Source organism: Pseudomonas sp. ef1 (assembly GCF_007293365.2).
Lineage (GTDB): Bacteria > Pseudomonadota > Gammaproteobacteria > Pseudomonadales > Pseudomonadaceae > Aquipseudomonas > Aquipseudomonas siliginis.
Window position 1 is genome coordinate 343,811 of the sequence record NZ_CM129815.1, and the last position, 55,851, is coordinate 399,661.

57 protein-coding genes, 6 pseudogenes and 1 riboswitch (2 of these 64 only partly in view) are annotated in these 55,851 nt (G+C 52.8%); of the genes and pseudogenes, 35 read left to right on the plus strand and 28 right to left on the minus strand.

Annotation, left to right across the window (positions count from 1 at the left end; genetic code table 11):
• From FEE99_RS01625 to FEE99_RS01660, 8 genes are all read left to right on the plus strand, one after another.
• A protein-coding gene (locus FEE99_RS01625; protein ID WP_007247284.1) for an arsenic transporter crosses the window boundary here: on the plus strand, window positions 1-101 show its final stretch. 1,183 nt of this gene lie to the left of the window's left edge; only the last 101 of its 1,284 coding nucleotides appear in the window; its start codon lies beyond the left edge, outside the window; the stop codon is at window positions 99-101.
• Window positions 102-117: 16 nt separating this feature from the next.
• Window positions 118-588, plus strand: coding sequence for an arsenate reductase ArsC (locus FEE99_RS01630; protein ID WP_003395039.1), 471 nt, complete (start codon window positions 118-120; stop codon window positions 586-588).
• Between the two features lie 47 nt (window positions 589-635).
• Window positions 636-1,349 (plus strand): arsenical resistance protein ArsH, encoded by a 714-nt coding sequence (gene arsH / locus FEE99_RS01635; RefSeq protein ID WP_038443860.1) that lies wholly within the window; start codon window positions 636-638, stop codon window positions 1,347-1,349.
• Between the two features lie 20 nt (window positions 1,350-1,369).
• Window positions 1,370-1,792, plus strand: coding sequence for an arsenate reductase (glutaredoxin) (gene arsC / locus FEE99_RS01640; RefSeq protein ID WP_038443859.1), 423 nt, complete (start codon window positions 1,370-1,372; stop codon window positions 1,790-1,792).
• Between the two features lie 284 nt (window positions 1,793-2,076).
• On the plus strand, window positions 2,077-2,352 hold the full coding sequence (locus tag FEE99_RS01645) for a metal/formaldehyde-sensitive transcriptional repressor (RefSeq protein ID WP_080725266.1): 276 nt from the start codon (window positions 2,077-2,079) through the stop codon (window positions 2,350-2,352).
• Window positions 2,353-2,371: 19 nt separating this feature from the next.
• Window positions 2,372-3,286, plus strand: coding sequence for a CDF family Co(II)/Ni(II) efflux transporter DmeF (gene dmeF, locus FEE99_RS01650; RefSeq protein ID WP_038443855.1), 915 nt, complete (start codon window positions 2,372-2,374; stop codon window positions 3,284-3,286).
• Between the two features lie 39 nt (window positions 3,287-3,325).
• Entirely contained in the window at window positions 3,326-3,697 is a 372-nt protein-coding gene (locus FEE99_RS01655) for a hypothetical protein (protein WP_038443854.1), read from the plus strand.
• A 2-nt stretch (window positions 3,698-3,699) separates the two neighbouring features.
• Window positions 3,700-3,882 carry a DUF1289 domain-containing protein gene (locus FEE99_RS01660; RefSeq protein WP_080727717.1) on the plus strand — a complete coding sequence of 61 codons (183 nt, stop codon included), beginning with the start codon at window positions 3,700-3,702 and terminating at the stop codon, window positions 3,880-3,882.
• A 98-nt stretch (window positions 3,883-3,980) separates the two neighbouring features.
• Here FEE99_RS01660 and FEE99_RS01665 read toward each other — a convergent pair whose 3' ends face one another.
• Both FEE99_RS01665 and FEE99_RS01670 read right to left on the minus strand, forming a co-directional pair.
• Complete coding sequence (locus tag FEE99_RS01665) at window positions 3,981-4,532, minus strand: arsinothricin resistance N-acetyltransferase ArsN1 family B (RefSeq protein WP_038443853.1); 552 nt, start codon at window positions 4,530-4,532, stop codon at window positions 3,981-3,983.
• 117 nt (window positions 4,533-4,649) lie between these two features.
• On the minus strand, window positions 4,650-4,985 hold the full coding sequence (locus FEE99_RS01670) for a hypothetical protein (RefSeq protein ID WP_038443850.1): 336 nt from the start codon (window positions 4,983-4,985) through the stop codon (window positions 4,650-4,652).
• 466 nt (window positions 4,986-5,451) lie between these two features.
• Between FEE99_RS01670 and FEE99_RS01675 the strand changes: the two genes are divergently transcribed.
• A complete protein-coding gene (locus FEE99_RS01675) occupies window positions 5,452-5,913 on the plus strand; it encodes a 3'-5' exoribonuclease (RefSeq protein WP_038443848.1) in 462 nt (153 codons plus the stop codon).
• Window positions 5,914-6,003: 90 nt separating this feature from the next.
• On the opposite strand, the gene FEE99_RS01680 is transcribed toward FEE99_RS01675, so the two are convergent.
• Window positions 6,004-6,483 carry a helix-turn-helix domain-containing protein gene (locus FEE99_RS01680; protein ID WP_050499464.1) on the minus strand — a complete coding sequence of 160 codons (480 nt, stop codon included), beginning with the start codon at window positions 6,481-6,483 and terminating at the stop codon, window positions 6,004-6,006.
• A 227-nt stretch (window positions 6,484-6,710) separates the two neighbouring features.
• On the opposite strand from FEE99_RS01680, the gene FEE99_RS01685 reads away from it, so the two are divergent.
• The 4 genes from FEE99_RS01685 (at window position 6,711) to FEE99_RS01700 (ending at window position 8,398) form a co-directional block, all read left to right on the plus strand.
• On the plus strand, window positions 6,711-7,103 hold the full coding sequence (locus tag FEE99_RS01685; protein WP_051903165.1) for a DUF6957 family protein: 393 nt from the start codon (window positions 6,711-6,713) through the stop codon (window positions 7,101-7,103).
• A gap of 42 nt (window positions 7,104-7,145) precedes the next feature.
• Window positions 7,146-7,592, plus strand: a complete 447-nt coding sequence (locus FEE99_RS01690; RefSeq protein WP_038443846.1) for a hypothetical protein — start codon at window positions 7,146-7,148, stop codon at window positions 7,590-7,592.
• A 90-nt stretch (window positions 7,593-7,682) separates the two neighbouring features.
• A complete protein-coding gene (locus FEE99_RS01695; RefSeq protein WP_038443843.1) occupies window positions 7,683-8,066 on the plus strand; it encodes a hypothetical protein in 384 nt (127 codons plus the stop codon).
• Window positions 8,067-8,119: 53 nt separating this feature from the next.
• On the plus strand, window positions 8,120-8,398 hold the full coding sequence (locus FEE99_RS01700; RefSeq protein WP_038443841.1) for a hypothetical protein: 279 nt from the start codon (window positions 8,120-8,122) through the stop codon (window positions 8,396-8,398).
• 235 nt (window positions 8,399-8,633) lie between these two features.
• Here the strand turns inward: FEE99_RS01700 and FEE99_RS01705 are convergent, their stop codons facing one another.
• Both FEE99_RS01705 and FEE99_RS01710 read right to left on the minus strand, forming a co-directional pair.
• Complete coding sequence (locus FEE99_RS01705; protein ID WP_034139977.1) at window positions 8,634-9,176, minus strand: cysteine hydrolase family protein; 543 nt, start codon at window positions 9,174-9,176, stop codon at window positions 8,634-8,636.
• A gap of 100 nt (window positions 9,177-9,276) precedes the next feature.
• Window positions 9,277-10,167, minus strand: a complete 891-nt coding sequence (locus FEE99_RS01710; RefSeq protein ID WP_064361042.1) for an MBL fold metallo-hydrolase — start codon at window positions 10,165-10,167, stop codon at window positions 9,277-9,279.
• Window positions 10,168-10,397: 230 nt separating this feature from the next.
• Between FEE99_RS01710 and FEE99_RS01715 the strand changes: the two genes are divergently transcribed.
• Window positions 10,398-11,429, plus strand: a complete 1,032-nt coding sequence (locus FEE99_RS01715) for a GlxA family transcriptional regulator (protein ID WP_034139979.1) — start codon at window positions 10,398-10,400, stop codon at window positions 11,427-11,429.
• 59 nt (window positions 11,430-11,488) lie between these two features.
• Here FEE99_RS01715 and FEE99_RS01720 read toward each other — a convergent pair.
• Window positions 11,489-11,856 (minus strand): annotated as a pseudogene (locus tag FEE99_RS01720) (hypothetical protein); the annotation flags it as partial.
• On the opposite strand from FEE99_RS01720, the pseudogene FEE99_RS01725 reads away from it, so the two are divergent.
• Window positions 11,851-12,162: pseudogene (locus FEE99_RS01725) on the plus strand (KUP/HAK/KT family potassium transporter); the annotation flags it as partial. The pseudogenes FEE99_RS01720 and FEE99_RS01725 sit on opposite strands and share 6 nt — an antisense overlap.
• Before the next feature lie 43 nt (window positions 12,163-12,205).
• On the opposite strand, the gene FEE99_RS01730 reads toward FEE99_RS01725, so the two are convergent.
• The 3 genes from FEE99_RS01730 to FEE99_RS01740 all read right to left on the minus strand — a co-directional run bounded on the left by FEE99_RS01730 (window position 12,206) and on the right by FEE99_RS01740 (window position 13,818).
• Window positions 12,206-12,334: a hypothetical protein gene (locus tag FEE99_RS01730; protein ID WP_256675350.1), complete on the minus strand. Its 129-nt coding sequence runs from the start codon at window positions 12,332-12,334 to the stop codon at window positions 12,206-12,208.
• A 92-nt stretch (window positions 12,335-12,426) separates the two neighbouring features.
• Entirely contained in the window at window positions 12,427-13,068 is a 642-nt protein-coding gene (locus FEE99_RS01735) for a hypothetical protein (protein ID WP_034139980.1), read from the minus strand.
• Window positions 13,069-13,080: 12 nt separating this feature from the next.
• The gene (locus FEE99_RS01740) at window positions 13,081-13,818 is read right to left on the minus strand and encodes a HupE/UreJ family protein (RefSeq protein ID WP_033902320.1); all 738 of its coding nucleotides are present in this window, start codon (window positions 13,816-13,818) and stop codon (window positions 13,081-13,083) included.
• Between the two features lie 513 nt (window positions 13,819-14,331).
• On the opposite strand from FEE99_RS01740, the gene FEE99_RS01745 reads away from it, so the two are divergent.
• The 7 genes and pseudogenes from FEE99_RS01745 (at window position 14,332) to FEE99_RS01775 (ending at window position 22,455) form a co-directional block, all read left to right on the plus strand.
• On the plus strand, window positions 14,332-14,631 hold the full coding sequence (locus tag FEE99_RS01745; protein WP_033902319.1) for a metal-sensing transcriptional repressor: 300 nt from the start codon (window positions 14,332-14,334) through the stop codon (window positions 14,629-14,631).
• A 35-nt stretch (window positions 14,632-14,666) separates the two neighbouring features.
• On the plus strand, window positions 14,667-15,782 hold the full coding sequence (locus FEE99_RS01750) for an efflux RND transporter periplasmic adaptor subunit (protein WP_051422214.1): 1,116 nt from the start codon (window positions 14,667-14,669) through the stop codon (window positions 15,780-15,782).
• Window positions 15,779-18,865 (plus strand): efflux RND transporter permease subunit, encoded by a 3,087-nt coding sequence (locus tag FEE99_RS01755; protein WP_186352427.1) that lies wholly within the window; start codon window positions 15,779-15,781, stop codon window positions 18,863-18,865. The genes FEE99_RS01750 and FEE99_RS01755 overlap by 4 nt, the downstream gene beginning before the upstream one ends.
• The gene (locus tag FEE99_RS01760; RefSeq protein ID WP_033902318.1) at window positions 18,858-19,160 is read left to right on the plus strand and encodes a DUF3240 family protein; all 303 of its coding nucleotides are present in this window, start codon (window positions 18,858-18,860) and stop codon (window positions 19,158-19,160) included. The genes FEE99_RS01755 and FEE99_RS01760 overlap by 8 nt, the downstream gene beginning before the upstream one ends.
• The gene (locus FEE99_RS01765; RefSeq protein WP_033902317.1) at window positions 19,160-20,407 is read left to right on the plus strand and encodes a TolC family protein; all 1,248 of its coding nucleotides are present in this window, start codon (window positions 19,160-19,162) and stop codon (window positions 20,405-20,407) included. The genes FEE99_RS01760 and FEE99_RS01765 overlap by 1 nt, the downstream gene beginning before the upstream one ends.
• A 164-nt stretch (window positions 20,408-20,571) precedes the next feature.
• Window positions 20,572-21,893: pseudogene (locus tag FEE99_RS01770) on the plus strand (OprD family porin).
• 232 nt (window positions 21,894-22,125) lie between these two features.
• The gene (locus FEE99_RS01775) at window positions 22,126-22,455 is read left to right on the plus strand and encodes a DUF2790 domain-containing protein (protein ID WP_033902240.1); all 330 of its coding nucleotides are present in this window, start codon (window positions 22,126-22,128) and stop codon (window positions 22,453-22,455) included.
• Window positions 22,456-23,236: 781 nt separating this feature from the next.
• Here the strand turns inward: FEE99_RS01775 and FEE99_RS01780 are convergent.
• Window positions 23,237-24,544 (minus strand): MFS transporter, encoded by a 1,308-nt coding sequence (locus FEE99_RS01780; protein WP_034139959.1) that lies wholly within the window; start codon window positions 24,542-24,544, stop codon window positions 23,237-23,239.
• 264 nt (window positions 24,545-24,808) lie between these two features.
• Between FEE99_RS01780 and FEE99_RS01785 the strand changes: the two genes are divergently transcribed.
• A complete protein-coding gene (locus tag FEE99_RS01785; protein ID WP_223817870.1) occupies window positions 24,809-24,961 on the plus strand; it encodes a YHYH domain-containing protein in 153 nt (50 codons plus the stop codon).
• 104 nt (window positions 24,962-25,065) lie between these two features.
• On the opposite strand, the gene chrA is transcribed toward FEE99_RS01785, so the two are convergent.
• From chrA to FEE99_RS01810, 5 genes are all read right to left on the minus strand, one after another.
• Entirely contained in the window at window positions 25,066-26,424 is a 1,359-nt protein-coding gene (gene chrA / locus FEE99_RS01790) for a chromate efflux transporter (protein WP_033898332.1), read from the minus strand.
• The gene (locus tag FEE99_RS01795; RefSeq protein ID WP_033898333.1) at window positions 26,417-27,361 is read right to left on the minus strand and encodes a chromate resistance protein ChrB domain-containing protein; all 945 of its coding nucleotides are present in this window, start codon (window positions 27,359-27,361) and stop codon (window positions 26,417-26,419) included. The genes chrA and FEE99_RS01795 overlap by 8 nt, the downstream gene beginning before the upstream one ends.
• Window positions 27,362-27,493: 132 nt before the next feature.
• A complete protein-coding gene (locus tag FEE99_RS01800) occupies window positions 27,494-27,970 on the minus strand; it encodes a hypothetical protein (RefSeq protein WP_032894812.1) in 477 nt (158 codons plus the stop codon).
• Window positions 27,967-28,176, minus strand: a complete 210-nt coding sequence (locus FEE99_RS01805; protein WP_033898334.1) for a hypothetical protein — start codon at window positions 28,174-28,176, stop codon at window positions 27,967-27,969. The genes FEE99_RS01800 and FEE99_RS01805 overlap by 4 nt, the downstream gene beginning before the upstream one ends.
• A gap of 191 nt (window positions 28,177-28,367) precedes the next feature.
• Window positions 28,368-29,048 carry a competence protein CoiA gene (locus FEE99_RS01810; protein ID WP_033898335.1) on the minus strand — a complete coding sequence of 227 codons (681 nt, stop codon included), beginning with the start codon at window positions 29,046-29,048 and terminating at the stop codon, window positions 28,368-28,370.
• A gap of 547 nt (window positions 29,049-29,595) precedes the next feature.
• Between FEE99_RS01810 and FEE99_RS01815 the strand changes: the two genes are divergently transcribed.
• From FEE99_RS01815 to FEE99_RS01835, 5 genes are all read left to right on the plus strand, one after another.
• Window positions 29,596-30,003, plus strand: coding sequence for a hypothetical protein (locus FEE99_RS01815; RefSeq protein ID WP_038448081.1), 408 nt, complete (start codon window positions 29,596-29,598; stop codon window positions 30,001-30,003).
• Between the two features lie 18 nt (window positions 30,004-30,021).
• The gene (locus FEE99_RS01820; RefSeq protein ID WP_007246723.1) at window positions 30,022-30,237 is read left to right on the plus strand and encodes a hypothetical protein; all 216 of its coding nucleotides are present in this window, start codon (window positions 30,022-30,024) and stop codon (window positions 30,235-30,237) included.
• Window positions 30,238-30,755: 518 nt separating this feature from the next.
• On the plus strand, window positions 30,756-30,923 hold the full coding sequence (locus FEE99_RS01825) for a hypothetical protein (RefSeq protein WP_167351292.1): 168 nt from the start codon (window positions 30,756-30,758) through the stop codon (window positions 30,921-30,923).
• Window positions 30,924-31,017: 94 nt separating this feature from the next.
• Window positions 31,018-33,204, plus strand: coding sequence for a hypothetical protein (locus tag FEE99_RS01830; protein WP_064361256.1), 2,187 nt, complete (start codon window positions 31,018-31,020; stop codon window positions 33,202-33,204).
• Window positions 33,205-33,500: 296 nt separating this feature from the next.
• Window positions 33,501-33,938, plus strand: a complete 438-nt coding sequence (locus FEE99_RS01835) for an acetyltransferase (protein WP_014717580.1) — start codon at window positions 33,501-33,503, stop codon at window positions 33,936-33,938.
• Between the two features lie 51 nt (window positions 33,939-33,989).
• Here the strand turns inward: FEE99_RS01835 and tnpC (FEE99_RS01840) are convergent, their stop codons facing one another.
• On the minus strand, window positions 33,990-35,528 hold the full coding sequence (gene tnpC / locus FEE99_RS01840; protein ID WP_014717581.1) for an IS66 family transposase: 1,539 nt from the start codon (window positions 35,526-35,528) through the stop codon (window positions 33,990-33,992).
• 63 nt (window positions 35,529-35,591) lie between these two features.
• Window positions 35,592-35,927 (minus strand): IS66 family insertion sequence element accessory protein TnpB, encoded by a 336-nt coding sequence (tnpB, locus tag FEE99_RS01845; protein ID WP_014717582.1) that lies wholly within the window; start codon window positions 35,925-35,927, stop codon window positions 35,592-35,594.
• Between the two features lie 565 nt (window positions 35,928-36,492).
• Here tnpB (FEE99_RS01845) and FEE99_RS01850 point away from each other — a divergent pair.
• From FEE99_RS01850 to FEE99_RS01860, 3 genes and pseudogenes are all read left to right on the plus strand, one after another.
• Complete coding sequence (locus tag FEE99_RS01850; RefSeq protein ID WP_143979135.1) at window positions 36,493-38,562, plus strand: putative bifunctional diguanylate cyclase/phosphodiesterase; 2,070 nt, start codon at window positions 36,493-36,495, stop codon at window positions 38,560-38,562.
• A 152-nt stretch (window positions 38,563-38,714) separates the two neighbouring features.
• A pseudogene (locus FEE99_RS01855) lies at window positions 38,715-39,443 on the plus strand (PAS domain-containing protein); the annotation flags it as partial.
• Between the two features lie 153 nt (window positions 39,444-39,596).
• A pseudogene (locus FEE99_RS01860) lies at window positions 39,597-40,034 on the plus strand (methyl-accepting chemotaxis protein); the annotation flags it as partial.
• A 132-nt stretch (window positions 40,035-40,166) separates the two neighbouring features.
• Here the strand turns inward: FEE99_RS01860 and tnpC (FEE99_RS01865) are convergent.
• The 9 genes from tnpC (FEE99_RS01865) to FEE99_RS01905 form a co-directional block, all read right to left on the minus strand.
• Complete coding sequence (gene tnpC, locus FEE99_RS01865; RefSeq protein WP_034128274.1) at window positions 40,167-41,714, minus strand: IS66 family transposase; 1,548 nt, start codon at window positions 41,712-41,714, stop codon at window positions 40,167-40,169.
• Between the two features lie 61 nt (window positions 41,715-41,775).
• Window positions 41,776-42,111 (minus strand): IS66 family insertion sequence element accessory protein TnpB, encoded by a 336-nt coding sequence (gene tnpB, locus FEE99_RS01870; RefSeq protein ID WP_009682493.1) that lies wholly within the window; start codon window positions 42,109-42,111, stop codon window positions 41,776-41,778.
• Window positions 42,108-42,440, minus strand: a complete 333-nt coding sequence (tnpA, locus tag FEE99_RS01875) for an IS66-like element accessory protein TnpA (RefSeq protein ID WP_009682494.1) — start codon at window positions 42,438-42,440, stop codon at window positions 42,108-42,110. The genes tnpB (FEE99_RS01870) and tnpA overlap by 4 nt, the downstream gene beginning before the upstream one ends.
• Window positions 42,441-42,459: 19 nt before the next feature.
• Window positions 42,460-42,648 (minus strand): transposase, encoded by a 189-nt coding sequence (locus FEE99_RS01880; RefSeq protein WP_082817310.1) that lies wholly within the window; start codon window positions 42,646-42,648, stop codon window positions 42,460-42,462.
• A 475-nt stretch (window positions 42,649-43,123) separates the two neighbouring features.
• On the minus strand, window positions 43,124-43,675 hold the full coding sequence (locus FEE99_RS01885; RefSeq protein ID WP_064361039.1) for a hypothetical protein: 552 nt from the start codon (window positions 43,673-43,675) through the stop codon (window positions 43,124-43,126).
• Between the two features lie 85 nt (window positions 43,676-43,760).
• Window positions 43,761-45,221: a tyrosine-type recombinase/integrase gene (locus FEE99_RS01890; RefSeq protein WP_064361038.1), complete on the minus strand. Its 1,461-nt coding sequence runs from the start codon at window positions 45,219-45,221 to the stop codon at window positions 43,761-43,763.
• Entirely contained in the window at window positions 45,214-45,819 is a 606-nt protein-coding gene (locus tag FEE99_RS01895) for a hypothetical protein (protein ID WP_064361037.1), read from the minus strand. The genes FEE99_RS01890 and FEE99_RS01895 overlap by 8 nt, the downstream gene beginning before the upstream one ends.
• Window positions 45,820-45,821: 2 nt before the next feature.
• Window positions 45,822-47,909, minus strand: coding sequence for a hypothetical protein (locus FEE99_RS01900; protein WP_064361036.1), 2,088 nt, complete (start codon window positions 47,907-47,909; stop codon window positions 45,822-45,824).
• A complete protein-coding gene (locus FEE99_RS01905) occupies window positions 47,893-50,181 on the minus strand; it encodes a hypothetical protein (protein ID WP_064361035.1) in 2,289 nt (762 codons plus the stop codon). Before FEE99_RS01905 ends, FEE99_RS01900 begins: the two co-directional genes overlap by 17 nt.
• Before the next feature lie 84 nt (window positions 50,182-50,265).
• On the opposite strand from FEE99_RS01905, the pseudogene FEE99_RS01910 reads away from it, so the two are divergent.
• Window positions 50,266-50,673 (plus strand): annotated as a pseudogene (locus FEE99_RS01910) (cation:proton antiporter domain-containing protein); the annotation flags it as partial.
• Here the strand turns inward: FEE99_RS01910 and FEE99_RS01915 are convergent.
• Both FEE99_RS01915 and FEE99_RS01920 read right to left on the minus strand, forming a co-directional pair.
• Window positions 50,674-51,561, minus strand: a complete 888-nt coding sequence (locus FEE99_RS01915; RefSeq protein ID WP_041476959.1) for a formate/nitrite transporter family protein — start codon at window positions 51,559-51,561, stop codon at window positions 50,674-50,676.
• A gap of 173 nt (window positions 51,562-51,734) precedes the next feature.
• Window positions 51,735-52,139, minus strand: a complete 405-nt coding sequence (locus FEE99_RS01920) for an acyl-CoA thioesterase (RefSeq protein ID WP_016772772.1) — start codon at window positions 52,137-52,139, stop codon at window positions 51,735-51,737.
• A gap of 192 nt (window positions 52,140-52,331) precedes the next feature.
• Window positions 52,332-52,430, plus strand: a riboswitch (S-adenosyl-L-homocysteine riboswitch).
• A gap of 23 nt (window positions 52,431-52,453) precedes the next feature.
• Between FEE99_RS01920 and ahcY the strand changes: the two genes are divergently transcribed.
• The 3 genes from ahcY to FEE99_RS01935 all read left to right on the plus strand — a co-directional run.
• Window positions 52,454-53,863: an adenosylhomocysteinase gene (gene ahcY / locus FEE99_RS01925; RefSeq protein ID WP_041476788.1), complete on the plus strand. Its 1,410-nt coding sequence runs from the start codon at window positions 52,454-52,456 to the stop codon at window positions 53,861-53,863.
• 186 nt (window positions 53,864-54,049) lie between these two features.
• Entirely contained in the window at window positions 54,050-54,895 is an 846-nt protein-coding gene (gene metF, locus FEE99_RS01930; RefSeq protein WP_041476789.1) for a methylenetetrahydrofolate reductase [NAD(P)H], read from the plus strand.
• A 73-nt stretch (window positions 54,896-54,968) separates the two neighbouring features.
• A protein-coding gene (locus FEE99_RS01935; protein ID WP_041476790.1) for a hypothetical protein crosses the window boundary here: on the plus strand, window positions 54,969-55,851 show its 5' portion. It continues 200 nt past the right edge of the window; the window shows 883 of its 1,083 coding nt (coding positions 1-883); its start codon is at window positions 54,969-54,971; its stop codon lies beyond the right edge, outside the window.

Below are 55,851 nucleotides of genomic sequence, written 5' to 3' on the forward strand. Positions count from 1 at the left end.
TAACGATCAGCTGGGGTTACTACTTCAAGACCGGGATCGTGCTGACCGTGCCCATCCTCGTCGCCACATTGTCCGCCCTGGCACTGCGCCTCAGTTTTTGAATCAAGGAATCGTCTGATGAAAGTCTTGTTCATGTGCACCCACAACAGCTGCCGCAGCATTCTGTCCGAAGCGCTTTTCAACCACTTGGCGCCCGAGGGTGTAGAAGCCGTCAGCTCAGGAAGCTTTCCCAGTGGCCGGGTGAATCAACGGGCATTGCAAACGCTGGAGGCGGCGGGTATCTCTACGGCGGGCTTGAGCAGCAAGGCTTCGGATGCTTTTGAAGGCTCACCTCCAGACATCGTGATCACTGTCTGTGACCGGGCAGCGGGTGAGGCATGCCCAATCTTCTTTGGGCCAGCTTTGAAGGCGCATTGGGGTCTGGCCGACCCGTCTGACGCTAGCGGTTCGGAAGCCGAGATCACCGCAGCTTTTGAAACCACACTCGCCAAAATTCACGAGCGCGTGAGCGCATTTCTTGCGCTGCCACTGAAGACCATCAGCGCTGAACAGTTGAAAGCTGAACTGAACCGCATCGGTTCGCTTTAAAGATCAACCGAGGCGGCACCCAACCAGGCGCCGCCGTAGGAGTTTATATGCAAGACACATTGCCGAACGTACACGCCGACCTGATCGACATTCCGTCGCTGGAGCAACTGTCGCCTCGCACGCCTTCGCTCCATAAACCTCGCATTCTTCTGCTGTATGGATCAACGCGAGAGCGCTCATTCAGCCGGTTAGTCACGCAAGAGGCGGCACGCCTGCTGAATGAGTTTGGCGCTGAAACCAAGATCTTTGACCCATCGGGTCTGCCGCTTCCGGATGACGCTGCCGATACACATCCCAAGGTCGCTGAGCTGCGCGAGCTGATGCAATGGTCTGAGGGGCAGGTGTGGTGCTCCCCTGAGCGTCACGGTTCTATGAGTGCAGTATTCAAAGCCCAAATTGACTGGGTTCCGCTGGCGATAGGTGCTGTACGACCTACGCAAGGAAAGACCCTTGCAGTGATGCAGGTCTGCGGTGGCTCTCAATCTTTCAACGTGGTTAATCAGCTGCGCGTACTGGGCCGATGGATGCGGATGTTCACCATCCCAAACCAATCTTCGGTTGCCAAGGCATTTACCGAGTTCGACGAGGCAGGTCGTATGAAGCCGTCCTCGTACTACGACCGTCTCGTGGACGTGATGGAAGAGCTGATGAAGTTCACCCTACTGTTGCGGGATCGCCAGGATTATTTGGTTGATCGGTACTCCGAGCGTAAAGAGTCCGCCGAAGAGCTTTCCAAACGCGTCAACCAGCGCTCCATCTAACGTCAGTACGAGGAAGCGATATGAGCCAGATCACGATCTACCACAACCCCGAATGCGGCACCTCTCGCAACACCTTGGAGTTGATCCGTAACAGCGGGGAAGAACCGACGGTTATCGAGTATCTGAAGACCCCGCCTGATCGCACCACACTTGTCAGACTCATTGGGGATATGGGTATCGGAGTGCAGGCTCTTTTGCGTATCAAAGGCACTCCGTACGAGGAGCTGGGATTGGGCGATGCATCGCTGACTGACGAGCAGCTCATCGATGCCATGATGGCTCATCCTATCCTGATCAATCGCCCCATCGTCGTGACGCCGTTGGGCACACGCTTGTGTCGCCCGTCAGAGGCCGTTCTCGACCTTCTGCCTCAGGAGCAGAGCGGCAGTTTCGTCAAGGAAGACGGACAAGTCGTCATTGATGAGAATGGCAACAGGGTTTGATCCCACCCGAAGTACGTGGCCTTGGAGTCCCATTCGCACTCCACTTGGCCACCGTCTGCATTCGACCTAACCAGCAATTGCATCTCGTTTGACCTGCTCGCTTTGTCAACATCATAGCAAAGAGCGGCCAATAGCAGAGTCCTGATCATCCTGTTTCGCCCTTCCTCCTATCTGAAGCCAGTTTCGGCAAATAGCTGTTTATGAGCTTTCCGTCAAACGGCGCTTACATAGGTATAGGGGGTATACCTATGATGCGCGTATGCACAGTCAAAGGGGGTTCTCCCATGGGCCATATAGCTTCAAACAAAGACGATCTTCTCAAGCGCGTGAAACGCATCGCGGGGCAAATCCAAGCCGTTGAGCGTGCACTGGAATCGGATGCCGATTGCGCGAAAACATTGCATCTCGTAGCTGCCACACGTGGAGCTATCAACGGATTGATGGACGAAATTATTGAGGATCACGCCAGAGAGCATGTAGCGAGCCCAACGCTTAGCGATGAAGAGCGCAACAAGGGTGTCGAAGAGCTTCTTGAAGCCATTCGCCGCTATTCCAAGTGAAAAATCTAGGTACATGCTCATGAGCAGCAGCCACAACATCGAAATTAATCACGTACATGACCATGTGTTCCTCGGGTCAGCACACGAAGAAAATGCCAAACGTACCCTTTGGGTTGTGGCGCTAACGGTGGTGATGATGGTCGGCGAAATCGTCGCCGGCTATATCACTGGCTCGATGGCTCTACTCGCCGACGGCTTTCACATGGCAACCCATGCAGGCGCTTTGGGCATCGCTGCAGTTGCGTACAGTTACGCAAAACGCCACGCCTCCAGCAGTCGTTATAGCTTCGGTACGGGCAAGGTTGGAGACCTGGGTGGATTTGCATCGGCGCTCATTCTCGGCATGGTGTCCTTGGTAATCGCCGTAGAGTCGGTCATGCGTCTTTTGCAGCCGACGGAGGTTCAATTCGGAACCGCTACGCTCATTGCGATTGTGGGTTTGATCGTAAACATTGTGAGCGCGCTTCTGCTTGGCCACGGTCACAGTCATGGGCACGATCATGATCATCATGGGCACGGCGATAACAACCTGAAATCAGCTTACGTCCATGTGATAGCGGACGCTCTGACCTCCGTCCTGGCAATTGCAGCACTGCTCGCTGGCCGGTATCTCGGATGGGTGTGGCTGGATCCGGTAATGGGCATTGTGGGTGCCATAGTTATTGCGCGTTGGGCATGGAGTTTGATGGGCGTCACCTCGGCTGTACTGCTGGATCAAACTGATGAGCACGTTGCAGATGAAATCCGCGAGCTGGTTGAGAAGCCGGGTGATGCAACCATTACAGACCTGCATGTCTGGCGGGTCGGGCCAGAGGCGCATGCGGCTATTGTCAGCGTCCTCGGCGAATCCACTTTGAACGCTGAAAGCATTCGTGAACGACTGAAGCCTGTCCACGAAGTCAGCCACCTTACGGTCGAGTTTCGATTAGTTTGATTCACCGGCTCCCCAACCTCGACTTCATAGGAACTCCTAATGCCACTAGGGAAACGTGAGCTTGCGCGTATCGAACGTCGATTAATTACTACCCTCACCGAAGCGTGCGAAACAGCAAAAGGGGAGATCGAAGGATTTACGTGGCTCACTCACACCGCCGACCTGAATGCGTTGAGTGAAACCCTCAAGGTAGTCTGGGTGTTCGAAACACTGGCTGACAAGAAGCTCGCCCAGGCTATAGCGAAGGCGCGCATTGTTGAGTTGACCTCTATCGCGTTGAACGAGGCCGACATCGATCTGAACCTTTCAGACCGCTATGTCTGCTTTGACTCTGAGGAGGAGTGCCAGCGCACGCATGGTGGCAACTGGAAAAATCGCCTTGCTCAATCAGGCGCGACTAAAGGGGACTGACAATGGCTAAAGAAATCGAAAATCCCTGTATCTCGACTTGCCAGCTAAGTGGTGATCTCTGTGTGAGTTGCGGGCGCAGCAAGGAAGACATTAGAAAGTGGAAACGCATGAAGCGGCCTGAAAAAATGGCAGCTGTGCAAAGAGCGAACGTGCGATTGAAAGGGCTGAAAAAAGCGCAAGGTTAGTCACTTCCACAGGATGACCGTTGCCCGAGCTGTGCTCAAGCAGCTGCAAGGCCACCTCACTGCCGAAGTCTGATAGTCACAACGCACAGCGAGTGAACCTACTGCGATGCAACCTCAAGCTTGGGGAAAAGAATGGGTTCCAACGGAGGGGTTGCCTGACACAGCCCAAGCCTCCAGTAACCGACGTCGTGCCATTTTCCAAGCTTGAAGCCCACTTCTGGATACGTCCCAATGTGTACGAATCCTAGCGACTCGTGCAGACCGACACTTCCTTCATTGGGCTGCGCAATTCCGGCGTAAGCTGCGCGAAACCTCTGCTTTTCGAGAATCGGAAGCAAGGTTTCATAGAGTTCACGGCCAACGCCCTGCCGGCGAGCCGACTCGGCTATATACACCGTCACGTCCACAGCCCATCGGTAGGCCGGACGAGCGCGATGCTGGCTTGCGTAGGCATAGCCCTTGATCTCCCCACCTTCTTCGGCCACCAAGTAGGGATATGTCAAAAGCGTTGTCGCTATTCGCTGAGCGATTTCCTCAGCGCTTGGCGGAATCTCTTCGAACGAGATGGCCGTTGTCGAAACGATGGGGGCGTAAATGCGCTGGATGGCTACAGCGTCTGCTACCGTCGCCGTACGGATTTTCAAAGCCATGCAAGTCGTCCCTGATTCGAAAGCTGAACATTACCCTTTTTAGATCAGCCTTGGACATGGTCGAAATGTGAAGATGTTATGAGCGCCACCATTCGCCTGAGTAGTTCAGCTAGGCCTCTACATCGATCTGACTGATACGACCTCAACATATTTGTACTTCTTCCTTGCAGCCCTCACGGCCTCCTGCTCCGCAAGCAACGAGCTCAACGTATCAGCCTCGTGAATCAACTCGGTCATTTTCCCCTCAAACTCGTTCCCAACCCGGAGCGTGACCCGCAGCCTGGGCGTAAACGCCTTCGTCACTTTCTTCTTGGCTAGTGGAGCCTCTGCGGGCTTCGTGAAAACGATCTCTGGCACAGGCTCCAGCACTAGCGGAGTAGAAACTTGCTCCTTTGGCTGAGGCGTACCAAAAAGGGCACGACGCATTTCTTCTTCGGTTAATTCAGAGTTCATAGAGCATCTCAAAGGGGTGGCACTTCACTGGTAAAATTCTACAAGGATTGCTGCTGACCGGCGTCCATCGGGAAACTGCTTGGACGTTAAATCCCCAGTTCGATTTCAATACATGAGCCTCGCAGGGCACGCGAAAGCTGCGCCTTTGGTAGCAATGTGATGAGCCCATCAACCAAGCTGCTGGCGTGACGAGCGTATAAGGTGACTGTGCCTGCAGCCCGAATTCGACCCGGTACGAAGGCACCGACTCGTTCCTGGGCAATTTTCAGTATATTCAAGACTTCTTGGCTAACCTTGTCGTGGGATAGATGCTCAACGACTGGTCTGGACGGGCACCCGGCGCGGCTCCACATTTCTATGACCGCTTGGAGGAGTCCGTCTGAGCCGAGATGCTCGAGGGCCATCTCCCATAACTGACCCTCCTGCGCCATATCCAGGCGAGCCCTAGTCATAACGGAGTTCCAACATGAGGCTCTTTCTTGATTGCGAGTTTACCCGGCTCTCAGCCACAGCGAAGCTGATATCACTCGCACTGGTAGCTGAGGATGGACGCGAATTCTACGTGGAATTGGTCGACACATGGCGAGAGGAAGATTGCAGCGACTTCGTCGTAGAGATCGTTCTTCCGCAGCTATGGGGCGGTGGCAATGCACAACCTACTATCGGGGCAAGAAGTGCACTGCTCGATTTCCTAGCCTCGTTCGACGAAGTTCTGGAGATTGTCACAGACGCTCCACAGTACGACTGGGAGCTTTTCTGCGAACTCGCATATGACGATGGTAAATGGCCAAGGAACGTCCGGAATTACCCCACTGACGGCACCACTCTGGATGCCACAAGTGACGGGGTTCCGCTTCCGCATCACGCTCTTCTTGACGCCCGTATCATCGCTAGCATGTTCACCGAAAGCGATCTGAAGAAAGGGTGATGAAGTCCTAAGAGGCCAAGGTGAGCTAAAGCTGTCTTCCACAGCATACCTTCCTGAGGCATCTTCAGCCTGGTGCTGGTCATTCAAAAATCAGGCCTGTTCGGACTTGCTGGTCAAATACCTACGAATAGTAGTTTTAGACAGACCCAACGCTTCCGATATCTCAGTCACTGACACTCCCTCACTGTTCAGGCGATTTGCCTCTGCGGCTTTCTGCGCTGCTCCGGATCGCGCCGGTCGACCAGGAGGAAGCTTCCCTGCACTTACCAACGACTCCATCTCAATATCTACGCTGTCCTTTTTTATCCTATTTAGTTGCTTATTCAAACGCTTCAGCCCCTCCCTAAGCGGCTCGTTGGACTGTAGACACGTCGCCATGAGAATCAATGAGGCCGGCTCAACCTCAAGCAGCGCTGCGAGACGAATGAGCACATCAATCGTGATGTTCACCTCCCCACGCTCAATTCGGCCCCAATAGGAACGGTCAATAGTGATCAGGTTTTCTTGCGTAAGACCTTTTTTTCTACGCAGTGCTCGCACCACTACAGCTAGGGCTTCTGCGGCCTCCATGACATTTCCCCACGCAAATCGAGGATAAGGCCATATTGCGATGCACCATAACACGGGCTATGATCCGTATTACGGTGCCATCAGCGTTTTTGAGGCCTGCTTTTCGATGCATATACATCCGTAAGCGGAGCTAAGCACCTTGCTTGCGGGAGCCATCTGCTCGAGTGCGAGCGACAACAAGCGGGATTGAATTGTCAATTTCCCGGTTATTAATGAAAGGAAGCCCTATGGCTAGCGTCGAAGAACCCGACTTCATGAATGCGCCACGGACACCACTTGAGGGCCTGTCGAGCACCTCTGCAGCTCGAGCTTTAGCAGTCGAACGCTTTCCTAAAAAGCCTTACTGCCTAGTCCGCGACTGGACAATATTTCGCATTGAAGTCACCCGCGACGAACTCTTCAAATGTCATGCAGCGGGCCAGCTCCCGATGATCCTGTTTGCTCACAACGTGGCCGAGGACAGCCAAGGCCGTTTCGAACGCGGCGATTGGGTTCGTTCAAGCATGTGCACCGGTCTCCACGACGGTATTGCGTTCGAGACCAGAAACTCTGTTTACGTATTGATTGGCCCTGGTCATGAACAGCTCGCAAGCCTGAAAGACGTTTTCTCCCTCTTCTAACCTGCGCTCTATATCGGAGCCCCTTCAGGCCAAGGACATACGATGTTTAGAACACACGACGCCGACATGCTGGGCCTACCAGGCATGTTCGGTGAGGGTCAGTACCAATGGCATCAGGTATCCAAAGTGCTTCGTAATCACTGGTATCACGTAACCGTCCAGGCCAAGACCAAGGGCCGAATTTCAGAGGCGGTTCTGATGGTCGACAGCGAACCTCGACTTCAGCAACTCCTGATTTCCCAAGACGCTGAGACGATCATCACAGAGGTGCAAGTAGTCACACCTGCCCACATGAATGGCACGGGAGTTTGGCGAATGGAGAAACTGACCAAAGTGACGCTTGGTGAAGACCAAAACGAGTGTGTTGTGTGCCTGCTGGAGGTGGAGACCGGCTCCAAATACCACAGCTCTCACCAACCTGGCTTCAGCAGCGATGCACTGAACAACGTCCGTCCGATCTATCACGTGAACATGATTCGTACAGCCTGAAATTTTCCAAGAGTCCCGCACGATATCAGGGCAGATGGTTTCGTGCGGATTTCCTGGTAACCCCATACGGGCTGCGAAAGGAGCACAATTATGCTGAATACTTTGGATGTGGATTATCATGGAAAACGACATACAGATTTCGATCTCGCACGAATCCTAAAAGCACAAGCGCAAGGCTTCGACAAACCGATAACAGCCTATCTCTGCGGAGTATCCATAAAGGCTCGTGCTGGATTAGGTGTCGTGTTTGGTCACAAGCGTAAAGACCGGTATGGGCGGTTTGGCGACGGGCACTTGATCCGCACTTCTGACGTGATTAAAGCGGAGCGCGAGGGCCGTTTTTGGGTACTGACAACCGTGAACTCGCGGTACGTAATCGCGACGTTTCAGCGCGGCAATGGGCGTGCGAGCTTGCGGGAGTTTCTGCGGCTTTCACAGGGGATGCGCCATTTCACCCCGCAAGTGTTGCAGTAATGGTCGTGTTTATCCTGGCCATGAAGCCCCATGAACAATCATAAGGTGGGGTTATGATCGTGAAGGCCGGAGAAGTCATCTGCATATCATCCGGCATTTTCGAAGGGTACGCCCGCGCAGGGCCATTTGTCGCAACGCAGGACTTCGACCTAGACTCATTCGTTGCAGAGACAATGAAGCCGTTCACTGAGAAATGGGAGGTGTCGAGCATGTTTAGGGATATCCCCAGGATGCTTTTCGAAATCGGATTCATCACCGAGTTGCCCTGTCGAAAGATCTATTTGGGGGCTATGGGCGAGGTCGACATCCGGGAAGAAAAGGAAGACTTCTGAAGTCTGGATGGATTCGGGGGTGCTCACCCCCGGTGGCATCGCGGCGGACAAGGCACTAAAGCTGTGAAAGCTTCCCGAACCCAGGGCCACTGATTTTAAGTGGCCCTGGCTCTGTCGATGCTTCAGCCAATTATTACGCCGTCAAGTTAAGTAAATCTAAACCACCAAATTGCTAGTGCGTTGATGATGAAAGCGATGGCCCCATGGGGCCCCGCAAAGTTAAGTCGTTGCGCGGTTAGACCGACAGGTACTCGTCCACCGATTTGACGGTGGCATAGCCGAACTCAAAGGCTGCCATCATCGTTGCATGTGCATGAGCGGCTGGAACGTTTACACCACCAAATGTGAGATCCAAAGTGGCGCAGGCATCGTGCAGCACAGTAACCGGATAACCCATATCCACCGCCGCACGTACTACTGCGTCGATGCACATGTGGCTCATCGCGCCTATGACTACGATTTCCTGAACATCAGCGGCTTCCAACTGCTGCTTCAGATCAGTTTCCCTGAAGGCGTTGATGTGTTTTTTTACGATTACAGGTTCATTACCTTGTGGAGCTACATCTGGTTGAATTTCCGCACCAGTGGATCCCTTTGCAAAGATCGGAGCACCTTCAGCGGACTCATGTCGTATGTGGAAAACAGGAAATCCCTTATCACGGGAGTGGCTGATCACCCGGATAGCATTCTCGACAGCGGTGTCGATGCCGGTCAAAGGCAGCTTGCCAGTGGGCAGGTATTCGTTTTGCAGATCAACTACTACAAGGCCACGTTTCATGAACGATCTCCGGTCAAATTATCCGAGCATAGGGATTGGTGGTGAAGGCTCAGGTCGGCAGGTAGAGCACCTGCCTTATTCCGAACCTAAAAGGTTTGAGTCAGAACTCCAGTGAAGCGCCGTCTTCCGGAATATCGACCTGGCTCTCGATACCTTGCTTCTTGACGTATGTGCGCAGCTCTTCACGACTCAGGGACATGTGGTTAATTGCATCCATGTGCACTGCGACGATTTTCGCGTCCTTCGCAGCCTTTGAGGCGCGTAAAACGTCTTCCTCGCCCATGATGATCGATCCCGTATAGCCGGTCATCATTGCTTTCCCAGCATTCAGTACGATGACTTCGGGATGATATTTCTCAATGGTCTGGTCGACCTCTTTACGCCAGACAGTGTCACCGGCTAGATAAAGGGTCTTGTAGCCTGTAGCTTGAAAAACGACGCCCATTGCTTCGCCAAGAGGCTTCGCTAAAGCGGGTACTGCATACATTTCGTCGGTGCCATGCTGACCACCGGTCTTGGTGATTTTGACGCCGCCGAATTCAGCTTCGTCAGTCAGTACGCGCACATTCCTGAAACCTTGGGAGCGAATTAACTTCGCATCGTCCTCATGCTGCGTGAACAGAGGGATGTCTTTCGGCAGTGCTTTTTGTGCGGCATCGTCCCAGTGGTCAAGATGCGTATGAGTGACGATGACGGCGTCAACACCAGAGATCACTTTTTCGGGCGACTCGGTCAGATCAACCAATGGATTGCGAAGGTTGCTCCGATAGGTATTTTCAAATCCTGGATACGCTCCCTTCTTGGCAAGCATCGGGTCGATCAGGAAGGTGGTGCCGCCGTAGGAGATTTTTACGGTGGCGTTACGAATTTCCTGCAAACCCACTTTATGAGATGCATCAGACGGCTTCGGCGTAGTTGTTTCCGCGAATGCCGTGGTGGCCCCTGCCGCGCAAGCAATGCTAAGGACGAGGGGAAGAGCTTTGAAGTTCATGGGGTGAATCCTGTTAATACATTGATGCCTCAATTCTTGCTCAATGCAATAAAGGTCAACAGTGGCCTGAATGACATATTTCGATATAATCGGGCCAAACGATCAGCCTTGTCCGCGAGTCCACGGGATCAGTTGCTTATACCGCCCACGCGATGCATCACCGTTGACCGTTGCTCATATATTCCTGTGCGCGCTCGATGCAAGCCACACAGCTACCTCGAGGATCACTGATGCAATCCATACGTGTTGCTGTTCTGGCTTTTGACGGCGTCAGCCTGTTCCATCTTTCCGTGCCGGGAATGGTGCTGGGGACGGCGCAGTCCGCACCTGGTGAACCTCAGTATGAGGTCAATTACTTCGCAGAGACGCCGGGTATGGTTACTAGCGACCAAGGTCTCGACTTAGCGGTTGCTCAAGGCCTGGAGCTGATGGAGGCCTCTGATGTAATCGTCATTCCAGCGTGGGCTGATCCATCGGTCGCTGCATCTGCGCAACTTGTGAACGCGCTGCAGCTCGCCCACACGCAGGGTAAGCTCATCGTAGGGCTGTGCTTGGGCGCGTTTGTGCTAGGGGATGCAGGGCTACTGGATGGGAGAGAAGCAACCACTCACTGGGCAGGCCGAGAAAAGTTTGCCCAACGTTTTCCCGCCGTTCGTTTCAGACCCGACGTGCTTTATGTTAGTGATGGCAATATCATAACCTCTGCAGGAACCGTAGCGGCTATCGACTGTTGCCTTCACCTGGTACGCCAGAGACTCGGCGCTGGGGTGGCGAATCGCACCGCGAAGATGCTGGTGACGCCGCCGCACAGGCAGGGCGGCCAAGCTCAGTACGTGGAGCATCCTGTGCCACAACTGTCCAGCGAGACTCATCTGTCTGATGTTCTAACGTGGGCCCGTGTGAACCTTTCGAGTGATCTGTCGCTCGACGTGCTGGCGGACAGGGCGAGAATGAGTCGGCGCACATTTACTCGGCGATTCAGGGAAGCCACCGGAAGCACATTCTCAAAATGGTTAAACGCCCAGCGCGTTGTCAGGGCGCAAGAGCTGTTGGAGACGACTGACTTGCCTATTGAGTGTGTGGCGGGTGAGGCAGGGTTCGGAACGCCCTTATCTTTGAGGCAGCAATTCGGCGTTCATCTTGGCACGTCGCCGTCTGAATATCGGCGTACGTTTTTTCGTGAGATGAGTCCGGGCCGAAAAGCAGACGGAAGTGGGCCCACTGCCGAGTCATTTACTGAGTCTCAGGCAAAAGTTTACTGATGCGCATGAGCTCAGGCTGCATTATCCCTGACAACAGCGCGCAGCGCCTGCAGGGGATGCTAGACGGTCACACCATCTTGCCGTTTCACTTGGCTTCGGCAAGAATATCTGTCAGCCAATAACCGGCCAGGGGCACGAGCGGCGCCCAAGACTGCTTGTAGATCACCTCTGAAGTACCGGCGTTTTTTGTCTCATGCCCATAAGTACCAGACATGCCGCAGCACCCGCTCGCTTGAACCTGTAAATTCAGTCCCATGCGCTCATAGACTTGCTGCCAAAGGCCAATGCTGTTTGGCTCATTTGTCTTTTCAGTGCAGTGGGGAAGGAAGTAATACAGGGCAGCATCTTTGACGCTTTGAGTCTGTGGAAGCGCTCCGGCGAGCCACTCCTGAGGTAGTAATACGATGGGGACTTTGTCGCCCAGGGTCGACGGTTTGAGGTTGAAGCTTACGGCGAAGGGTTCTTCCGAGTCAGTCTCCACTTTGGCTTTATCGAGGAGCCTGACGTACCCGCAGCCTTGAGTGTTTGTCATTTGAGTGAGCTGGACTTCAGTCCGATGCGTACGACCTACGTCCTTAGCCGCGAGACCGTTATCCCGACCAAGCGGATCGGTATGGCTCGTTGGCGAGAAGGCTTGTTCGCTTTTCTGCTGAAGAACGCCAACAGCAACCTTAAATATTTCAACTTGCCGCTGAACCGAGTGATCGAACTGGGTACGCAGGTTGAGATGTAGAAACAAACAAGGCCGCAACTGCGGCCTTGTTCTATTCAGGGTGTCACTCGTGTGAGTGTCCGTGTGCAGCGGACTCGGAGGTTTCTCCTTTCTCACCACCGCCGCATGCCGTCATCAGGCCGAAGAAGCAGATCAGGAGCATCGAACGAAACAGGGTGGTTGGGATTTTCATGGAAGGACTCTTCAAAATTTGGATGAAATAAATGGTCTGGTGCTGGCTGAGCGCTGAATTATCGGCAGCAGGACAGCCATCGCTGTTTTGAATTACTGTTTGACGCTCAAGTAATCGCCGTTGGTTTTAAGTGCAATGGTCACGTCGTTGTTGCTGCGATTACGCCAAAACCAACCATGGGTGCCGTCAAAAATGGCCGTAAATTCACCCTTGTCACTTTTGACCTGCTTGCCCTTGCTGTAGCTGTGGAAGTAACCCTTCTCGCCGTTGTAGGGTTCGCCATGGGTATCGAAGTTCACAGGCCCACCAACCGCAGTCCATTCGTAGCTAACAGACTTGCCCTTCAAGACTTCGAGCTTTATTTCCGTCCCTTCACCTGGCTTGAGCGTGACGCTCATTTGATTCGTCTTCAAAGCTGAAGTTGGCGTGGGTGCCGGCTGAGCAACAGGTTTCGCAACAGGCTGGACTTGCGCGACCTGCATAGCTGGAGCTGGAGCTGATGCTTGCGGCGGAGTTGCATCCGCCAAAGCCTCTTGGGCCAGGATGATCTTCAGTTCGCCCATCTGGGTTAGCCCTAATGCTCGGCCCACACCTGTTGGATCAACGGCGTATTCCGAAGGCATGACAACAGTCACCAGCAGACCGACAGCAGTCAGCAGTGCAATGACAGTCGAGCGCACCAGTTTGCGAGTGCTTGGCAATTCATTAACAGTTGGAAGCGGAGTATTAAACATGGTCAGAATTCCTTACGCGGAGAGAAACAGGCCGGTGATTTGGTAACCCATTAGCAGAAACCCGGCACTCATCATGGCGACGTTGGCGGTATAGGCGTGGCGCCAAAAACCACCAGTGCGACGCCAGTACCCCATCAGGATGAGAATCGCGCTGAGGGCCAGTAATTGACCGATCTCAACGCCAACATTGAAGGCGATCAGGTTCGGAATCAGGCCATCAGGCGAGATCTCGTACTCCTGGATCTTCGTCGCCAGACCAAAACCGTGGAGCAAGCCGAAGATCAGCGTGGCCACTTTGGTGTTGGGTTGGAAACCGAACCAGCGCTGGAATGCGCCCAGGTTGTCGAGCGCCTTGTACACCACCGAGAAGCCAATGATGGCGTCGATGATGTACGAGCTGATGCTGACCTCTGTAAGTACGCCAAGCAGCAGCGTGACCGAGTGTCCCACCGCAAACAGCGTGACGTAGAGGCCCACGTCTTTCAGGCGGTAGAGGAAGAAGATTACTCCGAACAGGAACAGCAAGTGATCGTAGCCCGTCATCATGTGCTTGGCGCCCATATAGATGAACGGCAACAACATGATTCCGGTGCTTTCTTGGATGAAACCCTTGTCACCTTCAGCGACGGCATGCGCCATCGCTTCGGGCATGCCGAAGAAAAGTGCCGCCAAAAACAAAAACAACAGTAATAGCGGGCGATGCGAGGGCGCAGAGAATGCGCCAACACCGCTCATTGAGTACGAATGCATGAATTAATCCTACGTTGCAGTGATCGTGGGCCGCATTGCGGCCATGGTCAGGATGCGAACGCAGGACGGGGTGGACGCTCGATCAAAAATATCGGCGGCAGCGGAACAGAGTGTCGAAGCGCATCGACCCGGATGGCTAGCATAGGGGATGTCGCCAGCATCAACGCGGCAGTGAGTTGCGGCGTCTCGTGCTGATGATCAGGGGTCAATGGCGAATGGTAGTGATCTGAAAGACTTGAATAGCTGGATGAGGCCTCTTCGCCGTGGGAATGATTGGCGTCTTGTGTGATCTCCCAGGCTGGCTGTGTCGACGTCACTGATACCGAATAGGTATGCCCGGCCCAAGCCACCAACATAGCGAGAGCAAGCGCGATTACCACCGTTATTGTCAGTGTCCTGCTGAACATGGAGTTCGGTTTTCTACCTGTTGAATGGGGCTTTCTTACGTTTGACTATATCCTCCTAGGGGGGATAGGATGCCAGCATAATTCATTGAAGCCTGAGCCTCAAGTCATGAGTGAACACGAACAAGAACACAGCCATCCCCACACTCACCAAAGTCATGAGGCAATCATCAAGCGCCTCAAGCGGGCGGACGGTCATTTGCGAGGCATCATCACCATGATCGAAGAGGGGCGCCAATGCGTGGACATCGCACAGCAGTTGCATGCTGTAGAAAAAGCGGTGTGCCAAGCCAAGCGGACGCTCATCCAGGATCACATTGATCACTGTCTAGAGGACACCGTTTCGGCACTGGGTAATGGCGAGCGCGCACCGTTGGAAGCGTTCAAACAAATCACCAAATACCTCTAGGTTAAACATGCCAAACTTCGCTATTAGGAAAGAAGATGACGAAAACCACTAGCTTCAAACTTCGCCGGAACATCACGCTTTTGGTTTCCTGTTTTTTAGGAAGTCAAGCCTGGGCGGTTGAACAGCTTAATATAAGCACCGATCAGATGAAGACGATGGGAATCCAGACAGCACCAGTTCTTAGTAACTCTGGAGATCTAAAAAATCGTTACCCTGCTCAGGTGGTCGTACCTCCCGGCGCAGAACAGATCGTTACGTCACCGATGCAGGCTATGGTTTCGCAGCTTCTCGTCTCGGAATTTCAGGTTGTAACAAAAGGTGACCCGGTGGTGCGGTTGACAGGCCCCGCCATGAGCCAATTGCAGCTTGAATTGCTACAGGCTTCATCTCGAGCAAGCCTCGCTAGAAAAGCCTACAACCGCGAAAATACTCTCTTTGAAGAGGGCATTATTCCTCAACGGAGGGCGCAAGAAGCGGAGGCAGCCTTACGTGAGGCTGAGGCAACGCTATCACAGGTGCGCTCAGAACTTTCACTTGCAGGTCTCTCGAAGTCTGACACCGATAAAATTATAAAGTCGGGTTCGCCTTCGGACGGAATTATTTTGGCGGCGGCTCAAGACGGTATTGTCACGTCTATCTCGGTGAAGCCCGGCCAGAGAGTTGATGCTGCTACAGCTTTATTGAATATCGCCCAAGTCAAGGTTCTGTGGGTAGATATACAGGCCACTTCAACGGCTGCGCAAAATATAAGCTTAGGTACTATTGTAAATGTTGTAGGTAAAGATGTATCAGGGAAAATTAAAAGCATCAGCCCCATTATAGCGTCGGGCAATCAGTTTGTAATAATGCGAGCAGAAATAGAGAACGTTCAAGGTAAGCTGAGGCCTGGTGAGTATATTTCAGTCGATATTCCAGTAGCATCTTCAGGAAATACTTGGGATCTACCATTGTCCGCTATCGCTCGCAATAAGGCAGACTCAGTCGTATTTGTGAAAACTGAGCAGGGCTTTTCAGTCCGCCCTGTCGAAGTTATGGCCAGTACAGGCCAATACGTGCGAATTGAAGGTGACTTTCAACCACGAGACCAAGTAGCTATCAGTGGTGTGATTGCGCTGAAAGGCGCCTGGCTTGCTGAAGGGGAAGCAGAATGATTTTGAACAAGCTCATTCAATTTTCTCTGGCCCAACGATTATTTATAATTTTGGTTACGGTTTTGATTTCTGCTGCGGGTTGGTATGCCTATCGCGGCCTGCCGATTGATGCGTTTCCAGACGTTGCAAGCACTCAAGTTAAAATTATTATGAAAGCCCCCGGCATGACGCCGGAAGAGGTAGAGAGTCGTATCGCAGTACCCGTCGAAGTTGAGATGCTTGGCATTCCGAACACCAAAACACTTCGATCAGTGACGAAATATGGTCTGGTAGACGTCACCATCGATTTTCAGGATGGCATCGACATTTTCTGGGCTCGCCAACAGGTTGCTGAGCGACTCGGAAATCTGTCGGACAGTTTACCGGAGGGTATTTCCGGTGGCATGGCTCCTATCACTACCCCGTTAGGGGAAATGTTCATGTTTACGGTCGACGGAGACTCTTTATCGCTGGTAGAACGCCGAAGCTTGTTGGACTGGGTAATTAGGCCGGCGCTGCGGACAGTGCCTGGAGTTGCCGATGTCAACTCCCTGGGTGGTTTGGTGCGCACTTTTGAGGTGCTTCCTGACCCTATGAAGATGGCAGCCAATAAAATAACCCTGGAGCAACTATCGAATGCTCTAAGTATAAATAATCGGAACGATGGTGCAGGACGTTTGGCCGAAGGCGATGAAGTATTATTGGTGCGAAGTGAGGGCAGCATTAACTCGCTTGACGATCTAAAAAATATAGTGGTGAGTGCGACGACCGGAACTCCGGTTCGAGTTAGCGACATTGCGAGAGTACAGATCGGAACGCTCACACGCTATGGCGTAGTAACTCAGAATGGCACCAATGAAGCAGTGCAAGGATTGGTACTAGGCCTTGCTGGTTCAAATGCGCGTGAGGTGGTTAAAGGCGTGCAGGACAAATTGGCAGAGTTAGCACCTACCTTACCTGCAGGGATATCGATTACGAGTTTCTATGACCGCTCGTCTCTGGTAGATAAAGCTGTCGGTGCTGTTTTCAAAGCTTTACTTGAAGCAACCGTACTCGTCATCATTCTACTTGCACTATTTTTGGGGAACATTCGTGCGGCTTTGACCGTTGCGCTCGTGCTGCCACTTGCGGCGCTGATTACTTTCATCCTTATGCGACTATTTAATATGTCTGCCAACCTTATGAGCTTGGGGGGGTTAGCAATTGCAATCGGGATGCTGGTCGACGCGGCAGTGGTCGTTGTTGAAAACATCGTGCAGCGACTGGCTACCGATGAGTCTCGTGGAAAAGTTCCAAGGCTTCATCTCATATTCCGAGCCGTTCGAGAAGTCGCTGTTCCTGTAACTTCTGGTATCTTGATCATCATTACTGTTTTCCTCCCTCTAATGACCCTACAAGGCCTTGAGGGCAAGTTTTTCGTCCCTGTAGCGCTGACGATTGCTTTTGCACTGGCAGGGTCGTTGCTGCTTTCCTTAACTGTTATACCTGTGCTTTCATCTTATTTTTTAAAAGAGGTAAAGCATGAAGATCCTTGGTTGGCGAGAAAGCTTCTAGGGCTCTATAACCCGATTTTGAGTTGGGGCATGCAGAAGCAAAAAGTAGTGTTTGTTGGTGCTGCAGTTATGCTTTTAGCCGCTGGGATTGTGTACACACAAGTCGGTAAAACCTTTATGCCTACAATGGATGAAGGGGACTTGATCGTGGGTATAGAGAAATTGCCATCCATCAGTCTCGAGCAAACTGCCGAGCTGGATAAAAAGATTCAAATGGCGTTGATGACGGCTATACCAGAGATAAAAGGAGTTGTAGCTCGCGCTGGCTCTGATGAGATTGGTTTGGATCCTATGGGTCTCAATCAGACTGACACCTATTTGCTGCTCAAGCCAAAAGACCAGTGGCGCATGAGCTCTAAGGAAGATTTGCTGAATGAGATTCGTAAAGTTCTAGATAATTTACCTGGTATCGAATACAGCTTTACTCAGCCTATCGAAATGCGTGTATCTGAAATGATTATTGGTGTTCGGGGCGACTTGGCCGTGAAGGTATATGGCCCAGACCTTGGCACACTCAATAAGCTCGGAACCCAAATTGAAGAATTACTGAAGACAATCAACGGTAGCCAGGACGTTTATACGGTTCAAAATGACGGTGTCCAATACTTGCGAGTCGAAATTGACCGATTGCAAGCAGGTCGATTAGGACTTGATGTTGAAACCATTCAAAACATACTTAGAGTTCAGATTGAAGGTAAGCAAGCTGGCATTGTGATCGAGGGCAATCAGCGTACGCCGATCTTGATTCGTGCTGATAAAAGTGTTCGTACCTCACCGGCGGAGTTCGATGCTTTGATTATCACTACACCTTCAGGAATGTCTGTTCCTCTGCGCGATGTCGCCAAGTTAGTTCGTGCGGACGGCCCCGTTAAAATTGACCGTGAAATGGGTAGCCGATATGGCGTAGTAATTGCGAACGTGAGTAACAGGGATCTGGTAGGTTTTGTTGAGGAGGCCAAGGCTTCGGTTGCCAAAAATATCGAATTACCCAAAGGTTACACAATTACTTGGGGTGGGCAGTTCGAGAATCAACAGCGCGCTGCTGCGAGATTATCTATTGTGGTTCCAGTCGCACTTGGCTTGATTTTCGTGCTGCTGTTTTCGACATTTGGATCCGTCAGACAGGCTCTGCTTATTCTTAGCAATATTCCTTTTGCACTTGTAGGCGGTATCGTTGCCCTTTGGGTTACTGGCGAATATCTGTCAGTGCCAGCTTCAGTCGGCTTCATCGCACTGTTAGGTATCGCGGTACTCAACGGGATCGTCTTGGTCAGCTATTTCAATCAGCTCTATCATGAAGGGATGGCTATTAAAGACGTAGTCATCCAAGGTTCAAGGCGCCGGTTAAGACCAGTCCTCATGACTGCTTCTATTACTGCTTTTGGACTGGTTCCACTTCTATTTGCAACGGGCCCTGGCTCAGAAATTCAACGCCCTTTGGCTATTGTAGTGATAGGCGGCTTGATCACTGTTACGGCATTGACACTTCTCCTCTTACCGATACTGTATTTGCGTTTTGCTCATTCGAAAAAGGAGAGCTCCAATGCCTAACTTGCGAATTACTCTACTTTTGCCGCTAAGTCTTGAAGAGAAGGTTTCTGACTATTTTCTTTGTGATCCTAGCATCGGAGTCTTTACGAGCAGGGTGGTTTCAGTACATGGACTATCCAACTCCATGTTGAACTCTGCGGAGCAGGTTATGGGAAGCGCTAAAGAAACGGAAATCGTTGTCGTGGTAGACGAGGAACGCTTCGAACTCTGGATTAGTGAATTTGAGAGGCTTTTCACTAGCTCGGGTATTCGCTATTGGTCGACCCCTATTTACCGTTCGGGAGTTCTGGTGTGATGGAAAAGTTATTACTTCTAGTATTACTACTGGGTGCCAGTGGAGCGGCTCAGCCTCAGTCTTTTGAAATGCCATTGCCACCTGCTCAAATTTTACCAGCAAGCATTGCGACAAAGCTATTGGATGCAGATCCACGAGTAGAGTCAGCCCGGGCCAGTCTGGATGCGGCTATACAGGAGGCGGGGATTATTAAAAGATCTCCTTACGAATGGATAGTTAACGGTACCTCTCAGCAGCGTCGTGTCCAGGGGGGGCCTAACTATAACGAGTGGACGGCTGGAGTAGAGCGCACCATACGGCTCCCTGGAAAGTCTAGTGCTGACTCGGATATCAGTACCGCAACCCTTGAAATTGCGGAGGCTAGTTATGGTGAAGCTAGGCATGAAGCCGCCCGTGAACTGATGTTAGCTTGGCTTGATTGGCAAGCTGCTGAGGAGGCCCGAGATATTGCGGCGAGAGGAGTAGAGTCGGCTAAAGATAGCCTGGCAGCAGTGCAGAAACGCAACAGAGCGGGGGACGCATCTACGCTTGACGTGAATATCGCTAAGGCAGAGCTCTCCGATCAATTACGCTCGGGTAATGATGCAAAGGTGAAGGCAACTACGACTTGGATTGCGCTTACCACCAAGTTTCCTGGCGTTGAGCGAGCGCGAGTCGCTCTGCCGGCTCCCGTAAAAGTTACTGGAAATGATGAGTCCTGGACGGCGAGAATTATTGAGCAAAGCGATGAGCTGAGGCGCACCATCGCAACTGCAAGGCGCGCTGAAGGTTTGTCCGGACGTGCCCGGGCGGATAAAATACCCGACCCCACATTTGGCGTATTTACGAACTCTGAGCAGGGTAACAGAGAGCGTATCTATGGCGTCAGCGTGAGTATGCCAATACCTAGCCGGTCACGTAGTGCGCGTTATGCTCAAGCGTTGGCGCAGGAAGACGCTACTAGGCACGATTCAGCGCTTGTTAAGCGACAACTTACGACCTTGATTACACAAAATCTGGCGTTGGCTGAAGGCGCCTTTGAAAGCTATCTGCTTGCCAAGGACGGAGCTCAGGAGATGGAAACGAACAAGAGCCAGACTCAACGAGCGTATGAGTTGGGGGAGGCGGATCTTCAATCATTGCTTTTAGCCCGCCGCCAATCCGTTTCGGCAGCCACAACGGCCCTAGAGGCACAAGTAGAGACGTTAAAGACAAACTTATCCCTCCTGATTGATGCCCACTGGATCTGGGATCTCGATCACAGTTGAGCCACCATTCCGGCAGCGCAATCAGCTGCCGGAATTCTTTCAAATTTGTAATTCTTCAATCATCTTGAGGTTATGTTTGTAGGTCAGAATGAGTGGCGGTCATTGCAATCACCATTATAAAAAAGGCCGTCATCATAAGAAACTGCCAAATCTTCGGAGCAGACATGACTAGGATAACCAAGATCTCAACAGGCGTATTAGCGGCAATAGCTGGGTTTAGCTCAGTCGCCTATAGTGCAGAGAAGTCAGAAGGTTTTGTTGAAGGTAGTAAATTTACCGTTACCAGCAGAACATTCTATTTCAACAGGGATAATCGTAATGGTGAAACTGCACCAGGGGGGCGGGATATTCTGAGGCGACTGCTCAAGCATTCATTGCGAAATTCAATTCTGGTTACACCCAAGGGACGATTGGTTTCGGACTAGATGCTTTCGCCATGATCGGCTTGAAATTGGACACTGGTGGCGGACGCAATGGTGGGCGAAGTTCGTTTGATGTTCTTCCAGTTGACAGTAACGGGGATGCCCGTGATGAGTACACTAAAATTGGAGGCGCCGCGAAGATTCGCGCCTTTGATACGGAGCTCAAAGTAGGCGACGTGTTTCCTACCAGCCCAGTAGTGTATTACGGTGATTCGCGTCTACTTCCTGAGTCTTTTAGAGGTACTATATTTTCCAATAACAGCATCAAAGGCCTGACATTGCAAGGTGGCCGGCTCCATTCTATGAGTCAGCCTGTATCAAGCGATATGAGGGATGGTTTTGCGACCTTCTACGCAGGCCCTGTAAACTCACCAGGAATGAGCTATTTCGGTGGTGACTACGTTCTAAATGAGAACGTAAGTTTCGCGTTGCATGCTGGCCAACTTCAGGATGTATGGAATCAAACGTATTTCGGTACGAACCTCAGCTACGCTCTCACAGATAATCTCGCGTTGATCGGTGGTTTTAATTACTATCGTGCAGTTGACGAAGGCAAGAAGTTATTAGGTGAATTTGATACCAATATTTGGAGCGGGCGTTTTGGTGTTCAGTTTGGTGGCCACACACTCGCCTTAACCCACCAACGAAACAATGGCGAAAACGACTTCGACTATTTACGACAATCCGACTCTGTTTTCTTGGACAACTCAATACAATATAGTGATTTCAACGCCCCCAAGGAAAAATCTTGGATGCTGCGTTATGATCTGAGCATGAAGTCGTACGGGGTTCCTGGACTCAGCTTTATGACGCGTTATGGCCGAGGTAGTGATATTGACTACTCGAGTGCGAATAGTGTCTACATGCGCCGTGATGCCGAGGGCAGTCCGCTCGTGAATCAAAAGAGGTGGGAGCGCGACATCGAAGCAAAATATGTAGTTCAAACTGGAAAAATGAAAGATATGTCATTCCGCATACGCCAGTCTAATACACGCGCGACTCAATTTGAGTCTGACCTGGATGAGTTTAGGCTAATTGTAGAATACCCTCTTGTTTCTTTGTAAGCGGGCTAGACGTAAACGGAACAAAATTTGATTGTGAACTTGGCCTTGATCTAATTTGCACGTCGCTATTTTTATAGATTTTTAGCTATGAATGTTTGCGTGCAAGTTTGATTGGGGGCTGATTGATCTTTCAGCCGTCTAGATCACTGTTAAAGCTAGCGCCCTTTGGGCGCTTTCTAATTCAAATCTTGTGGTTTAAGGCAAATTCAAACTAAAGGGTGTGGGTTACGACATGAAGACTATTAAGATTTCAGTTTTTATCGCGCTTGCTTTTGCGTCGCAATTTATTAATGCGCAAACGCAATCGAAGACAGACGTTGAAAGGGTTGAGCGCGCCAACAAGGTTGCGCTCGAGAATTATGCCAGCAAAGTCGGCGAACCAGTTCCTGAAGTTAAGGATTATGTGTATGGCATGAAGCTAGACGTTGCCAAGACTATACATGTTTCCCCACCAGTAAAATATTGTGGAAATGTCGATAGCTATATGAGTTATCAGGACTCTCAAGGAAAGCTTCACTCCATTCGATATATCCTGCAGGGCGACTGTCCCCAAAAGCGTTAACGCAATTTTTTACCATGACCCCTCGGCTACGCTTCACTGCCTATTTCGCCGTTATCAGCCTCCATCGCAAATCCTTTCATGGCATGTGGTAGGCCGAGGGTTAGCGGACTGCTCATATGCACGCCGACAGTGCGTTTCTATCGGCTCGCCATATACCGGTTGGCGCTAGTTTGAATTCGAGCATGGAGACGTGAGTTCTCGGCCTTACTGATCCCCCCTAAACACATTCCCCTCTAATTTGATCCTCCCCTACCATCAAATAGACCGTACAAAGAGTAGCACCATTCGCTTGATGCCAATGCTTACTGCCATGTCCGCTGCGTCGAAGCTGATGACGGCCAGTTAAGCCAGCACCAGGCTAGAAGGCTTGCATGCAGCGGGAAGCGGTTTCGTATGTGGTGCTCAACATGATTGGAGGCCTGCCTCGCAACAAGCGCGTCCTTTCGTTTGGTCAAAATTGTGTAGGTTCCTCCGTTCAAGAATAAGCGTGTGTCATTTCTCCGTGTCTACGACAACCGACTTTGCCGGTATAGCACGCACTTTTCGTTTCGCGCCTACCAGGGCTAACGTTTCCAGCAATGCAAGTCGCCGGTAGTGCCGAGCGATGTAGCGGGTACAAAAGAAAATCAAAAAAAACTGTTTCAATCGGGTGAGGTTCATGATCCCCCAAAGCCTCTCGCTTACCTATTTTCTGATCATCATCCAGTTGTATGTGACAGCTCTTGTCGATGCATCACTAAATTTTGCTCTGGACTCGAAGGCTTGAGAACTCTTCGCTCCATCAGCGTGGCCACCGACGATGTAGATCATCAATCACATACGGGTGTTCATGCCTTTCTGCGTTGGTGTCGTCAACATGGGCACGATTGTCTGATAGTTCATCATGAGTGTGCTCGACGATTTCTCGATCATGAGCTGGTCGCCAGATGAGGCTACTCATGATAAGCGAGCCTGCTGCCAAGACCGCTAGCGCAATGAACGATGCGGCCAGGCCGTAGTGTGCTCCCAACCATCCCGCCAGAGGGTAAGTGATTAACCAGCAGGCATGGGATAAGGCGAACTGGGCAGCAAATAATGCTGGACGATCCTCAGCATGTGCTGAGCGACGCAAGATGCGACCGCTAGGAGTCTGGGCAAGGGAGTAGCCAACCCCAAGCACCAACCATAGTGGTAGAAGCAAGTTATAAGTGGTGACGTTAATGCCAACCGCTAAACCCGCGACCAATATCCCTCCGCCGAACAGCATGGCAGTTCGGTCTTTGATGTTTTTCAGCAGCCTGGGCAAGACCAAGGCTGACACCATCGACCCTCCCCCAAACGCTGCCAGGGCCAAAGCAGTGGAACTCTGAGGCAGAGCGAAGCGCGACTGCACCAGAACTACTGTATTGACGATCACCATGGCGCTAGCGGCAGCTACCGTAAGATTGAGCGCCAACAGTCCCCGTAACCGGGGCGTAGCTAGGAATATGCGCATACCACGGGTGGTTCGTTCATAAATGCTGCGTCGTGGTACCTGTTTCGCTTTGGGTAGCAGCACCGTAGCGACTAGAGCCGCAGAAGCAAGGAAACCAATGACCGTACCCGCGAACAGATTATGAAAGCTGATCACGGTCAGCAGTGCAGCGGCGAGCATCGGACTGGCAACACTTTCGAGATCGTAGGCCAGACGCGATAGTGACAAGGCACGGGTGTAGTCATCCTCATCCGGCAGGATGTCTGGAATGGTCGCCTGGAACGTCGGAGTGAACGCTGCCGAAGCGGACTGAAGGACGAAAATCAGCACGTAGATTTGCCAGATTTCCGTTACAAACGGCAGTGCAAGTGCGACCAGTGCTCGCACAAGATCCAGTGAAACCAGCATTGCCCGACGCGGTAGACGTTCTGCAAAAGCCGCTGCAATCGGTGCAACGCCGATGTATGCCGTCATCTTGATTGCTAACGCCGTACCTAGGACGGCGCCGGCTTGGGCTCCTGCGAGGTCGAACGCCAGTAGTCCTAATGCGACAGTGGCAAGACCAGTCCCCACAAGCGCAATCACTTGTGCGAGAAAGAGGTGGCGGTAGGTTCGATTGGCTAAGATTTTCAGCATGAGAAATCTCACATAAGGACACACGCGCCCAGTTGGTTGCCGAGCTTTTCTCGAATTAACAAAGCGACGAGTTGTTCGCTTATCGAGGATTCGTATCCCCCTGGGGGGGATATGAAGTCATCCTAAACTAGAGCCGGCATTAGCTCAAGAAGCAGCCGATCAGTCGCTCATCGAATATTTGCGAAATCAAGCAGGATGCGCTTGCTCGGTGAAGGCACTTAGCCATACGCTGCCGGGCGTGAGACCTCTCACGGATATAAAAATATGAGCAAGGAGCAGACCCTGATGAAGCTGTCCGCCATTTTGATCGCCGCTTTACTTTCGATTACGTCCGTTGCTGCCTTCTCGCACAGCGGCGGTACTGATTCAAAAGGTTGCCATCGAAACCATAAAACCAACGACTACCACTGCCATTAAATGGCAAAAGCCCAGCGTCAGGCTGGGCTTTGGTGTGAGCTGGTCACTTCAGATCTGAAGGGGCCTGGGTGTCTGACGGACGCTGTTTAATCCGCTCGTGATAGCTAGCGCAACAGATGTACTGCTAGACCAGCGAGCGCACAGGCCATCAGTACCTGAATGACGCCGCGCTTGAAGCGGAACAATGCTATTGCCGCTGCGATGGCGATTACTGCTGAAGGCCAGTCGAGGTTGCCGCTGAAGCCTTTCGGCCAAAGCACGTGATACCCGAAGAAGCACGCCAGATTGAGGATCACCCCAACTACGGCGGCGGTGATGGCGGTAAGCGGTGCAGTGAACTTGAGTTCGTTGTGGGTCGACTCAACCAGAGGGCCACCCGCAAGGATGAACAGGAACGAAGGTAAGAAGGTGAACCAGGTCACCAGGGCAGCTGCGACAGCTCCGGCCAGAAACACCTGATCAGCCCCGAACACTTGCGAGACATAGGCCCCGACGAAGCCGACGAAAGCCACCACCATGATCAGCGGCCCTGGCGTGGTTTCCCCCAGCGCAAGGCCGTCGATCATCTGTGTCGGGGTTAGCCAGCCATAGTGACCGACTGCGCCTTGATAGACATACGGCAGTACGGCATAAGCCCCGCCGAAGGTCAGCAATGCAGCTTTGGTAAAGAACCAGCTCATCTGGGTCAGGGTTCCTTCCCACCCAAAGAGCGCGGTCAAAACACCCATCGGCAAAGCCCATAGCACGGCACTAATCAGTGCGAGTGAGGCCAATTTCAACCAGCTGAACCGAGCATGTTCGGGGGACGGCGTGTCGTCATCGATTAAGGCCGGGCCGAAGGATTTTTTGGCGGCGCTATGGCCACCGGCTCTGAATTTTTCGGGTGCCATTCGCCCCCCGAAATAGCCAATCAACGCTGCCCCTAAGACGATCAGCGGGAACGGAACATTGAATGCAAAGATGGCGGCAAATGAAGCCGCTGCTATCGCCCACAGCCAATTATTCTTCAGTGCCCGAGAGCCGATTCTATGCGCCGCCTGCACCACGATGGCCGTCACGGCGGGCTTGATGCCGTAGAAAAGTCCGGCTACCACGGGTACTTCGCCGAACGCGATGTACATCCACGACAGCGCGATCAGGATGAATAGTGAGGGCAGCACAAACAGCGCGCCGGCGACCACGCCTCCCCACGTTCGATGCATCAGCCAACCAATGTAAGTCGCCAGTTGCTGAGCCTCGGGCCCTGGCAACAACATGCAGTAATTGAGGGCATGTAGAAATCTGCGTTCTGAAATCCAGCGTCGCCGCTCCACCAACTCCTGATGCATGATCGAGATCTGGCCCGCAGGCCCGCCGAAGCTAATGAAACCGAGCTTCAACCAGAACCAGAACGCCTCACGCAGACTAATCTGTTCAGGCCTCAACGGATTCGCTTCAACCTCTGGTGCCATAACTTTACTCATTGGGTTGCTCCTCTTTCACAAACCCGGCGAGCAGGCCGTCGAAGATGGCGCTCGCGGCAGCCAGAAGTTGGTCGTCGTCGGAAATGGTCTCTCGCAGCCCAGCAAGCACCCGCTGAATCCCGGCAGCCTCCACCGGCTGAATATCGCCAACATCGAGGTAATGCACAAGGGCAGCAATGCGACCTAGACCTTGTATCTGGATTTGAAAACTGGCCTGTAGGGTTTCAAAGGTGACGCGGTTACCAACATGGCTGAAGGTTGCGTCATCAAAATCAAACCCCAAGGCGTTGACTGGGCAGTCCTGTGGAGTGTTCAGCCAGACGATCTGAGCTTGCGGGTCGATGAAGCGGCGGATCAACCAGGCACAGGCGAGCCGGTCGACCCAGGGACGTTTACGCGTTGCCCAGATACGGCCCTGATAATCGCTGAGATTGAGTACCGATATCGGTTGATTACTGCTGTGCGGCTCATCCGGCGACAGGGCTCTACTGACTGCCGTCTCTAACTCCTGTAGAGCCGCATCAATCTGGTGCTTTGGTTCACCTGGGAAGTAATCGATGCTCGCTATCTGATCGTAGGCTTTGCGCAGCTTGCGGATTTGTTTGGTCGTCGCCAGCGCATTTTCAGCATTCAACTGCTCACGGCAGCCTTCGATCTCTCCACCAAGTTTGGTGTAGTCATCCTTGCGGTCGAAAAACTCGATAAAGCGCTCACCGTTGGGATCAACTACAGGCAGGAGGTAGGCGGTGCCATTGATGGCCAATATGTCTCGTTCGACAGAAGTCAGAGCTTCGCGGCAAGCGCTGGTATCAGGGAGCAGGTAAACACCGTCACGGAGTACAGCGGCACCTGAAGCTTTCAAGGCACGCCAGGCTCGCATGCGCTCGGTGGCGTTGGCGGTGGGTAAGCCAAGGATCAATGCGAGCCAATTTTTCATGTAGGAATATCTACTCGATATGTAGTAATCGCTACGCTACTCCTTGCTGCAAGGCTTGGGAAGCGGTGCTCAACAAAAGCAGTTGTTCAGAGGGCATTCGGAAGAAGGAACAGACACGCAGACTTGCGGTGGTCATTGCGAGCGAAGCCAAGCTTCCATTTTTTGCAACCTTCCTCTACGTAAAAGCACCGGTTTCCCTAAATCCAACATCACCAACAATCCCTGCCTTTCGCATGTTGAAGGGAACCAATCAGCGATTTCGACGTTGCAGCGTTTGGCGTCACCTACCGCCCACTTAATAATCATGTCTGCTGCGGCACGGTAGTGATCCGCCATGAACAGCCTTTTGCCGTCTTCTGACCAGCCTCTCATCGCAAGCTCGTCGGTTACGTCGATGAGTCCAGCGTCTCCAAAGAAATCGGTCGTATCTGGATAATGAATACCTGCCAAGGACACCTTGGCCACGCCGGATTTTCGGTCGAAGTAAGACAGGAAATGCCATCCTCCCGTTGTACTACCTGGATCTGGAAAATTGATCGCAGCTTTGCCAGTGATGTAGTGCGTGCGGGAAACGCGTTTGAGATCAAAATCGAAAAGCGGCTGGTTCATGGGAGTGTTTTGAGCCGGGCCAGCCCCTGTTTGATATGACCAGCGTTCTCACCAATTGTGTAAAGCGCACCACGGACGTTGTCGCCGACTTCCGCATGTCCCTGGGCTTCCACCTGGAGGGTCAGCTCCATGAGCGCAGCCTCAAGGGCCAGCTGGTTTTGGTACATCCTTTCCAGCACATCTGATAGCGAGTATTCACTGGGCATCTACATGGACTCCTTGATGTCGACCCAGCATAGCTCGATGATGAGTCAGCAAGTGTCTTGCGGGTATAGGCATACCCTGAGAGCACCTTATGAGCGTCCCGTCCCTAAGTAGTCTCAAGGTGTTTGATTTGCAAGCTAGAACAGCAAGAAGCCCGAAGGACAGAGATGCCCGCTAGACACTTGGTCGGTTTTTATTGACCCGCCGTACCGGATTTATCAGAGGCCGGGCCTCCATTGAAGCTAAAATCGGTGGTGCCGTTGGTGATCCATTCGACCAGCTTTTCCTTGTGAGTGTAAGCCACCACTCCACGTTTTTGAGTCGGATCGAATCTTAAGACGCGCCATATACCGAAATCGGGGCCGAAGTCGATGAACACGGGTTTGGAAACCCACCAGCGAGCAAAAAGCTTGCTGCGGGAATGCCAGCTAAATGAAGCCAGTCCATTCTCCGACACTTTCGACAAACCCATTCTGAAGTTGTACCTGTCGAACTCAGTCCGCGTGCCATCGATCACCCAGATCATATTTTGATAGTAGTTTTGCCTCGCGATTACCTCTTCAGGATGTATCGTCGATCTCTGAAACTCAATAACCATCCCTGAAGGCGTTCGGACATCTGCTATATGTCTCTCCCCTGAGGACGCTTGCAACACAACTTCCTGCCACTCGGTTGGGAACATATTCTTCCAATCGCGATGCCATGCCGTTTCCGTTTCCCACCACGGATCGCAATTGTCCAAACGTTTATGAGCCCAATGCCAGACGACATGGTTCCCGCATTTAGCGACAGTCTGGGAACCACAAAAACTGCAAACACCACGTGCTTTTGGAGTGGCCTCTACACGAGCGCCTTCAAGCAATGAGTATTTCATTTTCTTCCTTGATGATAAAAATGAGGGGCGGTAGCTCTTAACTTCCTAGTTGTCAGTACCTTGTGACCCACAGGACGAAAGACAAATATCTGAACACGGTAGTCGTCGTGTCGCTCTGGCCTCTTTCAACAATTGCTCAGCGTACATAGCCGGATCATCATCTGGCAGCGGGTAGCCTGCAGCAGATAGAGCTTCGGCGCGCTCTTCAATGAGCAGACGCTCGGGATCGCGAACCGTTTGGTAGGCTCTGCCTGGTACGCGTCGAGTCGTGTCCATTCTCGGCTCCCCAGAAGGCTGATGGCTAAGAGCGACTAAATTACTTTTAGAACGATAACAGAACGCTCTGAATAGCGATGCTCCGCTGCGAGTCACGAGGGAGGGTGCGTTACGATCTATGTTTCACAGAGACGCAAACACCAAGCAAGCGGAGCGCGCAGGCGTGAGGGATGCGAGCCCGCAGGGTCGAGACACGCCTTGGCGGGGCTCGATTTACGGCAGCCTGACGCCGCAGGCGGCACGCCATCAACGCCAACAAGAGGTAACTCAAATGCCCGACGATGAACTGCGCGAACTGGAGGCCAAGAGACGAAAGGCTTTGTGGATACTTGCGCACATATCTCCAGGCGATTCGAAGGCGTTCGATGCCTTATCCATCCTTGATGACCTTGACCTTCAAGAACGGAAATACTCCCCCAATGCTGACAAGGCACTTGATCTCAACCAGCTTCGGGATTGTGTCACGCTGCAGCATCACAACTCCGGAATCGACATCATTTTGGAGCAGACTATCCCCCAGCCCTGGAGGGAGCGCTTCAATCAGGCGAGTATCGGGTCGACCAGATTGTTAGATGGGCCTTACGCTGCGGACTGGTATAAATTCCTGGCTTGTTGGGAATCAGAGATGCAGCACCTCGAGGCACACAGAACTGCCAGAAGTAAGCCCAAGCTGGATTGATGCAGACGGAGAATAGACGTGGAACGAGACAGCGATGACACCGTGTATTGCGACATCCAAATGCCGGTGGCTCAAGGGCGTGAGCTATTGGCGTTAGTGAATGCCCTGCGAGAGTCGAAAGCTCATCCAAGTCTCGACAGAGTTTTTGAACACATGCAGGACGAGCTCAGCACCTCAATCGACATCGTTAAGAATCCGCCATCGTGGGGCCCATGGGGGCCGACGCATAACTGAGCCTTTAGTCGGCTATCCTTTCCATTCAGACGAGCAAACGCTGACTGGGAGCATGGAAGACTCAAAAAACGTCGCTCCGGCGCCCTATAACGGGGCGAAAATAACGGCAAAATACACTTTAAGTGGGTGATTGCCATATGCCATACTCGGTTATCAACGATTTTTCGCCCAGCTTGGCCACCTCCCTGATGGAGGTTTTAGTCGCTATGGTAACGACTAGCAGGAGAAGAGCCTTAATGGCGTTCCTGAGAAGCGGAGCTGTGACGGGGCTGCCGTTTGCCGAGTTCTGAGGCTGCTTGTTTATTGAACCTTGGGGGCTTTCGCCAAGTCTGAACTATAGTCGTAAAGCCGCTTGTCGGCTGACGGCAGGTACTGCTTGTGAAGCTTGGTGAACGAGCTCGATAATCCGCACCGCTTTTGCTAGCGAGGCAGTATTACGTTTTTTTCCATTGAAAGCAGTGGTCGCGCATTGGAATTCGTTGATGCACCGTGGAACAAAATTCTTAGAGGATGGAGCTATGACTCTTGAGCGTATGATCGAAGAGGCCCGTAACCGTAACGGTTCTCATGAAGCCAGCCTAAAGGCGGCTCGTGATCGCATGGCCGCGACTAACCACCGTCTGGCACGTGAATTCCCTAAACAAGAAGTCACTGCGACGCTGCTTGCCAAGACCTGCAGCCTCTAATAAATCCCTTCATCCGAAAGCAGCCTAATGGGCTGCTTTTTTTTGCGCGATCACAATGACTCCATACCTCATCACCAGCTTCGAAGAGGCGACGATGGCAGCGTTGATTCATGAGCCATACGGCTATGATCACGCTGACATCTTCAAAAAACCTCAGATCAAGTACATCTATAACTACTTGAAGTCCTTCATGCCCGAGATTCCGAAGGGTAAGAAGACGGTAGGAAGCATCCTGCTTGAGCACGAATACATCGACCGAGACTTCCTCGAGGACTACTCGCGTTTTTACCTGGGGCGTTTCGGCAACGATGGCTACAAGTGCGCTCGGCTTCACTTCTTCAGTTGCGATCTGACTCACAAGCGGCTCGACGCTCTACTGGCGGGTGACGTGGGAGAAATGTTAGATGATGCTGAGGATGACAATGCTGTAAAAACTCTAGAGCAACTCCAGTCGCACTACCTCGGTTTCATGGTTATCAAACCTCTCACCAGGACATTCGTGGGGAAAACCTGCCTTCGTGTCAGTGGTGACCGAGGTGTGGGCAAGAAGAAAATTGACAAGCCTTATGATGTGAATCTCTTTGGCATCAAGCTGACAATCGACTCAATTGCATTCCAAGAACAGGACAAGGTGGTTGCCGCGTGTGCTACCACCGCCATTTGGACAGCGTTGCACAGTTCGCCTGGTCGTAGTGTTAAGGACATTAAATCCTGCAGTGAGATCACCACCGCCGCCCTGAATTTTGTGGACGGTTCCAGTAATGGATTCCCAAATAAAGAGCTTACCAATAAGCAGATCCAGCGAACGCTTGATATTGAGGGGCTGCGATATCACAACAATAGCCTTGAGGAATCAACTCCTGAATCTTTCCGAGAGTCCCTCGTTGCTCACATTAATAGCAACCTGCCCGTCATTTTGACGGGAAAAGTATACGGCGTGGAACCCAACGAAGCTGGTGAGTACGTCAAAGCTGGGCACGCAATTACCGCCCTTGGTTATGACTTCCGGGGTGATTCGAAATGGGTATACGTTCATGACGACCGACTCGGGCCGTACGCACGAGCAGAAATGGTCATGCTTGACGAATTTTTCGGGGAATCCACTCCTGAGGCCGTAAAAGGTCGTTGGGGGCTGGCGATGTCCATTCGAGAACCGGATGCCACTAACTGGGTGGCTCCCCATGAGATTATTGTTCCAGATATCTCGATCATCCCGGCAGATAGAAAGACGCGCATCGACTTCAAGTTCGCTCATGGCACAGCAGAGCGTATTCGTGATCAGGTATTGGGATACCTGGAAGATGAAATGTGTCCTCTGCTTGAGATCCCGGTTCCTTCGGTCAGGTACGAGATCAAACTGGCATCGATTGCTCAAGCGCGAGACGATGTCCGTAAACATTACACCCACCGCAAGGTCAATGACGTGTTGGGTACTTACACCCTCGATGAAGAGAGAATGATTCGCTGGCGTAAGGAAAAACTCAGTTTCTTGACTGGCAGCCTCGCACGCTTACAGTGGCAAATTGATGTCTACTGGGATTCCGAGTGTGCTTTCCAGGTGTTCTTGGATGCGACTGACATTCCCTTGGGCAACGCTGTATCTGGCATTTACATTCATGACCCAATTTATGCAGATGCGATGCTGGCCGGCTTCAAGGGGCAGGAGAGCCAGATCGCCGGTCTAGATGATCAGCACTTCTTCCCGGCGTTCACCAGGGCTGTGAAGCAGCGCCGAGATGACTACGAAAGTCATCTCAATAGCATGTATGGGACATTGCGTGCGCCCAACCACATTAAAGAGAACGAGGTCTCGCGGAACGGAAAAGGCACCAACAAGACCGCGAAAAAATTCTGGGATCCGCAACAAATCCGTTTGGTTGATGTTCACGAGGCCTACAAGAAAGTGGCCGATTCAGTGGCTAACGACCCATCCTCTGAGAGTAAGCTTATCTGGGCCATAGGTAAGGACGGCGTGTTATTCGTCGCTGAGGACATTCCAAAACCTGATGAGCTCGGTCACCCAAGTATGACTGGGATGCAGGCCGCTCGGATTGCGGGAGAAATACGGCCAAAGGCTGGCTATTGGGAGGTCAACTTCTTCTCTGGAAGGTACAGCGGTGATTACGCCGATATAGAGAAGACTCAGTTTCTTACAAACGCCGTGTACAAAATTCAGTCACTCTTCCCGTATGACAAGTTTGAAGCTTTTTACCCTTATGCCCCTTCCTCCCAAGGTCTGGTTTCGCCTGATCTAGCGGCACAGGGAGGCGGTGACGAGTAAGCGTCCGGGTAAGTCACCATAAGCTCCTGACATCATCCGGTTCTAGCGTCCCGCGTGAGACCCCTACCGGCCCGGCCACCATCTGTCAGGTATGCTTCATCCACAATCCCTTCCGTAATTTTTTATTGACACCCCAAAAGCCTCTCAGTATCGTCCTTCCTCCCTCCTTTCCGGCTACCTCTGCCGTGAACCGCCCAGGCGTTAACTCGCGAAGCGGTCATACAGTTGCCGCCACTTATACGGTCGCTATCTAGTAGCGCGCCTCATTTCCGATATCAAGTGTTAAGGATGATTCTATGATCATTCGTCAGGCTACTAACGCCGACCATCCGCAACTGCTCAACATCTGGCTGCGCTCCGTTCGCGCCACACATCACTTCCTGCAAGAATCCGATATTGAGGCATTACTCCCTCAGCTCCGCGATATTTACCTACCCGCTGTCGAACTATGGGTTGCGGTAGATGCCGAGGACTGCCCGCTAGGGTTCATCGGGCTCAATGAAAACCACGTAGAGATGCTCTTCATCGAACCAGATCTGCGAGGGAAAGGGATTGGCCGCGCACTGCTGGATCATGCCCGCAGTTCGCGCAGTCAGATGAGTGTTGATGTGAATGAACAGAACCCCGAAGCGGTAGGGTTCTATCTACATTACGGTTTTGTTCAAACAGGTCGTTCTCCGCTGGATGGCGAGGGCCGCCCCTTCCCCTTGCTGCACTTGAGCCTGCCCGGCTAGAGCTGTAGTAGTGAATCGCTCCTACGCTTCTGCTTCGGGGCGATTCATTATTCAGCAGGACGGCATCCATTGATTCGGTAGCAATTGCCCGATCTCACTGGCTCGCTGTGTCGGCAACCGTGTCAGCACATCCTTGAGATAGGCATAGGGATCATGTCCATTCATACGCGCCGACTGGATCAGGCTCATGATTGCAGCCGCCCGCTTACCGCTACGTAGCGACCCGGCAAATAACCAGTTCGAACGTCCGAGTGCCCATGGCCGTATCTGGTTCTCTACTTGGTTGTTGTCGATGGGCACAGCTCCATCGTCTAGGTAGCGCGTCAGCGCTACCCAGCGTTTCAGGCTGTAGTCGAGGGCCTTGGCCGTGGCTGATCCGTTAGGCACAAGGTCGCGCTGGGCCAACATCCAGTCATGCAGTTTCTTGATGATCGGTATCGCCATTTCCTGACGCATTCGCCAACGATCTTCATCACTCATGTCCCGCGCTTGGCGCTCGACCTCGTACAAGCCGCTGATCGAGTGCAGCGCTTGTTCGGCCAGCTGACTTTTGTTCGTCACGTGCAGATCGAAAAACTTGCGACGGGCATGGGCCATGCAGCCGATTTCAGTGATGCCTTGCTCAAATCCAGCCTTGTAGCCAGCGAAATCATCGCAGACCAGCTTGCCGTTCCAGTCACCCAAGAAGTTGCGCGCATGTTCGCCAGCACGGCTTGGGCTGAAGTCGTAAACCACCGCGTTGAGCGCCGAAAACGGCGTAGTGCTGTAGGCCCAGACGTAGGCCCGGTGGGTTTTCTTCTCTCCCGGCGCAAGCATTTGCACAGGCGTTTCATCAGCGTGAATAACGCCCTGGTTCAGCACAGCTTCACGCAGCGCATCGACCAGCGGCTGGAGTCGCATGCCGGTCTGTCCAACCCATTGGGCCAAGGTCGAGCGAGCGATTGCCAGTCCGGCACGACCAAAGATTTTCTCCTGCCGGTACAGTGGCAAGTGATCGGCAAACTTGGCCACCATTACTTGGGCCAGCAAGCCTGCTGTCGGGATACCTTTGTCGATAACCTGCGCCGGCACTGGCGCCTGGATCAGTGTTTCGCACTGACGGCAGGCCCATTTGCCACGCACATGTTGCTCGACCGTGAACACGCCCGGCGTGTAATCCAGCTTCTCGCTGACGTCTTCACCAATACGCTGAAGTTGGCAGCCACAGGCGCACTGAGTGTTTTCTGGCTCGTGGCGAATCACGGTACGTGGAAACTGCGGTGGCAATGGCGCACGTTTGGGTGATTGCCGTGGCTCGGCATGTGGCGAAGCTGGGAGGAGCTGTTTTAGCTCAGCTTCGATAGCTTCAAGGTCTGTATCGAGCAGGTCATCCAGCAAGCTGCCTTGCACCGGACTGATTTGCTCGCTGCGCTTGGCAAACTTGTGGCGTTTGAGCAGGGCGATTTCGTAGGTGAGCTGTTCGATGATAGTTTCATCGTTCTGGATCTTCCTGCTCATCGCCTCGACTTGGGACTGCAACTGCAACGCCTGTGCCGCCAAGGCACGAAGCTGTTCCGGGGTCATCTGATCGAGGTTAGGCGAGAAAGTCATGGCGCCGATTGTGTCAGAGCAGGCGCGAAACGACGACAAGCAGACTGGCCAAATGGCCGGCGGTTACAGCATGCTGATCACGCCGCCTGAGCCGACCCGCTGCCACGGCAGGCCCAGTACCAACGCCTGGAGTTGCTCGCTGTCGAGTTCGACCTCACAGCCATGGCGAATGCCGGGCCAGTGAAACTTGCCTTGATTCAGGCGCCGTGCGGCAAGCCAGACGCCCACGCCATCGTGCACCAGCACTTTCATCCGGTTAGCCCGCCGATTGGCGAACAGATAAGCGCAGTGCGGCTTCGCCACACCGAACACTGCGATCACCCGGGCCAATGCGGTTTCGGTGCCGGCGCGCATATCCATTGGCTCGGTGGCCAGCCAGATTGCATCGATGCGGATCATTGAGCGACAGCCCGGATAAATTGCGCGCAGCCCTCGGGATCTGAGGTTGGCCATTTCACTGTGATTACTTGGCCGGCCATGGGCAACTCGATGATCACTGACGCTTCGGCTGGCCGTTTAGGTGCGACTTTTAGTGGGACGAATGCCGGTAGTGAAGTCGCTGCAGGCTGATCTCGATAGAGCGGCATCCATTTACGGATGACGTTGGCATTGATGCCGTGTAACCGTCCGGCCATGTCATCTACCCAGCCCCGCAAAGCCAAGACATCGTGTGCACTCAAATTTAAGTGAGCACCAGATCTAGCCTTTTAAACGGGTATTTCATGCAGCCAACACTCGGTTCCTATTCCAAGGCCTTCAAAGCCCAGGTCATTCAATATGGGTGCCCAGCACGGCACTACAATTGCCAGCATCGCATTCAGCCGTAAGCGTGCCCGTGGAAGTCGCAAGGCTGGCATGACGCTTTTTTTTGTAAAATTTTTGACGATAGGATGAAGCGTACTCTTCAGAAACTGCTCGTGCCGCCGATGGCCCAGAGGAGCCAAATTCAACCTTCAGGGTTTCAATGCTAGTAAGCAGCTATAACAGCGTGTATGTGCTGTTTTCCTTCGCCGTAGCGATCCTGGCGTCTTATACCGCGCTGGACATGACTGGTCGAGTCACCCGTACCGAAGGCAAAGCATCGGCACTTTGGCTTGCCGGTGGATCTTCCGCCATGGGCACGGGCCTCTGGTCGATGCATTTTATTGGCATGTTGGCCTTCCAACTGCCCATCGAGCTGGGTTACGACCTGACGCTGACTGGCTTATCGTTGTTGATCGCCATCGCCTCCTCCGCCTTTGCTTTGTGGCTAGCATGCCAGACGGAAATGCCACTGCCGCGTTTGCTGCTTGGTGCGGTGCTCATGGGTATCGGAATTGCATCCATGCACTACGTTGGAATGGCGGCGCTGCTGATGAATCCTGTAGTGGAATACGTTCCGTCGTTGTTCGCGCTATCGGTGCTGATTGCTATCCTTGCTTCGGGCGTGGCTTTGTGGATCGCTTTCCGCCTGCGTGGCGAAGGTCAGTACATCAATCGTACACGCATCGGCGCCTCGTTAATTATGGGGTGTGCCATTGTTGGAATGCACTATACCGGAATGGCGGCTGCCCAATTTCCTATCGGGAGCGTGTGCGGAGCGGTCAATGCAGGCATTGATAGCAACTTGCTAATGGTTTTGGTGATTCTGATCACGCTGGCTGTCTGCGCTATTGCCTTGATCGTATCAATGCTTGACGTCCGCACCAGCATACTTGCCAGCTCCCTTGACCTCGCAAACAGTGAACTGGTGCAGCTAGCTCTTCACGACAATCTTACTCGCCTCCCTAACCGTATCCTCCTAAACGACCGTCTTCAGCAAGCGATTCATAAAGCCATCAGGCAGAAGAGCCACTTTGCCGTACTCTTCATGGATCTGGATGGTTTCAAAGCTGTTAACGATACTTACGGTCATCACACTGGCGACCAGTTGCTTCTGCAAGTAGCAAAGCGAATCAACGACGCCAAACGCGGCGAAGATACGGTGGCTCGCCTCGGAGGCGACGAGTTCGTTCTGCTTATCGATCCCGGCGAACCTGAAGACGCTGCGATGTTGGCGCAACGCTTGGTGGAAAATATTCGATTACCTTACGTACTTGGGCGGCAGACAGTGCATGTGTCCGCTAGCATCGGTATCGCTATATTCCCAGAAAATGGCCTAACCGAGCATGAGCTGATGGTCAATGCCGATGCGGCTATGTACCACGCCAAGGAGCAGGGCCGCGATGGCTACTGCTTCTTTGAAAAAGCTATGAACGTTAACGCTCACCTGCAGTTGGAAATGCAACAGGATCTGCGGTGCGCACTGGATCGGAATGAATTTATCCTGCACTTCCAGCCGAAGATGCTCGCCCCAAATGGCCCTATGATCGGCGTTGAAGCTTTACTGCGTTGGAACAAGCCAGGTTTGGGCTTGGTGCCGCCCGTCCGTTTCCTGCCCTTGGCAGAGCGTACTGGATTGATCGTGCCAATCGGTAGCTGGGTAATCCATGAGGCGTGCCGGCAGATGGCCGAATGGCAAGCGTTAGGCGAAGGTAAAGACGAATGGAGTATTGCGGTCAACATTTCGACGGTACAACTGGCCCATGCAAAGCTCGTTGATGTCGTGCGCAATGCCCTGCAAAGCAGTGGCCTGCCCCCCCGTTTCCTGACACTGGAAGTTACCGAATCTACGGCGATGCGGGACGCTGAAGCTGCTTTGATTGTTCTTGATCAATTGGCAGCATTGGGCGTGAATATCTCCATCGACGACTTTGGTACCGGTTATTCCAGCCTGCTTTATCTTAAGCGCCTACCAGCCAACGAACTGAAGATCGACCGAGGTTTTATCACCGAGCTGGCTAAGTGTAACGATGACGCGGCTATCGTTTCGGCCATAGTAGCGCTCGGTAAAACGCTGGGGCTGAGGATCGTTGCAGAGGGTGTGGAAACCGCTGAACAACAACAGATGCTTACCGAGTTGGGTTGCGACATTTTGCAAGGTTACCTGCTGGGCAAGCCGATGAGCGCAGAGAGGATGCTGGAAAGCTTAAGCGCGACCAAGACTCTAGCGTGATACTGCACAAGCCATAGATTCAAGTTGGTGCTTGCTGGTGCAATTTGCAGACCCGCTACATCACCTGATTTAAGCATCAGTTAAACATTCGAATTGGGATTTACGGCTTCTCCTCATTCGTCCGATAGTAAAATTCACTCTAAGGCTAATCAATGTTCAACAAGGCAATCAAGCAGACCTTGGCTGAGGCTCTGCAAAAGCTTCAGGCCGCAGAAGCAAGGGCCGTGGCCGTTGACCGTTCGACGGCAACAATTGAATTTAAACCCGATGGCACCATCATAGGTGCCAATGAGAACCTTCTTACCACCATGGGCTACCGACTGGAGGAGATCGTCGGACAGCACCATCGTATTTTCTGTTTTCCTGATTACCAGGCGAGTGCCGACTATCGTAAGTTCTGGCAGCGCCTGGCTGGTGGCGAGTACATACGTGAACGTTTCCTGAGGCGTAATAAGCAAGGCCTGGAGGTCTGGCTCGAAGCCAGCTACAACCCTATCCGAGGCGCCGATGGTCGCGTCGAAGGCGTGCTGAAGCTGGCCACCGACATTACTACTCAGGTGATCCGTGAGCAGGAGCAGAGCAGCATGGTTCAGGCCATCAGTCGCTCGATGGCTGCGATTTCCTTTAACTTGAAAGGTGAGGTTCTCGACGCCAACGAAAACTTCGAGCAGGCCATGGGCTATCGCCTGGATGAGATTCGGGGAAAGCACCACCGCATGTTCTGCACACGAGGTGAAGCGGACTCTCCTGAATACCGCGATTTCTGGGAGCGACTGAACCGTGGTGAGTTCTTCTCTGGACGCTTCCAGCGACTCAACCGGCATGGCGATACCGTCTGGCTGAGCGCAACCTACAACCCGGTATTCGATGCCAGTGGCCGGCTTTACAAAGTAGTTAAGTTTGCCCGTGATATTACGTCCCAAGTGCGCCAGCAGCAGGCAGAATCCGATGCAGCCACGCTCGCCTACAATATATCCCAGCAGACGGACAGAAGCGCTCGCCATGGTGCCGAGGTCATTAGTGAAACGGTCGAGGTGGTACAAGGCATAGCAGCCGAGCTCTCACGAGCGGCTGAAGGCATCACTGCAGTCAATCAGCAGTCAGAGATGATCCGCAGCATCGTGCAGACCATCCGAGGTATCGCCGAGCAGACCAACCTACTTGCTCTAAATGCTGCTATCGAAGCTGCAAGGGCGGGTGAACAAGGCCGAGGTTTTGCGGTGGTCGCCGATGAAGTACGAAACCTTGCAGCCCGCACGGCGCAGGCCACCGTGGAAATCGTCGATGTTGTGAAGCGCAACCATGAACTAGCGCAGGATGCTGTGGAGAGCATGCAGGCTAGTCGCCAAAAGGTCGATCAAGGCGTCGATTTGGTCAGCCAAGCCGGCTTTGTGATAGAGGAAATTCAGAGCGGAGCACGGCAAGTAGTCGACGCCGTGCGCCAGTTCGCCGAGGCAAAGGAAGAGCTCTGATGTAACTGTATCGGGCACAACCTCGTAAGGCTGTTCCAATTTCTCACGATAAGCGTGCTTGTCCAATATGACATCATCGCTGCTTACTGGGCGCAACTGAACGTTTGCATCCGAGCATCACGTCTTACGCAATTAGACCGGTTGCCAAATATGCGGCAGCAAATGATCGATTTCACTCGCCCGCTGCGTCGGCAGGCGTGTGAGCACGTCCTTCAAATAGGCATACGGATCATGACCGTTGAGCCGCGCAGACTGGATCAAACTCATGATCGCCGCCGCCCGTTTTCCGCTGCGTAGCGACCCTGCGAAGAGCCAGTTCTTGCGTCCAAGAGCCCATGGTCGGATCTGGTTCTCTGCCCAATTGTTGTCTATGGGTACAGCCCCGTCATCGAGGTAGCGCGACAGCGCTGCCCAGCGTTTCAGGCTGTAATCGAGTGCTTTGCTGATGGCTGAGCCTTCGGGCACAAGGTCGCGCTGGGCGCTCATCCAGACATGTAGCATGTCCATTACCGGGACGGCTTTTTCTTTCCGTATTCGCCGCCGTAAATCCGGCTCCAGATCGCGGACTTCGCTCTCGATTTCGTACAACAACTGGATATAGCGCAGGGCTTGCTCAGCAAGCGTGCTTTTATTCGTAGCGTGCAGCTCGAAGAATTTGCGCCGTGCATGGGCCATGCAGCCGATTTCGGTCACGCCGAGTTCGAAGCTGGCTTTGTAACCGCCAAAATCGTCACAGACCAGCTTGCCCCTCCAGCCTTGCAGGAAGTTGCGAGCATGCTCTCCGGCACGGCTGGGGCTGAAGTCATAAACCACCGCTGCCACATCCGAGAACTGGCTGGTGGCGTAGGCCCAAACATAGGAACGGTGGGTTTTCTTTGTTCCCGGCATGAGCATTTGCACGGGTGTTTCATCGGCATGAATAATCTGCTGCCCGAGTACCACTTCGCGCAGCGCATCGACCAGCGGCTGCAACTGAACCCCAGTCACGCCAACCCATTCGGCCAAGGTTGAGCGTGGAATCGCCAGGCCCGCTCGACCGAAGATCGATTCCTGACGGTAAAGCGGTAAATGGTCAGCAAACTTGGCAATCATGACGTGGGCCAGCAGCCCAGCGGTTGGGATGCCCTTGTCGATGATCTGAGCCGGAACCGGTGCCTGGATAAGCGTTTCGCAGTCATCGCAGACCCATTTGCCACGTACATGACGCTCGACGGTGAACACGCCCGGTGTGTAATCCAACTTCTCACTGACATCTTCACCGATGCGTTTCAGCGCGCAGCCGCATGGGCAGTGAGTGTTGTCAGGTTCGTGATGGATCAGTGTGCGTGGAAACTCAGCCGGCAATGCAGTGCGCTTGGGCTTCTGCTTTTTCTCGGTCGCCGCTGGCACTGTTTGCAAGGCCTGAAGCTCTGCTTCAATCGCTGCGATATCTGTATCGATCAGGTCATCGAGCAAACTGGCCTGCTCAGGATTCATCTGCTCGCTGCGCTTGGCAAATTTCAAGCGCTTGAGCTGCGCAATTTCGAAGGTCAGCTTCTCGATCACCGTCTGATCGCGGTTGATCTTCTTGCCCATGGTTTCGACCGTCTTACCCATTGTTTCGACTTGCGAGAGCAATTGCGCAGCTAAGGCACGCAGTTGGTCGGGAGTCATTTGGTCGAGATTGGGAGAAGAAGTCATGCGCCGAATTTTGCCAGAGCAGGCGCTTCGCGGCGATAGACCGATAGGCTAATGGCAGCCGTTAAAGCAGTGTGATCGAGCCGCCGGAACCTGCTCGTTGCCATGGCAGGCCCAATACCAAGGCTTGGAGTTGCTCGGTGTCCAACTGCATTTCAGAGCCATGACGAATGCTTGGCCAGTGGAACTTGCCCTGGCTCAACCGGCGCGCCGCCAGCCATATGCCGAAGCCGTCATGCACCAGCACTTTCATGCGATTGGCGCGGCGGTTGGCGAAAAGATAAGCACAGTGCGGCTGCGCCGCACCGAACACCGCAATCACCTTGGCTAATGCCGTTTCGGTACCAGCGCGCATGTCCATCGGCTCGGTGGCGAGCCAGATGGAGTCGATGCGAATCATCGCAGAAGGTCTCGAAGAAAGGTCGCGCAGGCAGCAGCATTTTCAGTGGGCCAGTTCACTGTGACGGTGCCACGCGGGTGCTGTATTTCAACGCAAATATTCGATGATGATGTGTGGGATTTCGCCCCTGCCAGCGGCACGGGTAACGGAATAAATGCAGGTTGCAGCGCCGTGCTTTTCTGCGCTTGCAGGCGAATCCATTTGTGGACGAGGTTTGCGTTGAGGTTATGGCTGAGTGCGATGCTGGCAATCGAAGCACCGGGCTGGGCACACTCTTGAATGACCTGAGCTTTGAAGGATTTGGAATAGGAACGGCGTGTTGGCTGCATGAAATACCCGCTTAAAAGGCTAGAACTGGTGCCCACTTAAATGTAAGTGCACACCATGTCTTGGCTTTGCAGGGCTGGGTAGATGACTTGGCCGTACGCATACGATGCCGTGGCTGATGGCGACACTGGAAATGGATGCGCCAGGTTGCAGGCATTCCTGAACGATCTGGGCTTTGAACGGTTTCGGATAAGAGCTTCGTTGGCGCATGGAAATCCTGGCGATAAGGGGGATCGCGTCCGCTTAAAAATACGCGGACACCATCGCCCCTAATGCTGGAGTTCGGAAGGTGAGTTCGCCGGACGCTTACGGTGACGATACGGCGGAACCCGCTGCTGTGCTCGCTTAATCCGAATAAACCCGGCTTCAGGGCATCGCCCTCGGTCGGGTTCACTCCTATCAAGCTGTTCACCGCACTGGTGAATGCCCTTTTCTCAGCCTGCATCCAATCTGGGCGTTTATCCCTTCAGAAAGCCAGTGCCAGACTCACGTTTGACTTTTCAATGGATCAGAATGTGCGAGCTACAGGCACTGTCCAGGGAGGAACTGATCTCTGCATACCGCAAGCGGAGCGCGCAGGCGTGCGGGATGAAAGCCCGAAGGGCCGAGACGCAGGCTTTGCCAAGGCTCGGTTCACGACAGCCGCTACCCGCAGGGGCACGCCGTGACCGAAAACTCAGGGTCATCAGAGCTCCGCATTCCATGCATCCACAGCCTCGCTCACAGCCGTGTACCACTGGAGATCATCGAGCTGTAGGGCATTCGCGATTTGCCTGTTGGTATTGCCGTCGACCCAAGTCGGGAGACTCTCTATCGCTTCTGTGAACAGACTGGCTGTAGCGACAGCGAATCGCCCCGTACTTGTAGACTGGAGGCACACGTAGCGCACAGCAGCGCCACTAGAGAGCCGACGCCAAACTACCACCTCCATACAGTCCAATGCGCTCACCGGAGCCTCTAAGGTAGGACTCTCTTCCTGATCCACCGTGACGTGTACCGCTGCTTTTAATGACCTGCCAGGCGCACCAGGTGTGTGGACGAGATGCTTGAGTTGCTCACGTGAGGCGATTATCTGATCGCGGAGTTCTTCAGGATCGATGGACATTCCGCCCTCTGGTGTCACCTTGAGGGTGTTCAAGGAGTTCGCCACCCGGATGAACTCGCGTTCACGCGCTTTCTCCCACTCTGGGCGGCGGTCGGGGCTGATAAGGTTCCAGAGGCGTGAAAGCAGCAGCAAAACGTTCTCCTGACCTACAGCCTAAGGCTTGAATCCATTGGTAATGAACAATGGTATCTCAACACTCGTCCCAGAATTCATCGAATCATTCGTGGCCAGGCAGAATCGGAGCGATTCCTTTGACCGTTTTCTCTCTCGCAAGCTCACGTGCAAAGTCATCATCCCTTAAAGTCTCAAGCTTCTCCATCTCTACGTTATACTCTTGAATTGTAAGGGTAGAGCCGAGCTGAGCCCGGAGTTTGCGAGAGTATTTATCGAACTGCTCCATGGCTCGCATTAGGAAAACATTGCTAACTGTAGTGCTATATCCCTCAATCTGCTTGAATGCCGCATGCACATAGCCCATGACAGTCGCAACTGATTTCTGACCGGTATACATCTTAACTTCCTCAAGATAGCTCTCATCAGAAAGCAACCTGACTTCAAAATCTCCGGCACGCCTATATCTATCCCGCTGCACGAACTCCATTACTAAATTCGTGATAAACGAGTGGCGAAACATGTGTGCGCAGGCCTGCTCCTCGATACCAGCAAACCTGCGCACTGAACCGATCTCGTTGCCCAGGGAGGTTTCTGAAATCGGAGTTCCGGTTGATGATGATACAAAGACGAAACCATGATCTTTAAAACTGGAAAATTTATTTCTTACAATTTTATCCCTGTGAAACTCAATGTATGATACCAGCTCATTGAGAAACATCTTATTTACGGGTACTTCTCTTTCCTCATTATCGTCACCCTTTAGCGTGATAAACCTTAGCATAGGATGTTTCATTTTATACGCGGCCAGGACATCTACTACTTTAAGACTCGCCACCTCTGACAGCCTAGCTCCAGAGTTTTCCAAAGTTGAGATAAATGCATGCCGTCGAATCTTGATGAAACGCGAGCCACCCATTTCATCAACAGCTTTCCTGAGCTGGTCGATATGAACAGCTGGAATTGCATTCCGCTCGTGCCTCCTACCACCAGGTGGAAATGCGTGATGCCACACGCTATGCACAGCATAATCACGACCACGCTTATCTTTCTTCACCGTAACATTTTCAGTAACTTTTATTCGCCCTCCAGTCGCGACGAAATTGGGCTGCTCATAAAGCCCGCCAATGTACTTCAGGAAGTCTATGCATACAGTCCCAACGTCTACAACCGTGAGTGTGGCTTTCCTCTTCTCACGAAGATTTTTGGGGTCAACTTCCGTCCCTAGATGATGAATAAAACGCGTAAAATCATTATCTGATAGATCTATAAAATCAATATTTGAAGCATAACAGAATCTCACCAGTTGACTGATTTTCTGAGCGTATTCACCAATCGTCCCACCTTTTCTGCCCGCACGGGCTAACCCCTTACGCTTCATCCTATTGGGCCGAACCGTAAGGGACAGCATGTACAGATTCGCGCTAAAACAGGGCGCCCCGTTTGGCCAATTGATGAATGTCAGGTTGCTCGCATCCCTAGTCACAAGCTTCCCCAGTGCGTTGTGGTCAAACAACTCAAGCTCAGGAATCACTGAATAAAGCTTACGCTCAGGGAAATTACTCACCCCGCACCACCTTTAAAGATTGGATATTCTCGTGAGACGGGATCACATCAAAAGGAGACTCATTAAGCGAGACTATTGCCAGCAGTGCATTTATAGCTTCGCTGGCGCTTTTATTTCTAACAGCCTCACTAGAACCATCCCTGGTTTCTTTGATGCCTGAGATAGCAGCGGAAAGCCCTTGGAGCAACCTGAAATTAGAGCGGCGTAGTGCGACCACTGCGCATTCCAACTCGCTATTAATCTGCTCCAACCCGTACTTGGTCTTTTTGGTGGGTTTGCTGTCCTTTCCGGCATACGCAGCAACTGCATCTTTAGCCACCCCCCTAAGACGCTCTAGCCCTGCAAAACCGTGATGACCAAGCAGTTCATCAGATTTCTTTTTGAGAGTGTTCAGACTTGTAGAGTCAATCGCGTATTGCTGTCCAGCCAGATCGAATTTATAAGAAAGGGAAGCCAAAGCGCCCTGATTTTTTAGAGCAGCAATGACAATCTCATTTAAGGCGTATTTTTTTATATCGGAAAGTACATCTTCCAACAGAACCTGCCGCGCCTTGATTGATTCATTATGAACTTGAATTTCTGATCTAGGCTTACCCATGACTATGCGCCCTTTACGTGAACAAGAACCTGCATTTCTTTGCCATTAGTTCCAATAACAAATACGGGTTCAAATCTTACAATACCTTTACTCATCAAGTGTTCCAAGCGCTCTGAAAAGGACTCTTGATCTACAAGGCGAAGATCATCCGTTCCAAACTGCTCCTTCATCAACGCACGTAATGACTTATAATTATGCACATCACCAGAAAAGAATTTCTCAGCAATTATTTGAGCTTCCGCACCACGGAGGGATGCTCCATCTGTAGCAGATGTAATGTACCTCCATGCGTGCTCGATATCGTTATGCCCGAGAATCCAACGCAGTGTATCTATGCGTCCTTTCCCATACGCGTGAAAAAACAACAAAGCTGCTACACGTCGCAACTGGTGTTGTCTGATGTAATACCGAAGACCGACCTCATTAACTTCGCTCTCGAAATAATCACAAAAGAAGTCGAAGCAGGTACTCATGCTTGTTTTCGTGGCCGAATATAGTACCTTTCTTCCATGCAGAGAAGGAACAGAGAAAATAGTAGGAGCTTCAGCCGAGAAACCCGCATTAATCAGCTCCTCTTGGAGCCGCACTAATTGCGCAAGCATCTGTACAGCAAGAGGATCTATAGGCCTAGCATCATACTTACGGAGACCATACGTATTTACTGTGCTCTTTTCTCTCTTAAACATCAGCCATGTATTCGTGGAGTCGAATGCTTGTGCTGATGGGATCTGCAAAAGCTCGTCGATTCGCCGAGCCATAAGTAAACCAACAACGAATTGAATAACTCCAATATAAACATAGACAAGTTCTAGCAAGCCTACATTGGATCTGAGCCGCTCAAAATAGTCCTCTTTCGCTCCCTTGCGATTTTCAAGACCACTGCCATCGACATCACTTGTATTTCTACAACCAAGCCCCAGCTTCGTTACGCCGTGACGCTCCAAATCACTTCCTACAATTGAAACAACCTGTTCATCTGTTAGGCTTGTAAGCGACTTGTCATGCTCATCACAGTATCGAGCCAACCTGCAAAATCCCTCAACCACGAGCGGGCCCAGCTCGTAATGAAACTCGACAGCACCTTTGAATAACTTAAAAATGGTGCCAGACGGGATTGTCACAAAACGACCAGGCTTGGCGAGCTCTGGCGTGTAACCTTTAATTCGATCCAAGACTCGCTCACTAGGCCCTGGCATACCAAGATCTTTAAGCAGCCCCATTCCATATAAGAAATTGTAAAATAGCCTGTACTGGGACTCAGCCATAAGACTCCCCGAACTAGAAACAACCTTGACCCCCTCCATCTCACGCTTATAGGATTCTCCAAGCGGATAAAAACTAAGGATTTCATGCCTCGGTTTGGCCAAGCTGCCACGGATAGTATTTTTGTAAATTTCGTTTGAGATACGTACAGAGTTTACCGTATAGCCAGCACCTCTATGTCCGTCGTAGTGGCCTTTATAGTATAAAGCGGCCCGAATACGTGGAACATTATCAACCGTAATATCAAGCTCGTTAGACTCGAGCTGAGTAGAACTTATCTCTGACATTGACGGATTCGCTTCCAATAGGGAAGCAATCGTCTCGCTCGGGATCTCATTCAACAGTGCTAGAGCATACTCACACAATTTGCCTGACCAATCATACAGCGCTTCGGCCACGGAAGATTCTGAAGACAGCTTATTTAGTATCCATTTTATATCGCCTTCAGACAAACCTGCCAACCCTGCACTTGAAAGTTTAAGCGCACGTGAATGTATTAGCAGACAGTCAATAACACCTACAGCTGCGTGAAACTTCCGCCTTAATGTCTCAACACATTGAGAGTTAGCCATTTCAACCAGGCTATTTCGCGTGGCGCCAATGAGCGAATATTTGAGACCATTCAATAGATCTAGATTCTCGTCATCAGTCAGGTATGAATTGTTGTCTAGAGCGACCTTCCAGTTGAGTGGGATGGGATCACCGCTGAAATTCACATGCCAGACGGAAGCATTAAAATCAGTGGTCAGCCAGGAAGCTTTGCGAAAAGCTTCTGCCGGCGCCAAGCGAGGCTCACTTAGGAAGCCAAGTTTAGAGGGCGCATTCATAAACAAATCTCTCCATAGACTCTGCGTTTGCTATTAATGACGCCCTGTAGAGTTCGCTCCGATAAGTTGCATCTCGATGCTTACTGATCTCCCTCTCAAGAAAGCCTGTGTAGGTCGCCCAGTACACGGCCTTAGCATTAACTTTCTGATTGGTTGGCGCTTGCTCAACAGCCTGTTTTATCGAAAGCAGCACGCTCAAAATATCTGCAGACACTAACGCATATACAGTCCCGTCGTTCTCAAGCTTTTCATGGCGGCCCTCTGGATCTTGAAGATATGCAGGGACATCCCCAAAAGCATGATTCACTAGGAAAGTATCTAATTCAGCCACGCTTGAAAAATTACTCGCCCGAAATAAAAACGGGCTATCTTGAAGGCTATGACAAATTAATATTTTATTGAATACTCGCATGCGCCTCTCATGAAGGAAATCGATGATCACTTTGGGGAGGTAGTGATCCATGAGATTAGGATCGTAGCTCTCATGACCTAAAGCCTGAGAGGTAGTTTCAGCGCTGTGCGTCTTAATAAATATCTCGGCGACTCGGGATGCGCGCACTGAAGATGCACTCACCATCTCCAAAAACTTAACGAGGTCATCTTCGGGCATTTCTGTGTGAGGACGAAACTGAGTTAAAAGATTAGTTCTCAAGTATGTACCAGGTCTGAGTGTTGACCTCGACCACGGTGCTAGGGTGCTCTTGACTGGCGGAGAAAATGCGTTACCGCATGTGATGAACAATTTTCTCCATATGGGATTACCCTGCGACTTCAGATACTCACGTAGGGGCGCAGTAATCTCAATAATTTGGTCGACCAAAGCTTTAGTTTCTGGGGTTAGCGTAATTTTCTGCTCAGACCTTCCTGCCCCCTTACGATCTTTGTACCCCACCAGCTTATATACCGCCCCATCCAATACATATCCTGATCTCTGCCCCAGCTTATTCCAGAGATCGAAATCAACCAGAAACTCTGACGTAATTATCGGATGCCTTAGGATAAGTAGGAGCTGAAATGGCATGAGGCTTCCGGCCAGTGGCATCCCCATGTAACTAGCCAAATCATAAGCAGGCGTCTGAGAATCTTTTGTATCCACTGATAAAGAAGCGTAGTGACTGTAAGGCTCTCCGTAGCCGTACGTCTCAAAAATGCAGCAAATATTGGGAATTATTAATAGGTGTCCCTTCTTACGCTTAGTCGTGTCTACTAATTCGCCCTGCGCAGCGAGCTGTTTACGACGAAGAACCCTACCATATAGATCAGCAATCTGCGCTGTGGCCCAGCTCTCAATAATCTTCAGCCGCTTAGATATGGAAATGAATAAAACTTCAATAGCTTCAGACTCAGTAAGATGTAACGGTATTTCCAGTACGAGCTTTACCTTTACATCAGCACCATCATCATTCGTTCGAATGTTAGTCGACTGACCATCAATTCGCTTCGCAGGTGCCAAAGGCAGTTTTCCGCCCAAGGGCTCGACCCATACACCTGGAAGAATAAATATCTTCTCGACGAACCCAATATATTTATTCCAGGTTTTCATTTGTGCGTCGATATCCAGCCCTAGGGCCTCGCCACTCATGAAAAAACTCTTTCTGAAATCCCAGAAGAAATTATAAATCATTGTCGAATCGTTAAACGTGTCCTCAGGCCAGGAATCACTATTCTCACTCAGGAAGTCAGCCATCTTATTGGGCATAGTCAACTGTGTCGTCCCATACCCGGAAATATGGAATCGCAACTGCTCATACAGACCATATGTAAAATCATGACCATGGCTGTTATACATATTGGCAAAGTGACAATACAAAGTGGTGCCTTTACGGTTCTCTACAGGCCATCCAGTCCAATATTTGACTTTACCCAGGTCAACACCAAGAAGTATTTTTCTCCACTTCGGATTATATTTTTTTCTTAGCCCGCTCCCAAATTCAGTCGGCGGCATGGAAGGGACGTAATTACGTGCTTCGAGCAGAATATCTTGTAGATAAACGGAAATCTTCGCGCGCGTCACGTCAGACGTACCGACCAAATCCTGTTCAAACAACGCTCCTTGAAAACCCGCAACGATGTCAGTCAGCGCTGATGATGAGAGCTTCAAAAAAGACAAGGTCTGGTTGGTGATGTCACAAAAGCATTCGAGAAGCTTCAGTGTCGTTGTTGACGGCACCTTCCTAAGCTCAGCGCAGCGCTGAAACAACTCCACCACCTCAGGCGCCAGGGCTCGGAAGGGATAGGTTTCGATGGGTGACCCTTTTTTGACGATTGTCACTTACGAAATCCGTGCTCAGCTGGCTAAGATGCCTAGTCTACAGGCAACACAGGCAACTGACAAAAAAATGCGAATGGCAAAATTTGGGAGCTGCTCGATGACATGCTCAACGCTTTGCTGTTCGCGCTGATCGGCATGGAGTTGTTGCTGCTGCCGTTCAACTGGCTGCACATGGCCGCCGCAGGTCTGCTGGCGGTGGCGATTCTGTTGTCGCGCCTGCTTACCGTGGCGCCGGCGATCCTGCTGCTGCGGCGCTGGCGCTCAGTGCCGGCCGGCACGATCCGCATCCTCACTTGGGGCGGTTTGCGCGGCGGTGTTTCGGTGGCACTGGCGCTGGCCCTGCCGCTGGGCCCGGAGCGCGACCTGCTGCTGAGCATCACCTACATCGTCGTGCTGTCGTCGATCCTGCTGCAGGGCCTGACCATCGGCAAACTGGTCAAGCACGCGACGCGCAACGAGCCGGCGAGCGTGCCTGAGCCAGCCCACCACTGATCATTTTTTGATCGACTGCGGATCGGGCTTAACAGCCTGATCCGCAGATTCCTTCGGCGCACCGCTTTCGCTGCGAATCTGCGCATGGCTGATCAGCGCGAAGATAAAGCTGCCGCCGATGATATTTCCTGCCAGCGTCGGCCCGGCGAACACCGCCCAGAAATCACTCCACGGCAACTCGCCGGCAAACACCAGATAGGACACTTCCGCCGATCCGACGACGATATGGGTGAAGTCGCCCAGCGCCATGAAGTAGGTAATGAGGATGATGATCCACATCTTCGCGCTCTCCATGGACGGGATCATCCAGACCATGGTGGCGATCATCCAGCCGGAGACGATGCCCTTGGCGAACATCTGACTGGCGCTGTGTTCCATCACCTTGCGGCCGATTTCGAGGAAGGCGACGTCGGTCTTGCTGTCGAAAATCGGCAGTTCCAGCATCACGTAGGCGACCAGAATCGTCCCGCAGAGGTTGCCGACCAGTACCACTGTCCACAGACGGATCAGTCGCAGAAAATTCTTCAGCGTCGGCTTGGTCATCACCGGCAGCACGGCGGTCAAGGTGTTTTCGGTGAACAGTTGCTGGCGCGCGAGGATCACCGCGAGGAAACCGGCGCAGTAGCCGAAACTGGCGATCACCTTGAATTCGTCGCCGTCGGGCAGGCGCGAATTGAGCAGGCCCATGCCCATCAGGGACAGGCCCATGGTCAGGCCAGCGGCCAGCGCCGACCACCACAGCGCGGCAATGCTGCGCTCCAGTTCCTGGTCGCCCTGGGTGCGGATGATTTCATGCAGAACGGCCGCGCGCGGCGGCTGGCTCTTCTCGACTTCGTGCTGCTCCTTGGCCGAGAGGTCGGGGGTCTTTTCGCTGGTGGGGGTGGTCATGGCGTGGCAACCGGTGGGGGGGATGTAGCTACGACCGTTGCGCTTCATGGCTGTTCAGTGGGCAGGCGAATCTCCGCTGAATTGGCAACCGCTTTCGCGAGCAGGCTCGCTCCCACAAGGATCACGCTGTACCTGTGGGAGCGAGCCTGCTCGCGAAGAATGCGCCGCCGATCTTATTGAACGGCTTCGTCATCCTTGAACTGGTCTTTCACGTATTTGATCTCGGTCCGCCCGTGCGGCGCCGGCAGGCCGTCTTCGCCGAGGTTGACGAACACCATTTTCTCGACGGTGAGGATGCTCTTGCGGGTGATCTTGTTGCGCACTTCGCAGGTCAGGGTGATCGAGGTGCGGCCGAATTCGGTGGCGGTGATGCCCAGTTCGATGATGTCGCCCTGGCGCGAGGCGCTGACGAAGTTGATTTCCGAGATGTACTTGGTCACCACACGCTGGTTGCCCAGTTGCACGATGGCGTAGATCGCCGCTTCTTCATCGATCCAGCGCAGCAGGCTGCCGCCAAACAAGGTGCCGTTGGGGTTGAGGTCTTCGGGTTTAACCCATTTGCGGGTGTGGAAATTCATGTGGGGGGCTCCTGGGTCGAGGCGTTTGAGCGTTAGGGGTATTGGCCCCCAGCTTCAAGTTTTAAGCTACAAGCTGCAAGTAAAAGCGGATTGGCTTTTACTTGCCGCTTGTAGCTTGCCGCTTGCCACTAGCCGGGCGAAGACCGCTATAATCGCCACCGATTCAGAACGGCTATGCCGTTTTCCCGCCACCTGTCCGAGGGGCGCTGCAGCAGGTTCGACCTGTCAGGCTCGGATGGGGCGTTGACCGGTTCACGCCGGACACTAAACGCACAACGGCGCCCATTCGCATACATTACGAATGGAGGCTCTTCATGAGCGCTGTCAACACGCCTGCCGATTTTACCGATTACAAAGTTGCCGACATGTCCCTGGCTGCCTGGGGCCGTCGCGAAACCATCATCGCCGAATCGGAAATGCCTGCCCTGATGGGTCTGCGCCGCAAATACGCTGCCGAACAGCCGCTCAAGGGCGCGAAAATCCTCGGCTGCATCCACATGACCATTCAGACTGCCGTGCTGATCGAAACCCTGGTTGCCCTGGGTGCCGAAGTGCGCTGGTCGTCCTGCAACATTTTCTCCACTCAGGATCAGGCCGCTGCCGCTATCGCTGCCGCCGGTATCCCGGTGTTCGCCTGGAAAGGCGAGACTGAAGAAGAGTACGAGTGGTGCCTGGAGCAGACCATCCTCAAGGATGGCCAGCCATGGGACGCCAACATGATCCTCGACGACGGCGGCGACCTGACCGAGTTGCTGCACAAGAAATACCCGCAAGTGCTGGATCGCGTTCACGGCGTGACCGAAGAAACCACCACTGGCGTACACCGTCTGCTGGACATGCTGGCCAAGGGCGAGCTGAAGATCCCGGCAATCAACGTCAACGACTCGGTGACTAAGTCCAAGAACGACAACAAGTACGGCTGCCGTCACAGCCTGAACGATGCGATCAAGCGCGGCACCGACCACCTGCTGTCCGGCAAGCAAGCGCTGGTCATCGGTTACGGTGACGTGGGCAAGGGCTCGGCCCAGTCCCTGCGTCAGGAAGGCATGATCGTTAAGGTTTCCGAAGTTGACCCGATCTGCGCCATGCAGGCGTGCATGGACGGTTTTGAACTGGTTTCGCCGTTCATCGACGGTATCAACAACGGCACCGAAGCGAGCATCGACAAAGCGCTGCTGGGCAAGATCGACCTGATCGTGACCACCACCGGCAACGTCAATGTTTGCGACGCGAACATGCTCAAAGCCCTGAAGAAGCGCGCCGTGGTCTGCAACATCGGTCACTTCGACAACGAAATCGACACCGCTTTCATGCGCAAGAACTGGGCATGGGAAGAAGTGAAGCCACAGGTGCACAAGGTTCACCGCACCGGTGCCGGCAGCTTCGATCCACAGAACGACGATTACCTGATCCTGCTGGCCGAAGGCCGTCTGGTGAACCTGGGCAACGCCACCGGTCACCCGAGCCGCATCATGGACGGTTCGTTCGCCAACCAGGTTCTGGCACAGATCTTCCTGTTCGGCCAGAAATACGCCGACCTGTCGCCAGCGCAGAAAGCCGAGCGCCTGACCGTTGAAGTGCTGCCGAAGAAACTCGACGAAGAAGTGGCCCTGGAAATGGTTCGCGGCTTCGGCGGCGTGGTCACTCAACTGACCAAGCAACAGGCTGACTACATCGGCGTCACCGTCGAAGGCCCGTTCAAGCCGCACGCCTATCGCTATTAAGAGCAGCTGCGAGCTTCAAGCTGCAAGCGGCAAGTAAAAGCGGTTGGTTTACTTGAAGCTTGTAGCTGTCGCTGGCTTCTTCATCGTTATTACGCAGCCGCTGGCTGCAAGCTTCAGGCACAGGATCCCGGCGCTCCGCCCTCTTGCAGCTTGAAGCTTGCAGCTCGTAGCTGGAGGCCCCCTCCAATGTCCCAAGACCGTCGCTACAGCTTCGAGTTTTTCCCGACCAAAACCGATGCCGGGCAAGAAAAGCTGCTCGCCACTGCTCGTCAGTTGGCCGCCTACAATCCTGATTTCTTTTCCTGCACCTACGGCGCTGGCGGTTCGACCCGTGATCGCACGCTCAACACCGTGTTGCAGCTGGAAAGCGAAGTCAAAGTACCCGCCGCACCGCACCTGTCGTGCGTCGGTGACAGCAAGGACGACCTGCGCGGCCTGCTGAACGAATACAAGGCTGCCGGCATCAAGCGCATCGTTGCCCTGCGTGGCGACCTGCCGTCCGGCATGGGCATGACCAGCGGTGAGCTGCGTCACGCCAATGAACTGGTGGAATTCATTCGTGAAGAAACCGCCGATCATTTCCATATCGAAGTCGCGGCTTACCCGGAGATGCATCCGCAAGCACGCAACTACGAAGACGATCTCGCCAACTTCGTGCGCAAGGCAAAGGCCGGTGCCGACAGCGCGATCACCCAGTACTTCTTCAACGCCGACAGCTACTTCTACTTCGTCGACCGTTTGCAGGCGCTGGGCGTGGATCTGCCGATCGTGCCGGGGATCATGCCGATCACCAACTACAGCAAACTCGCGCGCTTCTCCGATGCCTGCGGTGCGGAAATCCCGCGCTGGATCCGCAAGCAACTGGAAGCCTACGGCGACGACACGCGAAGCATTCAAAGCTTTGGCGAACAAGTCGTCAGCGAAATGTGCGAACGCCTGCTGCAGGGCGGCGCACCGGGGCTGCACTTCTACTCGATGAACCAGGCCGAACCTAGCCTGGCCATCTGGAACAACCTCAAGCTGCCGCGCTGAAGGTTTTCCATGCGATAAAAAAGGCCCTCACCGGGCCTTTTCACTGAAAAGCACAAATGGAATATTGTCGTCGATGATCTGCGCGCAAACAAAAACACGCCCTCAACTGGTCTATCTGGTTTTCGGTGCCGAGACTTACCATCAGGAAGCTGTTTTCAGCATCGCCAGTGCTCTGGCGTGGTTGCGCGAGACACCGGATGCCCCGATCGATATCCAGGTCTTCAGCGACAATCCGCAACCCTATGCACATCTCCCCGTACGCGTTCGCCCGCTGGACGCCGAAACGCGCCAGAAATGGAGTGAGCCCCACGGTTATCACTTCCGCATCAAACATGTCGCTTTGCGCTCGATACTTGAAGAGCATGAAACGGCGCTGTTGATCGACACCGATACGTTTTTCCACTGCTCGCCGCTCAAACTGTTCGAGCGGGTGCAGCCCGGCACCCTGCTGTGCAACGACTACTACGCCCGCTATGGCGACAACAAGATGAGCCTGCTCTATCGCACGCTGTCGGCAACACTGCTGGACAAAGGCCTGACTGACGATCACATGCGCCTGCTCAACTCCGGCGTCATCGGCTTGCACCGGCAGGACGCACACGTGCTCGACCGCTCCATCGCTTTGATCGATGAGCTGTTCCCGTCGGCACAGGGCGCCTACACCCTCGAAGAGTTCTGCCTGTCAGTGGCCGCCTACCGCACGCTCGACGTCAACAAGTGCCCGGATCTGATTCACCATTACTGGAGCCGCAAGCACCTGTTCAGGGCCAAGGTTCAGGCCTGGGTCGCCAAACATGGCGACAACCCGACCGGCGAGGCTGCACTGGACGACACCCGACGTGTATCACCGCAACTGCCTCGACCACCGCGACTGCAGCGGATGTTCTACAAGCTCGTCACGCTGCTGCTGCCGGCACATCTGCGTCAGTTCATTCGCGAAATCCTTTACGGCTGCT

Bases quoted from the DNA above. Each gene is read 5' to 3' on its own strand.
- FEE99_RS01630 (WP_003395039.1), top strand. From the start codon at position 118: ATGAAAGTCTTGTTCATGTGCACCCACAACAGCTGCCGCAGCATTCTG.
- arsH (WP_038443860.1), top strand. From the start codon at position 636: ATGCAAGACACATTGCCGAACGTACACGCCGACCTGATCGACATTCCG.
- arsC (WP_038443859.1), top strand. From the start codon at position 1,370: ATGAGCCAGATCACGATCTACCACAACCCCGAATGCGGCACCTCTCGC.
- FEE99_RS01645 (WP_080725266.1), top strand. From the start codon at position 2,077: ATGGGCCATATAGCTTCAAACAAAGACGATCTTCTCAAGCGCGTGAAA.
- dmeF (WP_038443855.1), top strand. From the start codon at position 2,372: ATGAGCAGCAGCCACAACATCGAAATTAATCACGTACATGACCATGTG.
- FEE99_RS01655 (WP_038443854.1), top strand. From the start codon at position 3,326: ATGCCACTAGGGAAACGTGAGCTTGCGCGTATCGAACGTCGATTAATT.
- FEE99_RS01660 (WP_080727717.1), top strand. From the start codon at position 3,700: ATGGCTAAAGAAATCGAAAATCCCTGTATCTCGACTTGCCAGCTAAGT.
- FEE99_RS01665 (WP_038443853.1), bottom strand. From the start codon at position 4,532: ATGGCTTTGAAAATCCGTACGGCGACGGTAGCAGACGCTGTAGCCATC.
- FEE99_RS01670 (WP_038443850.1), bottom strand. From the start codon at position 4,985: ATGAACTCTGAATTAACCGAAGAAGAAATGCGTCGTGCCCTTTTTGGT.
- FEE99_RS01675 (WP_038443848.1), top strand. From the start codon at position 5,452: ATGAGGCTCTTTCTTGATTGCGAGTTTACCCGGCTCTCAGCCACAGCG.
- FEE99_RS01680 (WP_050499464.1), bottom strand. From the start codon at position 6,483: ATGGAGGCCGCAGAAGCCCTAGCTGTAGTGGTGCGAGCACTGCGTAGA.
- FEE99_RS01685 (WP_051903165.1), top strand. From the start codon at position 6,711: ATGGCTAGCGTCGAAGAACCCGACTTCATGAATGCGCCACGGACACCA.
- FEE99_RS01690 (WP_038443846.1), top strand. From the start codon at position 7,146: ATGTTTAGAACACACGACGCCGACATGCTGGGCCTACCAGGCATGTTC.
- FEE99_RS01695 (WP_038443843.1), top strand. From the start codon at position 7,683: ATGCTGAATACTTTGGATGTGGATTATCATGGAAAACGACATACAGAT.
- FEE99_RS01700 (WP_038443841.1), top strand. From the start codon at position 8,120: ATGATCGTGAAGGCCGGAGAAGTCATCTGCATATCATCCGGCATTTTC.
- FEE99_RS01705 (WP_034139977.1), bottom strand. From the start codon at position 9,176: ATGAAACGTGGCCTTGTAGTAGTTGATCTGCAAAACGAATACCTGCCC.
- FEE99_RS01710 (WP_064361042.1), bottom strand. From the start codon at position 10,167: ATGAACTTCAAAGCTCTTCCCCTCGTCCTTAGCATTGCTTGCGCGGCA.
- FEE99_RS01715 (WP_034139979.1), top strand. From the start codon at position 10,398: ATGCAATCCATACGTGTTGCTGTTCTGGCTTTTGACGGCGTCAGCCTG.
- FEE99_RS01730 (WP_256675350.1), bottom strand. From the start codon at position 12,334: ATGAAAATCCCAACCACCCTGTTTCGTTCGATGCTCCTGATCTGCTTC.
- FEE99_RS01735 (WP_034139980.1), bottom strand. From the start codon at position 13,068: ATGTTTAATACTCCGCTTCCAACTGTTAATGAATTGCCAAGCACTCGC.
- FEE99_RS01740 (WP_033902320.1), bottom strand. From the start codon at position 13,818: ATGCATTCGTACTCAATGAGCGGTGTTGGCGCATTCTCTGCGCCCTCG.
- FEE99_RS01745 (WP_033902319.1), top strand. From the start codon at position 14,332: ATGAGTGAACACGAACAAGAACACAGCCATCCCCACACTCACCAAAGT.
- FEE99_RS01750 (WP_051422214.1), top strand. From the start codon at position 14,667: ATGACGAAAACCACTAGCTTCAAACTTCGCCGGAACATCACGCTTTTG.
- FEE99_RS01755 (WP_186352427.1), top strand. From the start codon at position 15,779: ATGATTTTGAACAAGCTCATTCAATTTTCTCTGGCCCAACGATTATTT.
- FEE99_RS01760 (WP_033902318.1), top strand. From the start codon at position 18,858: ATGCCTAACTTGCGAATTACTCTACTTTTGCCGCTAAGTCTTGAAGAG.
- FEE99_RS01765 (WP_033902317.1), top strand. From the start codon at position 19,160: ATGGAAAAGTTATTACTTCTAGTATTACTACTGGGTGCCAGTGGAGCG.
- FEE99_RS01775 (WP_033902240.1), top strand. From the start codon at position 22,126: ATGAAGACTATTAAGATTTCAGTTTTTATCGCGCTTGCTTTTGCGTCG.
- FEE99_RS01780 (WP_034139959.1), bottom strand. From the start codon at position 24,544: ATGCTGAAAATCTTAGCCAATCGAACCTACCGCCACCTCTTTCTCGCA.
- FEE99_RS01785 (WP_223817870.1), top strand. From the start codon at position 24,809: ATGAGCAAGGAGCAGACCCTGATGAAGCTGTCCGCCATTTTGATCGCC.
- chrA (WP_033898332.1), bottom strand. From the start codon at position 26,424: ATGAGTAAAGTTATGGCACCAGAGGTTGAAGCGAATCCGTTGAGGCCT.
- FEE99_RS01795 (WP_033898333.1), bottom strand. From the start codon at position 27,361: ATGAAAAATTGGCTCGCATTGATCCTTGGCTTACCCACCGCCAACGCC.
- FEE99_RS01800 (WP_032894812.1), bottom strand. From the start codon at position 27,970: ATGAACCAGCCGCTTTTCGATTTTGATCTCAAACGCGTTTCCCGCACG.
- FEE99_RS01805 (WP_033898334.1), bottom strand. From the start codon at position 28,176: ATGCCCAGTGAATACTCGCTATCAGATGTGCTGGAAAGGATGTACCAA.
- FEE99_RS01810 (WP_033898335.1), bottom strand. From the start codon at position 29,048: ATGAAATACTCATTGCTTGAAGGCGCTCGTGTAGAGGCCACTCCAAAA.
- FEE99_RS01815 (WP_038448081.1), top strand. From the start codon at position 29,596: ATGCCCGACGATGAACTGCGCGAACTGGAGGCCAAGAGACGAAAGGCT.
- FEE99_RS01825 (WP_167351292.1), top strand. From the start codon at position 30,756: ATGACTCTTGAGCGTATGATCGAAGAGGCCCGTAACCGTAACGGTTCT.
- FEE99_RS01830 (WP_064361256.1), top strand. From the start codon at position 31,018: ATGGCAGCGTTGATTCATGAGCCATACGGCTATGATCACGCTGACATC.
- FEE99_RS01835 (WP_014717580.1), top strand. From the start codon at position 33,501: ATGATCATTCGTCAGGCTACTAACGCCGACCATCCGCAACTGCTCAAC.
- tnpC (WP_014717581.1), bottom strand. From the start codon at position 35,528: ATGACTTTCTCGCCTAACCTCGATCAGATGACCCCGGAACAGCTTCGT.
- tnpB (WP_014717582.1), bottom strand. From the start codon at position 35,927: ATGATCCGCATCGATGCAATCTGGCTGGCCACCGAGCCAATGGATATG.
- FEE99_RS01850 (WP_143979135.1), top strand. From the start codon at position 36,493: ATGCTAGTAAGCAGCTATAACAGCGTGTATGTGCTGTTTTCCTTCGCC.
- tnpC (WP_034128274.1), bottom strand. From the start codon at position 41,714: ATGACTTCTTCTCCCAATCTCGACCAAATGACTCCCGACCAACTGCGT.
- tnpB (WP_009682493.1), bottom strand. From the start codon at position 42,111: ATGATTCGCATCGACTCCATCTGGCTCGCCACCGAGCCGATGGACATG.
- tnpA (WP_009682494.1), bottom strand. From the start codon at position 42,440: ATGCAGCCAACACGCCGTTCCTATTCCAAATCCTTCAAAGCTCAGGTC.
- FEE99_RS01880 (WP_082817310.1), bottom strand. From the start codon at position 42,648: ATGCGCCAACGAAGCTCTTATCCGAAACCGTTCAAAGCCCAGATCGTT.
- FEE99_RS01895 (WP_064361037.1), bottom strand. From the start codon at position 45,819: ATGGGTAAGCCTAGATCAGAAATTCAAGTTCATAATGAATCAATCAAG.
- FEE99_RS01900 (WP_064361036.1), bottom strand. From the start codon at position 47,909: ATGAATGCGCCCTCTAAACTTGGCTTCCTAAGTGAGCCTCGCTTGGCG.
- FEE99_RS01915 (WP_041476959.1), bottom strand. From the start codon at position 51,561: ATGACCACCCCCACCAGCGAAAAGACCCCCGACCTCTCGGCCAAGGAG.
- FEE99_RS01920 (WP_016772772.1), bottom strand. From the start codon at position 52,139: ATGAATTTCCACACCCGCAAATGGGTTAAACCCGAAGACCTCAACCCC.
- ahcY (WP_041476788.1), top strand. From the start codon at position 52,454: ATGAGCGCTGTCAACACGCCTGCCGATTTTACCGATTACAAAGTTGCC.
- metF (WP_041476789.1), top strand. From the start codon at position 54,050: ATGTCCCAAGACCGTCGCTACAGCTTCGAGTTTTTCCCGACCAAAACC.